General features: G+C 71.7%; 58 protein-coding genes (1 of these 58 only partly in view). 23 read left to right on the top strand and 35 right to left on the bottom strand.

Features of this window, described 5'->3' with window-relative positions; genetic code table 11:
* The 4 genes from DEJ35_RS01690 to DEJ35_RS01675 form a co-directional block, all read right to left on the bottom strand.
* A protein-coding gene (locus DEJ35_RS01690) for a VOC family protein (RefSeq protein WP_111191927.1) crosses the window boundary here: on the bottom strand, positions 1 to 269 show its 5' portion. Its footprint begins 106 nt before the window's first position; 269 of the gene's 375 nt are visible here — the first part of the coding sequence; the start codon lies at positions 267 to 269; the stop codon falls past the left edge of the window.
* A gap of 96 nt (positions 270 to 365) precedes the next feature.
* Complete coding sequence (locus tag DEJ35_RS01685; RefSeq protein WP_111191926.1) at positions 366 to 1,061, bottom strand: YafY family protein; 696 nt, start codon at positions 1,059 to 1,061, stop codon at positions 366 to 368.
* 63 nt (positions 1,062 to 1,124) lie between these two features.
* Positions 1,125 to 1,631 carry a hypothetical protein gene (locus tag DEJ35_RS01680; protein ID WP_146244726.1) on the bottom strand — a complete coding sequence of 169 codons (507 nt, stop codon included), beginning with the start codon at positions 1,629 to 1,631 and terminating at the stop codon, positions 1,125 to 1,127.
* 186 nt (positions 1,632 to 1,817) lie between these two features.
* Positions 1,818 to 2,354 (bottom strand): TetR/AcrR family transcriptional regulator, encoded by a 537-nt coding sequence (locus DEJ35_RS01675; protein WP_111191924.1) that lies wholly within the window; start codon positions 2,352 to 2,354, stop codon positions 1,818 to 1,820.
* Between the two features lie 106 nt (positions 2,355 to 2,460).
* Here DEJ35_RS01675 and DEJ35_RS01670 point away from each other — a divergent pair, with 106 nt between their 5' ends.
* The gene (locus tag DEJ35_RS01670) at positions 2,461 to 2,823 is read left to right on the top strand and encodes a DUF4267 domain-containing protein (RefSeq protein ID WP_111191923.1); all 363 of its coding nucleotides are present in this window, start codon (positions 2,461 to 2,463) and stop codon (positions 2,821 to 2,823) included.
* A 31-nt stretch (positions 2,824 to 2,854) separates the two neighbouring features.
* On the opposite strand, the gene DEJ35_RS01665 is transcribed toward DEJ35_RS01670, so the two are convergent.
* Complete coding sequence (locus DEJ35_RS01665; RefSeq protein ID WP_111191922.1) at positions 2,855 to 3,715, bottom strand: helix-turn-helix transcriptional regulator; 861 nt, start codon at positions 3,713 to 3,715, stop codon at positions 2,855 to 2,857.
* Between the two features lie 117 nt (positions 3,716 to 3,832).
* Between DEJ35_RS01665 and DEJ35_RS01660 the strand changes: the two genes are divergently transcribed.
* From DEJ35_RS01660 to DEJ35_RS01650, 3 genes are all read left to right on the top strand, one after another.
* Positions 3,833 to 4,525 carry an SDR family NAD(P)-dependent oxidoreductase gene (locus DEJ35_RS01660; protein WP_111123140.1) on the top strand — a complete coding sequence of 231 codons (693 nt, stop codon included), beginning with the start codon at positions 3,833 to 3,835 and terminating at the stop codon, positions 4,523 to 4,525.
* Between the two features lie 185 nt (positions 4,526 to 4,710).
* Complete coding sequence (locus DEJ35_RS01655) at positions 4,711 to 5,523, top strand: mannosyl-3-phosphoglycerate phosphatase (RefSeq protein WP_111192005.1); 813 nt, start codon at positions 4,711 to 4,713, stop codon at positions 5,521 to 5,523.
* Positions 5,520 to 6,734: a glycosyl transferase gene (locus tag DEJ35_RS01650; protein WP_110859317.1), complete on the top strand. Its 1,215-nt coding sequence runs from the start codon at positions 5,520 to 5,522 to the stop codon at positions 6,732 to 6,734. The genes DEJ35_RS01655 and DEJ35_RS01650 overlap by 4 nt, the downstream gene beginning before the upstream one ends.
* 101 nt (positions 6,735 to 6,835) lie before the next feature.
* Here DEJ35_RS01650 and DEJ35_RS01645 read toward each other — a convergent pair whose 3' ends face one another.
* Together DEJ35_RS01645 and DEJ35_RS01640 are read right to left on the bottom strand one after the other, a co-directional pair.
* Entirely contained in the window at positions 6,836 to 7,861 is a 1,026-nt protein-coding gene (locus DEJ35_RS01645) for an LLM class flavin-dependent oxidoreductase (RefSeq protein WP_111191921.1), read from the bottom strand.
* A 73-nt stretch (positions 7,862 to 7,934) separates the two neighbouring features.
* Positions 7,935 to 8,327 carry a VOC family protein gene (locus DEJ35_RS01640; RefSeq protein ID WP_111123143.1) on the bottom strand — a complete coding sequence of 131 codons (393 nt, stop codon included), beginning with the start codon at positions 8,325 to 8,327 and terminating at the stop codon, positions 7,935 to 7,937.
* 70 nt (positions 8,328 to 8,397) lie between these two features.
* On the opposite strand from DEJ35_RS01640, the gene DEJ35_RS01635 reads away from it, so the two are divergent.
* The 4 genes from DEJ35_RS01635 (at position 8,398) to DEJ35_RS01620 (ending at position 11,964) form a co-directional block, all read left to right on the top strand.
* Complete coding sequence (locus DEJ35_RS01635; protein WP_181430106.1) at positions 8,398 to 9,264, top strand: SMP-30/gluconolactonase/LRE family protein; 867 nt, start codon at positions 8,398 to 8,400, stop codon at positions 9,262 to 9,264.
* Positions 9,261 to 9,860: a hypothetical protein gene (locus DEJ35_RS01630; RefSeq protein WP_146244725.1), complete on the top strand. Its 600-nt coding sequence runs from the start codon at positions 9,261 to 9,263 to the stop codon at positions 9,858 to 9,860. Before DEJ35_RS01635 ends, DEJ35_RS01630 begins: the two co-directional genes overlap by 4 nt.
* 90 nt (positions 9,861 to 9,950) lie before the next feature.
* A complete protein-coding gene (locus DEJ35_RS01625; RefSeq protein WP_111191920.1) occupies positions 9,951 to 10,868 on the top strand; it encodes a phosphotransferase family protein in 918 nt (305 codons plus the stop codon).
* 88 nt (positions 10,869 to 10,956) lie between these two features.
* Positions 10,957 to 11,964 (top strand): SPFH domain-containing protein, encoded by a 1,008-nt coding sequence (locus tag DEJ35_RS01620; RefSeq protein ID WP_214523964.1) that lies wholly within the window; start codon positions 10,957 to 10,959, stop codon positions 11,962 to 11,964.
* A gap of 189 nt (positions 11,965 to 12,153) precedes the next feature.
* On the opposite strand, the gene DEJ35_RS01615 is transcribed toward DEJ35_RS01620, so the two are convergent.
* The 7 genes from DEJ35_RS01615 to DEJ35_RS01585 form a co-directional block, all read right to left on the bottom strand.
* Positions 12,154 to 13,422: a sugar ABC transporter permease gene (locus DEJ35_RS01615; protein WP_110859323.1), complete on the bottom strand. Its 1,269-nt coding sequence runs from the start codon at positions 13,420 to 13,422 to the stop codon at positions 12,154 to 12,156.
* The gene (locus DEJ35_RS01610) at positions 13,419 to 14,183 is read right to left on the bottom strand and encodes an ATP-binding cassette domain-containing protein (protein ID WP_111038920.1); all 765 of its coding nucleotides are present in this window, start codon (positions 14,181 to 14,183) and stop codon (positions 13,419 to 13,421) included. Before DEJ35_RS01610 ends, DEJ35_RS01615 begins: the two co-directional genes overlap by 4 nt.
* Before the next feature lie 129 nt (positions 14,184 to 14,312).
* Positions 14,313 to 15,428: a sugar ABC transporter substrate-binding protein gene (locus DEJ35_RS01605; RefSeq protein WP_071246748.1), complete on the bottom strand. Its 1,116-nt coding sequence runs from the start codon at positions 15,426 to 15,428 to the stop codon at positions 14,313 to 14,315.
* Positions 15,429 to 15,543: 115 nt separating this feature from the next.
* Positions 15,544 to 16,641 carry an ROK family transcriptional regulator gene (locus DEJ35_RS01600; protein ID WP_258370304.1) on the bottom strand — a complete coding sequence of 366 codons (1,098 nt, stop codon included), beginning with the start codon at positions 16,639 to 16,641 and terminating at the stop codon, positions 15,544 to 15,546.
* Positions 16,642 to 16,847: 206 nt separating this feature from the next.
* On the bottom strand, positions 16,848 to 17,807 hold the full coding sequence (locus tag DEJ35_RS01595; RefSeq protein ID WP_181435469.1) for a hypothetical protein: 960 nt from the start codon (positions 17,805 to 17,807) through the stop codon (positions 16,848 to 16,850).
* Complete coding sequence (locus DEJ35_RS01590; RefSeq protein WP_111191919.1) at positions 17,804 to 18,451, bottom strand: MerR family transcriptional regulator; 648 nt, start codon at positions 18,449 to 18,451, stop codon at positions 17,804 to 17,806. Before DEJ35_RS01590 ends, DEJ35_RS01595 begins: the two co-directional genes overlap by 4 nt.
* A 40-nt stretch (positions 18,452 to 18,491) precedes the next feature.
* Positions 18,492 to 19,673, bottom strand: a complete 1,182-nt coding sequence (locus DEJ35_RS01585) for an epoxide hydrolase family protein (RefSeq protein ID WP_111191918.1) — start codon at positions 19,671 to 19,673, stop codon at positions 18,492 to 18,494.
* Between the two features lie 93 nt (positions 19,674 to 19,766).
* On the opposite strand from DEJ35_RS01585, the gene DEJ35_RS01580 reads away from it, so the two are divergent.
* Positions 19,767 to 20,345: a MarR family winged helix-turn-helix transcriptional regulator gene (locus DEJ35_RS01580; RefSeq protein WP_110859328.1), complete on the top strand. Its 579-nt coding sequence runs from the start codon at positions 19,767 to 19,769 to the stop codon at positions 20,343 to 20,345.
* 10 nt (positions 20,346 to 20,355) lie between these two features.
* Positions 20,356 to 21,276, top strand: coding sequence for an NmrA family NAD(P)-binding protein (locus tag DEJ35_RS01575; protein ID WP_110859329.1), 921 nt, complete (start codon positions 20,356 to 20,358; stop codon positions 21,274 to 21,276).
* Here the strand turns inward: DEJ35_RS01575 and DEJ35_RS01570 are convergent.
* From DEJ35_RS01570 to DEJ35_RS01555, 4 genes are all read right to left on the bottom strand, one after another.
* Positions 21,245 to 21,553 (bottom strand): hypothetical protein, encoded by a 309-nt coding sequence (locus tag DEJ35_RS01570; protein ID WP_146238500.1) that lies wholly within the window; start codon positions 21,551 to 21,553, stop codon positions 21,245 to 21,247. The genes DEJ35_RS01575 and DEJ35_RS01570 overlap by 32 nt on opposite strands.
* A 5-nt stretch (positions 21,554 to 21,558) precedes the next feature.
* Entirely contained in the window at positions 21,559 to 21,804 is a 246-nt protein-coding gene (locus tag DEJ35_RS01565) for a hypothetical protein (protein ID WP_146238501.1), read from the bottom strand.
* A 74-nt stretch (positions 21,805 to 21,878) separates the two neighbouring features.
* Positions 21,879 to 22,151 carry a hypothetical protein gene (locus DEJ35_RS01560; protein WP_146238502.1) on the bottom strand — a complete coding sequence of 91 codons (273 nt, stop codon included), beginning with the start codon at positions 22,149 to 22,151 and terminating at the stop codon, positions 21,879 to 21,881.
* 144 nt (positions 22,152 to 22,295) lie between these two features.
* Positions 22,296 to 23,357: a hypothetical protein gene (locus DEJ35_RS01555; RefSeq protein ID WP_146238503.1), complete on the bottom strand. Its 1,062-nt coding sequence runs from the start codon at positions 23,355 to 23,357 to the stop codon at positions 22,296 to 22,298.
* Between the two features lie 24 nt (positions 23,358 to 23,381).
* Here DEJ35_RS01555 and DEJ35_RS01550 point away from each other — a divergent pair, with 24 nt between their 5' ends.
* Positions 23,382 to 23,981, top strand: a complete 600-nt coding sequence (locus DEJ35_RS01550; RefSeq protein ID WP_110859334.1) for a TetR/AcrR family transcriptional regulator — start codon at positions 23,382 to 23,384, stop codon at positions 23,979 to 23,981.
* A 12-nt stretch (positions 23,982 to 23,993) separates the two neighbouring features.
* On the opposite strand, the gene DEJ35_RS01545 is transcribed toward DEJ35_RS01550, so the two are convergent.
* The 11 genes from DEJ35_RS01545 to DEJ35_RS01495 all read right to left on the bottom strand — a co-directional run bounded on the left by DEJ35_RS01545 (position 23,994) and on the right by DEJ35_RS01495 (position 35,189).
* Entirely contained in the window at positions 23,994 to 25,130 is a 1,137-nt protein-coding gene (locus DEJ35_RS01545) for a glycosyltransferase (protein WP_110859335.1), read from the bottom strand.
* A 24-nt stretch (positions 25,131 to 25,154) separates the two neighbouring features.
* Positions 25,155 to 26,522 (bottom strand): FtsX-like permease family protein, encoded by a 1,368-nt coding sequence (locus DEJ35_RS01540; protein WP_111191917.1) that lies wholly within the window; start codon positions 26,520 to 26,522, stop codon positions 25,155 to 25,157.
* Position 26,523: 1 nt separating this feature from the next.
* The gene (locus tag DEJ35_RS01535; RefSeq protein WP_110859337.1) at positions 26,524 to 27,258 is read right to left on the bottom strand and encodes an ABC transporter ATP-binding protein; all 735 of its coding nucleotides are present in this window, start codon (positions 27,256 to 27,258) and stop codon (positions 26,524 to 26,526) included.
* A 31-nt stretch (positions 27,259 to 27,289) separates the two neighbouring features.
* Complete coding sequence (locus tag DEJ35_RS01530) at positions 27,290 to 28,045, bottom strand: hypothetical protein (protein ID WP_111191916.1); 756 nt, start codon at positions 28,043 to 28,045, stop codon at positions 27,290 to 27,292.
* A gap of 129 nt (positions 28,046 to 28,174) precedes the next feature.
* The gene (locus tag DEJ35_RS01525; RefSeq protein ID WP_110859339.1) at positions 28,175 to 30,991 is read right to left on the bottom strand and encodes a LuxR C-terminal-related transcriptional regulator; all 2,817 of its coding nucleotides are present in this window, start codon (positions 30,989 to 30,991) and stop codon (positions 28,175 to 28,177) included.
* A 54-nt stretch (positions 30,992 to 31,045) separates the two neighbouring features.
* On the bottom strand, positions 31,046 to 31,561 hold the full coding sequence (locus DEJ35_RS01520; RefSeq protein WP_110859340.1) for a MarR family winged helix-turn-helix transcriptional regulator: 516 nt from the start codon (positions 31,559 to 31,561) through the stop codon (positions 31,046 to 31,048).
* Positions 31,562 to 31,657: 96 nt separating this feature from the next.
* Complete coding sequence (locus tag DEJ35_RS01515) at positions 31,658 to 32,014, bottom strand: nuclear transport factor 2 family protein (RefSeq protein ID WP_258369825.1); 357 nt, start codon at positions 32,012 to 32,014, stop codon at positions 31,658 to 31,660.
* Positions 32,015 to 32,123: 109 nt separating this feature from the next.
* Positions 32,124 to 32,615, bottom strand: a complete 492-nt coding sequence (locus DEJ35_RS01510) for a nuclear transport factor 2 family protein (protein ID WP_111090600.1) — start codon at positions 32,613 to 32,615, stop codon at positions 32,124 to 32,126.
* Positions 32,608 to 33,567, bottom strand: a complete 960-nt coding sequence (locus DEJ35_RS01505) for an alpha/beta hydrolase (protein ID WP_110859342.1) — start codon at positions 33,565 to 33,567, stop codon at positions 32,608 to 32,610. The genes DEJ35_RS01510 and DEJ35_RS01505 overlap by 8 nt, the downstream gene beginning before the upstream one ends.
* An 82-nt stretch (positions 33,568 to 33,649) precedes the next feature.
* Positions 33,650 to 34,597, bottom strand: a complete 948-nt coding sequence (locus DEJ35_RS01500) for an SDR family NAD(P)-dependent oxidoreductase (RefSeq protein WP_111192003.1) — start codon at positions 34,595 to 34,597, stop codon at positions 33,650 to 33,652.
* Positions 34,590 to 35,189: a type 1 glutamine amidotransferase domain-containing protein gene (locus DEJ35_RS01495; protein WP_181430107.1), complete on the bottom strand. Its 600-nt coding sequence runs from the start codon at positions 35,187 to 35,189 to the stop codon at positions 34,590 to 34,592. The genes DEJ35_RS01500 and DEJ35_RS01495 overlap by 8 nt, the downstream gene beginning before the upstream one ends.
* An 89-nt stretch (positions 35,190 to 35,278) precedes the next feature.
* Here DEJ35_RS01495 and DEJ35_RS01490 point away from each other — a divergent pair, with 89 nt between their 5' ends.
* Positions 35,279 to 35,662 (top strand): helix-turn-helix transcriptional regulator, encoded by a 384-nt coding sequence (locus tag DEJ35_RS01490; RefSeq protein WP_110859345.1) that lies wholly within the window; start codon positions 35,279 to 35,281, stop codon positions 35,660 to 35,662.
* Here the strand turns inward: DEJ35_RS01490 and DEJ35_RS01485 are convergent.
* Entirely contained in the window at positions 35,659 to 36,417 is a 759-nt protein-coding gene (locus DEJ35_RS01485) for an NADPH-dependent F420 reductase (RefSeq protein ID WP_375231892.1), read from the bottom strand. The two genes, DEJ35_RS01490 and DEJ35_RS01485, sit on opposite strands and share 4 nt — an antisense overlap.
* A gap of 41 nt (positions 36,418 to 36,458) precedes the next feature.
* Here DEJ35_RS01485 and DEJ35_RS01480 point away from each other — a divergent pair, with 41 nt between their 5' ends.
* Genes DEJ35_RS01480 through DEJ35_RS01470 form a run of 3 tightly spaced genes read left to right on the top strand, consistent with a single transcriptional unit; the run spans position 36,459 to position 39,649 of the window.
* Positions 36,459 to 37,796: a sensor histidine kinase gene (locus tag DEJ35_RS01480; RefSeq protein ID WP_258378403.1), complete on the top strand. Its 1,338-nt coding sequence runs from the start codon at positions 36,459 to 36,461 to the stop codon at positions 37,794 to 37,796.
* 4 nt (positions 37,797 to 37,800) lie between these two features.
* Complete coding sequence (locus tag DEJ35_RS01475; protein WP_111191914.1) at positions 37,801 to 38,484, top strand: response regulator transcription factor; 684 nt, start codon at positions 37,801 to 37,803, stop codon at positions 38,482 to 38,484.
* Between the two features lie 10 nt (positions 38,485 to 38,494).
* Positions 38,495 to 39,649: a low temperature requirement protein A gene (locus DEJ35_RS01470; protein ID WP_111191913.1), complete on the top strand. Its 1,155-nt coding sequence runs from the start codon at positions 38,495 to 38,497 to the stop codon at positions 39,647 to 39,649.
* Between the two features lie 75 nt (positions 39,650 to 39,724).
* Here the strand turns inward: DEJ35_RS01470 and DEJ35_RS01465 are convergent, their stop codons facing one another.
* A complete protein-coding gene (locus tag DEJ35_RS01465) occupies positions 39,725 to 41,554 on the bottom strand; it encodes a BCCT family transporter (protein ID WP_258369827.1) in 1,830 nt (609 codons plus the stop codon).
* 291 nt (positions 41,555 to 41,845) lie between these two features.
* Between DEJ35_RS01465 and DEJ35_RS01460 the strand changes: the two genes are divergently transcribed.
* The 4 genes from DEJ35_RS01460 to DEJ35_RS01445 are packed head-to-tail and all read left to right on the top strand — an operon-like array spanning position 41,846 to position 47,576.
* Positions 41,846 to 43,153 carry an ABC transporter substrate-binding protein gene (locus DEJ35_RS01460; protein ID WP_258378402.1) on the top strand — a complete coding sequence of 436 codons (1,308 nt, stop codon included), beginning with the start codon at positions 41,846 to 41,848 and terminating at the stop codon, positions 43,151 to 43,153.
* A 25-nt stretch (positions 43,154 to 43,178) separates the two neighbouring features.
* Positions 43,179 to 44,150 carry a carbohydrate ABC transporter permease gene (locus DEJ35_RS01455; RefSeq protein WP_110859352.1) on the top strand — a complete coding sequence of 324 codons (972 nt, stop codon included), beginning with the start codon at positions 43,179 to 43,181 and terminating at the stop codon, positions 44,148 to 44,150.
* Positions 44,147 to 45,058, top strand: a complete 912-nt coding sequence (locus tag DEJ35_RS01450) for a carbohydrate ABC transporter permease (protein ID WP_110859353.1) — start codon at positions 44,147 to 44,149, stop codon at positions 45,056 to 45,058. Before DEJ35_RS01455 ends, DEJ35_RS01450 begins: the two co-directional genes overlap by 4 nt.
* 10 nt (positions 45,059 to 45,068) lie before the next feature.
* Entirely contained in the window at positions 45,069 to 47,576 is a 2,508-nt protein-coding gene (locus tag DEJ35_RS01445) for a TIM-barrel domain-containing protein (protein ID WP_111191911.1), read from the top strand.
* A 124-nt stretch (positions 47,577 to 47,700) separates the two neighbouring features.
* Here DEJ35_RS01445 and DEJ35_RS01440 read toward each other — a convergent pair whose 3' ends face one another.
* From DEJ35_RS01440 to DEJ35_RS17125, 4 genes are all read right to left on the bottom strand, one after another.
* The gene (locus DEJ35_RS01440) at positions 47,701 to 48,747 is read right to left on the bottom strand and encodes a LacI family DNA-binding transcriptional regulator (protein ID WP_110859355.1); all 1,047 of its coding nucleotides are present in this window, start codon (positions 48,745 to 48,747) and stop codon (positions 47,701 to 47,703) included.
* Between the two features lie 94 nt (positions 48,748 to 48,841).
* Positions 48,842 to 49,555 carry a GAF and ANTAR domain-containing protein gene (locus tag DEJ35_RS01435; protein ID WP_111191910.1) on the bottom strand — a complete coding sequence of 238 codons (714 nt, stop codon included), beginning with the start codon at positions 49,553 to 49,555 and terminating at the stop codon, positions 48,842 to 48,844.
* Positions 49,552 to 50,265, bottom strand: coding sequence for a GAF and ANTAR domain-containing protein (locus DEJ35_RS01430; protein WP_110859357.1), 714 nt, complete (start codon positions 50,263 to 50,265; stop codon positions 49,552 to 49,554). Before DEJ35_RS01430 ends, DEJ35_RS01435 begins: the two co-directional genes overlap by 4 nt.
* A complete protein-coding gene (locus tag DEJ35_RS17125; RefSeq protein ID WP_181435467.1) occupies positions 50,258 to 51,046 on the bottom strand; it encodes a helix-turn-helix transcriptional regulator in 789 nt (262 codons plus the stop codon). Before DEJ35_RS17125 ends, DEJ35_RS01430 begins: the two co-directional genes overlap by 8 nt.
* A 202-nt stretch (positions 51,047 to 51,248) precedes the next feature.
* Here DEJ35_RS17125 and DEJ35_RS17120 point away from each other — a divergent pair, with 202 nt between their 5' ends.
* The 4 genes from DEJ35_RS17120 (at position 51,249) to DEJ35_RS01410 (ending at position 54,094) form a co-directional block, all read left to right on the top strand.
* Positions 51,249 to 51,587 carry a hypothetical protein gene (locus tag DEJ35_RS17120; protein WP_146238504.1) on the top strand — a complete coding sequence of 113 codons (339 nt, stop codon included), beginning with the start codon at positions 51,249 to 51,251 and terminating at the stop codon, positions 51,585 to 51,587.
* Positions 51,581 to 52,624, top strand: coding sequence for a helix-turn-helix domain-containing protein (locus DEJ35_RS01420; RefSeq protein ID WP_111191909.1), 1,044 nt, complete (start codon positions 51,581 to 51,583; stop codon positions 52,622 to 52,624). The genes DEJ35_RS17120 and DEJ35_RS01420 overlap by 7 nt, the downstream gene beginning before the upstream one ends.
* A gap of 134 nt (positions 52,625 to 52,758) precedes the next feature.
* On the top strand, positions 52,759 to 53,868 hold the full coding sequence (locus DEJ35_RS01415; protein WP_110859361.1) for an acyl-CoA desaturase: 1,110 nt from the start codon (positions 52,759 to 52,761) through the stop codon (positions 53,866 to 53,868).
* A 4-nt stretch (positions 53,869 to 53,872) separates the two neighbouring features.
* Positions 53,873 to 54,094 (top strand): cold-shock protein, encoded by a 222-nt coding sequence (locus DEJ35_RS01410; protein ID WP_309146757.1) that lies wholly within the window; start codon positions 53,873 to 53,875, stop codon positions 54,092 to 54,094.
* The last annotated feature ends 650 nt before the right edge of the window (positions 54,095 to 54,744 follow it).

Below are 54,744 nucleotides of genomic sequence, written 5' to 3'. Positions count from 1 at the left end.
TCGTCGCTCCTGAGCTGCAGTCCGGCGAAGGCGCCGTCGACGTCGGCGACCTCGAACTCGATGAGTACGGAGCGGTTCGTCGCGGGCGTCAGCGCGTCGCCGAGCATGGCCACCGTCGCGGTGCTGGCGATCGCGAGGGTCCCAACCGGGCCGCTGAACTGCGCGAAGACCGGTGCGGGGCGCTCGGCCTGCTGGCCGGTGACCCGTTCGTAGAAGGCGACCATGCCCTCGAGGTCGTCGGTGATGATGCGGACGGATGCGAACGACATGGGGTTCCTCACGGTGGTGCTGCTGACTCGGAGTGACCAGCTTCTCCGGCCGTCGCGACACCGTCCTGTCGGTGTTTCCGGAAACCGACGGCGCAGCTACTCGTCGAGGACCGGCCGGAGTCGTCCGTACTGGATCGCGAGGTCCTCGGATCGCAGGACGCGCTGCGCGGGCCGCTCGTCGGTGACCTCGACGGACAGCATCCGGTCACCCCGGAACGCCCGCACCCCGTCGCGCATCCGGCACCAGGCGATCAGGTACCACTGACCGTCCTTCCCGATCGACCCCAGCGGTTCGACGTCCCGGACGGACTCCGCTCCGTCGGCGTCCCGGTACCGGAGTCGCACCACTCGATCCGCGCGCAGGGCCGCCGCGAACTCGGCCGGGACGACCGTGTCCTCCTCGCTCTCCAGGAAGTGCACGCGGGACGCCAGCGCGCTGGCTCGTGCGGCATCCCCGGCGGGCATCACCGCGAGCGTCTTCCTGGCCGCGGTGTGCGCGGCGTGCCGGAACGGACTTCGCCCCAGTGAGCCGAGCCCGATCAGCACCGCGAGGGCCTCATCCGGCGTGAAGCCCGCCGGGCCGAGCGTCGCGGACGCGTCGATGACGTACCCACCCGTCCGGCCGGGCTCAGCCCAGATCGGCACACCCGACTGCTGCAACGCGGAGATGTCCCGTTCGATCGTCCGCACCGACACCTCGAACCGTTCCGCGAGACGACGCGCGCTCCGCGGTTGCGGGGAGACAGCGCGCAACTCCTCCACGAGGCCGTAGAGCCGGTCGGTGCGGTTCACCTCGTCATCTTCCCCCGCGCGTCGACCTTCCGTCCGATCCACGCCGTCTCGTGTGACGGGGGCTCACTCCGCGGAGCGCAGCTCCTGCACATCGCCGTCGGAGCACTTCGAGACGCCGGTGATGCTGTAGCGCTGCGGGTAGGCGTTGAAGCCGATCGAGGTGACGGGGCCGTCGACGCCGCGGATCCCGGTGAGCGGGTCTGCGCCGCCGCTCTCGAACCGTTCCGTCGTGATCCCCTTGGCCTTCCAGAGTTCCTCGACGGTGCGGATGTCGGCTGCCGGATCGCCGCCGCCGTCCGTGCCGCTCCGCTCCAGGATGTACACGAAGTGGGCGCCTTCCTGGCCGCCCGACCGGGTGCAGACCTCGGCAGCGGGGCCGCGGTAGACGGTCCAGTCGCCGCCGACCGCGTCGGTCGACTCCTTGACGACATCGACGATCGACTTCTCGGCGTCGGACGGGTCCGCGGTCTTGCCTCCGGGGGTGTTGCTACAGCCGGTCATGGTCAGCGCCGCTGTCAGGACGAGGACGCCGGTGCTGGTGCGGGCGAGGCCGCGGAATCGTTCGTTCACGGTCACAGTGTCCACTGCGGATTCTCCAGGAGCCGGGACTCCGCTTCCTCGATCTCGACGGCGGCACGGTTCCCTGGTGACGCGTCCCGGTGGCCGGGCTGCGGCACTCGACGGGTGACGACGACGGACTGGAGGCACGGTGCCAGCTGGCACCGTGCCTCCAGTCCGTCTCGGCTCACGTCCGGCTCAATGCCCGGTGAGCACGCGGTGGGCGAAGTCGAGTCGAGCGGCCGACCGAGACGCGGGGAGCCGCCCGCCGATCTCGAGGGTCGCCAATCCGTGGAGCGTCGCCCACGCCACCTCGGCCTCGGTGCCGTCGGGCCCAGGGAACGCCTCGTGGATCGCGGCGAAGGCGCGCTGGAGCGCGTCCGGGGCGGTGCCCGACCCGAACTCGATCCCGGACGGCATGGAGAACATCGCGTCGTACACCCGCGGCTGGTCGACGGCGAACCCGAGGTACGCCTGCATCCGGGCCTGCGGGTCGGCTGGCACGGCTTCCATCGCGACCGCGATCGCCTTGAACCCCTCGAGCGCGACCGAGTCGATCAGGGCCTGTCGGCCGCCGGCGAACGCGGAGTAGATGACGGGCTGCGTCACCCCGATCTCGGACGCGAGTCGTCGCATGGTGACGGCGTCCCACCCTTCGGCTGCCGCGACCCCGCGAGCCGCCTGGGTGATCTGCGCGCGCCGGTCGTCGAGGTCGGGAGCGGGTCGAGGAGACATGGTGAGAGGGTAACAGAACAAGGTTACATAACAACAGTAGACATGGGGGAGGAGCTGCACTAACGTCGTTACAGAACGACGTTAGCAATCACCGGAAGGTTCCCCCATGTTCATCGCCGCACTCGCAGTCGCCGTCCTCGGATACCTCTTCATCCTCTTCATCGGTGGCCGGTTCCTCCTCGCACCGACGGTCGCCACAGCCGGGTTCGGCGTGGCAGAGGACCGCCGTAGGGCATTCACGAGCATCAAGGGGGTCCGCGACATCACCTCCGGCATCGTGCCGCTGGTGGTCCTGCTCGTCGCCGGTCCGCACGCGTTCGGCTGGGTGCTGCTCGCCGCCGCCATCACCCCGATCGGTGACGCGATCATCGTCGTCACGAACGGCGGGACGCTCCGCCAGGCACTCACCGTCCACGGTGCGACGGCGGTCGTGCTCATCGTCGCCGGGCTCGTGCTCGCCCTCGGCTAGAGCTTCGCTGTCGACCCCGTGGCGCGGATCGTCATCGCTCGACGACCTCCGCCGCTCGTACGGCACGCACCCGCAGGAAGTCGAGCTTGTCGGCGTCGGGGCCACTCTCGGGCGTGGAGTAGACGACGAGCTTGATGTCGGAGTCGGGCACGGTGACGACGTCGCAGTCCAGGACGACGTCGCCGACCACCGGGTTGTGGACCGTCTTCACGAGCGACTGGTGTGCCGCGGCTCGTCCTTCGTCCCAGTACCCGGCGAAGCGTTCGCTCTCGGTCCGGAGCCGGGCGATGAACGCGCGGAACGCAGGGTCGCCGCCGAGGCTGCCGGCGGTGCGTCGGAGGTCGGCGACGAGCGCCCGCTCGAACGGTTCCGGCCCACCGTGCGCCGTCGCGATCTCGGCGACGCGGTTGTCGAGGAACGTCTGCACGATCAGGTTCTGCTCGGGGTCCCCGCGCACCGACGGCGCGTCGAAGAGTGCCTGCCAGAGCGGCGTGGAGTGCAGCAGTGTCCAGTCGGCGGCGAACACGGCGAGCGGCAGGTCACCCATCCGGACGAGCATCCGCTGGACTCCGGGTGGGATGTGGCGGGACACCACACCGGCCCGGGGTGAGGCGAGTCCGGCGGCGCGGTGGAACAGGTCCGTCTCGGCTCGGTCGAGCTGGAGCGCACGGGCGAGCGCCTGGACGACCTGGGCAGAGGGGGTGCGGGAGCGGCCCTGCTCGAGCCGCATCACGTAGTCGGCGCTGACACCCGCGAGCTGCGCGAGTTCCTCACGGCGGAGGCCTGCCGTCCTGCGCCGACCGTACGACTCCATCCCGACGTCCTCCGGGGTCAGCCGACCCCGCCACGATCGGAGGAGATCGCCGAGGGCTTCGACCTGGTCTGCGGACACCCCACCATTCTCCGCGCGGGGACCCGCCGCTGGGTAGGACTGTTCTTCCGTGGCTGGAGATCCCGCAGCGCCGCACGCTGGTCACCTCACCACCAGCAACGAGCTCGAAGGAGATCCATGACGAACACCCTCATCACCGGCGGCAACAAGGGCATCGGCCGAGAGACCGCGCGACGGCTGATCGCCGCCGGGCACACCGTGTGGATCGGCGCCCGCGACACCGATCGCGGTCGGCGAGCCGCCGAGGAACTCGGGGCGTCGTTCGTGCAGCTCGACGTCACGGACGACGCCTCGGTCGTCGCGGCCGCGGCGACGATCCTCGACCAGGCGGGGCACCTCGACGTCCTGATCAACAACGCCGGCATCCTCGGGGACGTCACCGCGCCCGAGGACATGACCGTCGACCAGTTGCGCGACGTCTACGAGACGAACGTCTTCGGCGTCGTGCGGGTGACGAACGCGTTCCTGCCGGTCCTCCGGCGGTCCGCGCAGCCCTCCGTGATCAACGTGACGAGCGGCCTCGGATCGTTCACCATGATCCACGACCCCGAACGCGTGGAGTCGCGGTACCCGCTCGCGGCGTACGGGTCGTCGAAGACCGCGGTCACGATGCTGACCATGCAGTACGCCAAGACGACGCCGGACGTCCGCTTCAACGCGGTGGACCCCGGCCAGACCGCGACGGAGTTCACCGGGAACCTCGGGCACAGCGTCGAGGAGGGCGCCGACGCGGCCGTCCGCGTTGCGACCCTCGGTGCTGACACGCCGACCGGCACCGTCACGGATCGCGAGGGCACCCTGCCCTGGTGACCGCGCGACGCTCCTCGTGCCGTGACGGGCTGGAGGTGCGGTGCCAGCGGGCACTGTGCCTCCCGTCCGTCCGCTGGTCGCGTGGCGCGACCGACGCAGGCTTGTTCACCCAACCGACGCATGCGCGTGGCAGGGTGGTGCGGGGCATCGTCGCCCGCAGCCCAGCCAGCCGCCAGCGGAGCACGATGCCAACACCCGACCTCATGATCGTCACGGACCTCGACGGGACGTTCCTCGACCACCACGACTACTCCTTCGACGCGGCCCTGCCGATGCTGGAACAGCTGCGGGCGGACGACGTCCCCGTGGTGTTCTGCAGCAGCAAGACGCGGGCCGAGATCACGGCGCTGCAGGCACGCACCGGGCTCGACGGGCACGCGTTCGTGGCGGAGAACGGCGCGGTCGTCGTCGGACCGGCGGGCGACGTGCTGGTCGGACCGGTCGACGGTGAGCTCGAACGCCTGCGTGCCGCGCTCGACGACATCCGAACGGTGCTGGGTCTGCAGTTCTCGACCTTTTCGGGTGTGACCGACGTCGTCGTCGCCGACTGGACCGGACTCGACGTCGCCGCTGCGAGTGCTGCCCGGGCCCGCGAAGCGTCCGAGGTTCTGCTCTGGCACGCCGAGGACGACGACCGGGCGGACGCGTTCCGCGCGGCGCTCGCCGCGGTCGGCCTCGACCTGGTGCGCGGCGGCCGGTTCTGGCACGTGCTGCCGGCGAGCCGCGACAAGGGCGCGGCGGTCCGGACGCTGATCGCCGACCACGAGCGCCGGACGGGGACGGTCCCGCGCACGATCGGACTCGGTGACGGCCCGAACGACACGGCGATGCTCGACGCGGTCGACTTCGCCGTCGTGGTCCGCGGACACGGCCCGGCACCCGGACCACTCGCCGACGACCGACCCGAGCGCGTCCACCGCACGACCGCCCCCGGCCCGCAGGGGTGGACCGAGGGCCTCACCCGACTCACCACCCCGTCCGTCAGGAGCCACCGATGAGCGACTTCCACCAGAACGGCGTCATCACGACGTTCCACGACCTCGGTCGCCGCAGCACCGCGAGCCTCGAAGAAGACCTGCGCGGCTTCGCCGAGAAGCGCCCGATGAGCCTGATCCTGCCGGCGCTGTACTCCGAGCTCGAGCGTCCGGCCCTGTCGCGGATCGTCGACGAGCTGGCCGAGGCCGACTGGCTCAGCGAGATCGTGATCGGGCTCGACCGGGCCGACCGCTCGCAGTTCGAGCACGCCCGCGAGTTCTTCTCGCGGCTGCCGCAGCGGCACCGGATCCTGTGGAACGACGGGCCGCGGCTGCGCGAGCTCGACGCCGAACTGGAGCGCGCGGGCTTGGCACCGGGGGAGCCCGGCAAGGGCCGGAACGTCTGGTACTGCACCGGGTACGCCCTGGCGTCGGAGCGGGCGGACTGCATCGCCCTGCACGACTGCGACATCACCACCTACGAGCGGGGCATGCTCGCGCGGCTGTTCTACCCGGTCGCGAACCCCGCGTTCGACTACGAGTTCTCGAAGGGCTACTACGCCCGCGTCGCCGACGGCCGGATCAACGGTCGCGCCGCACGGCTGCTCGTCGGGCCCCTGCTCCGCTCGCTCCGCCAGGTCTACGGGGAGTCCGAGTACCTGGAGTACCTCAGCAGCTTCCGGTACCCGCTGTCCGGCGAGTTCGCGATGCGTGCCCACGTGCTGAACGGCCTGAAGATCCCCGGCGACTGGGGACTCGAGATCGGCATGCTCTCCGAGGTCTACCGCGACTACGCGACCCGGCAGGTGTGCCAGGTGGAGATCGCCGACGCGTACGACCACAAGCACCAGCCCCTCGCCGAGGCCGACGGCACCGGCGGCCTCGCACGCATGGGCAACGACATCGTGCAGTCGCTGCTCCGGAAGCTCGCGACGATGGGCGTCCCGCTCACGGCCGACTCGTTCCGGGTGCTCAAGGCGACGTACTACCGGAACGCGCTCGACATCGTCGAGGTCTACCGGCACGAAGCCGAGATGAGCGGGCTCGCGTTCGACCAGCACGCGGAAGAAGCCGCGGTGGAGCTCTTCACCAAGGCGATCCTCGACGCCGGCGGCGCGTTCACGGCGCGGCCGAACGACAAGCCGTTCATCCCGAGCTGGAGTCGGGTGCGCTCGGCGGTGCCGGACGTGCTCGACCGGCTGCGGGACGCGGTGGAGGCGGACCAGCAGGACTGATCCGGTGCCCTGGGCGCGCGCCCTGGGTGCGGGTCAACGGCGGACGGGAGGCACGGTGCCAGCTGGCCCCGTGCCTCCCGTCCGTCGCTCTGGCGCCGTTCTCAGGCCGCGCGCTTCGGTGCCCAGCCGAGTTCCGGACCCACCCGCTCGGCGATGTCCGTGGTGATCTGGACGTAGTCGTCGGGCTCGAACGAGAACGGGAGCGCGAAGGCGACCTCGGTGACCGCCTGGTAGCCGACATCGGCACGCAGCCGGTCCGCGATCTCGGCCGACGTGCCCACCAGGTCGGCGGCGAAGAGCATCCCGGCGGGTCCCATCGGCACGCCGACGCGGCCCGAGCGGCTGTCGACGTAGGCGCGGTAGCGGGACTCCTGCTCGCTCGTCGCGGTGTCGGTCGGGATGACGACCAGGCCCTGCGAGACGCGGGCGGCAGCGGGGTCGGGGTGGACGTCGAGGTAGGCGTCGATCTGGGCGCGCTGGTTCGTGGCGAAGTCGGTGCCGTTCTCACTGCGGGTGACGCTCGAGGTGAGCAGGTGGAAGCCGTTCTCGCCCGCCCACACGGCCGACTTCGTGCTGCCGGTGCCGTACCAGATCCGTTCGGCCAGGCCGGCGCTGTGCGGCTGGACGGTGCTCGCGAACTCCTCGATGCCGCGGCGTTCGACGGTCTCGGTCACCGGGTCGCCGCGCACCAGGTCACGGAAGCGCAGGAGCCGCCCGTTGCCGAGGTCCTCGTGCTCCAGGGTGTCGGGGTAGATCGCGTCGCTGTACAGGTCGAAGTGCATCGGGGTGCCGACCGAGAACCCGGGGTTCAGGCGGCCACCGAGGAGCACGTCGACCGTGCTGAGGTCCTCCGCCAGTCGGAACGGGTTCTCCGCGCCGATCGGGGTGACGGCGGTGCCGAGGTCGATGCGCGAGGTGCGCTGCGAGGCGGCGGCCAGCACCGCGACCGGCGAGGAGATGCCGTGCTGCAGGTGCCGGTGGCGCAGCCAGGCGCTGTCGAAGCCCAGGGCCTCGGCGCGCTCGATCACGCGCAGGGTGTCCTCGTGGCCCTCGGACGGTCGGGCGGGGTCGAACGACCCGATCGTCAGGAAGCCGAGCCGGTGCAGGGGAGTTCCGTCGAGGGGCATGGGTCGATCGTGCCAGACGCGCCGTGCCGGGTCCGTCGTGCCCGGTGCGTCGCCCAGACCCCGGTCTTGCCGGTCAGGGCCGGGTCTCCTTGATCAGCGCCTCGACGTTGTTGCCGTCCGGGTCGGACACGAATGCCGTGTACGCGCCGTACTCCGGCCAGTAGCGCGGCTCGTGCCGTGACACCCCGCCGGCGGCGACGGCCTCGCGGTGGAAGGCGTCGACCTCGCTCCGTGAACCGGCCTCGAACGCCAGGTGGAGTCCGCGCGTCGTCGCCTCGGGGGTCCGGGCGGTCTCGAGCGAGACGCTCGGGGTGTCGTCCCCGTGCTGCCAGAACTCGGCGACGGAGTCCGTGCGGTAGCCCGCCCCGATGCCGAGGGGCGCGAGGGCAGCGGTGTAGAACGCGGCGCTCGCGGCGAAGTCGCTGGCGAAGACGCCCAGGTGGTGGATGAGGTGACGACCCGGCATGGGACGACCCTAGGCCGAGATCGCGGCATCCGTCCGGGCAGCACCCCGGTCCCGCTGGCAGGCTGGATCCGTGCACATCACCCTCGACTCCGCGACCGACATCGTCATCTCCGGCATCCGTTTCCCGGAGGGCAACCGCTGGCACGGCGGTCGGCTCTGGTACTCCGACATGCACACCGGCCAAGTGTTCTCGGTCGACCCGTCCTCGACCGACGGCCCCCGGCTCGAGGCCACCGTCGACGGGCAGTCGTCGGGGCTCGGCTGGCTCGCCGACGGGCGTCTGATCATCAGCTCGATGGAGTCCCGCACGGTCGTCGCCGTCGAGCCGGACGGCAGCACCTCGGTGTTCGCCGACCTCTCCACGATCGAGTCGTCGCTCGTGAACGACCTGGTCGTCGACGCCCAGACTGGCCGGACGTACATCGGCGCCTTCGGGTACGACCTGTACGCGGGCGAGGAACTGCGGCCCGGCCCGCTCTACGTGATCGACCCCGACGGCTCCGTCCGCCTGGCCGCCGAGGGCCTGGTGTTCCCGAACAGCGCCAACATCCTGCCCGGCACCCGGACCCTGGTGGTCAGCGAGACGTGGGGCGGCCGGCTCACCGCGTTCGACATCGAGGACGACGGTTCGCTGACCGGGCGTCGCGAGTGGGCGGCCCTGCCCGGCGGCGTGACCCCGGACGGCAGCACCGTCGACCGTGACGGCGCGATCTGGGTGTGCTCGGTCGACACGGGGGAGTTCCTGCGGGTCGTCGAGGGCGGCGAGGTGACGGACCGCATCGACGCCCCCGGGGACTGCGCGATCGACTGTGCGCTCGGTGGCGAGGACGGTCGCACCCTCTACCTGGCGACCGCCGACAGCTACGACCCGGCCGTGACGGCGACGACGCGCGCCGGTCGGATCAGTTCGGTGCGCGTCGAGGTCCCCGGGTGGTGAACCCGAGCGACCTCGCCGAGGCGACGCGTCGTGCCGAGCACCTGGTCGAGCACGGGCCGACGGTGGTCGTGATGTCGCAGCAGGCGGGGTTCGCCGGCATGTCGATCCTGTGGGCGTTCATCAGCCTTCCCTCCGTGCTCCGCACCGACTCGGTGATCTGGTTCCTGTTCGCCCTGGCCGGAGCGGTCGTGAACGTGACCGCATGGGTCGGTGCTCGACGCCACCGCAGGCTGCTGCCGTATCTCGTCGAGACGCCGGAACAGCCGCTCGGCGCGCTCACGCCGGCGGACCGCAAGTCCGTCACCCGACAGATCAGCGGACGGGCACCGGTGACGCCCGGGGCCGTGCCGCTCGTGCGGGCGATGCTCGCGTGGCAGCGACGCTCCACCTGGACCTCGGCCCCGACCCTGATCGGCACCGGGCTGAGCCTGTTGGGACTCGGAGGTGCCTCGGCCACGACGTTCGGTTGGGGTTGGGCGTTCCTGGTGTTCATCGCCGCCGTCGTGGTGTTCGTCACGGTCGCGACGGTGATCGGCGTACGTCGAAGCCGCCGGGTCCTGGCCGAGCTGGACCGGGCAGGGACGCCGGTCTCCTGACCTCGGGTATGCCGCCTCCAGCGTCGGTCAGCGTGGGTACGGTGAGGCCGAGATGGACAGTCAAGGTCCGGGGGAGGCCAGGCTGGTCCCATGTCGGACGAGATTGTCGAGCAGGAGTGGTTCCGAGCCGTCCTGCGCTCGGTCGGCGGGTCGGTGGACCGGGTCGAACGGCTGCACGGCGGGGCGGTGAACCACACCTACCGGGTGGACCGCGCGGGTGCTGCACCAGTGGTCCTGCGGTTCCCCGTCGACCCCAGTCGGCAGGACGAGTACCCCGTCGAGTCGTGGGCCGCTCGGAGCGCGAGCCGGGTCGGCATCCCGGTCGCCGAACCGCTCGCCCACGGGACGGAGGGCGGTGTCCCCTTCTCGGTGTCGGAGTACGTCGCGCCCGACCCACGACCGATCGACCGCCCGTGGCGGTGGCTCGGTAGCGCCGCCCGAGCCGTCGCCACGATCCCGCTCGTCGATGCGCCTCGGTCGTTGTTCTCGCGGTTCGGCGACGACCTCCGGCTCGCCTGGACCGCGCACCTCGACTACGACCTCGATGCGCTCGGCGACGACGATCCGCTGCTCCGTGACGGTGCCTACGCGTCGCCGGACCGGGTGCGTGATCGTCTCGCTCCGCTGTCGGACGCGCAGTTCGAGTTCGGGCTGGCCCACGGCGACCTCGCACCTCGCAACCTGGTCTCCCGCGGTCCGGACCGGCCGCCGGTGCTCATCGACTGGGGCGCCGCGGAGACCGGTCCGGCACCGTGGACCGACGCCCGCCGGGTCTTCGTGTGGACGTTCATCGACGGGTCCGTCACCCGCGCGGACCACGACGACTTCATGGCGGCTGCCGGACTCGCCTCGGACGACGACCACCGGCGGCTCGCGTCGATGACCGCGCTGCACCTGATCGACGTCACGCGGTGGGCGCGTGACCGGCGACCGGACCTGTACGACGAGTACCTCGGACGCTGTCGCAGCGGACTCGAGCGCATCGAGGAGGTCGTCGGCCCGGCCTAGCGCATGCGGCGCGCGCGCACGCCCCCGCGTCACCTGCACCCCTCCGGGTACGGCAGACTGCACGGACAAGCATCCAGGAGTGATCGTCATGTTCGTCGCCGCCATCGTCTTCCTCGTCATCGCGCTCGTCGCGCTCTTCTTCCGAACACGCACCTACTCCACCCCCGCACGACCGGCCACACCCGGTCGCGAGGCACGCCCCGCCGTCCCGACCCGCCGCCCGAACCTCATCGCGACGTGGACCGCGGCCGCTGCCGGCGTCTTGTTCGTCGGGCTCACGCTCGGCAGCACCCTGTACGCGCAGGACACGGGCGAGTCGAAGGTGCAGGTGGACATCTCCGGCAACATCGTCGGGCAGAGCACGGACTCCGGGTTCCACTTCAAGGCGCCGTGGGCCACGCTCCACACGTTCAACATCCGGAACCAGACCGTCACCTACATCAACGCGGTGAACGGCTCCGACTCGGACAACAACGGCAACGTCCGCTCCGGCCCGTACGTCACGGTGCAGGACCAGGACGGCGTCTCGTCGAACGTCAGCCTCAACCTGCAGTACAGCATCGACGCGAAGTCGGTCACCGACATCTACCGGTCGTACAAGACCGAGGAGAACTTCAAGACGCAGTTCATCGGCAACTCGGTCCGCAGCGTCGTGCGCCAGGTGCCGAACGACTTCACCACCATCGAGCTGATCACCAAGCGCGGCACCGTCGAGAAGGCGATGATCCAGGCGCTCGAGAAGCGGTGGAAGGGCTCGGGCGTACACGTCGACAACTTCGCCCTGCAGGAGATCACGCCGCCGAAGTCCGTCATCGACGCCTACGCCACCGCGCAGCAGGCGCAGATTCAGGTCACGAAGGAGCGCGCACTCCTGGACGCCAAGAAGGTGCAGGCGCAGCAGCAGGTCGCCGAGGCGCAGGGTCAGGCCGACGCCAACGAGGTCCTCAACGAGCACCCGCTCTCCGACGCCGCCCTCAAGCAGCGCGAGATCGAGGCCCTCAAGAGCGCCGGCGACAACGGCTCGCTGATCGTCGTGCCGCAGGGCACGGACAACATCCTCAGCCTGCCGGGCACCTCGGGTTCGAAGAGCAAGTAGCGCGCGCCGAGACACCGCCCAGTAGCCGAGACGCCTCCGTTGTCGCCAGGCGTCTCGCGCACGGGGCGGCGTCGGGGGAACACGACGGCGTCTTCCGGATCCGAGACGCGCGCCGAGACGGACGGGAGGCCCGGTGCCAGCTGGCAACGGGCCCCCCGTCCGTCGGTGTGGCGGGGTCCGGGTCCCCGCTCAGGCCGCGCCGTGACTGGCGCGGCTGCGCCGCGAGAGCGAGTCGATGATGACGGCCAGCAGCAGCACCGCGCCGGTGATCATGTAGCGGATCGACGAGTCGAGGCTCAACAGGGTGAGCCCGTTCGAGATCGACTGGATCACGATGATGCCGAGCAGCGCCGACCAGGCGCTGCCACGGCCGCCGAACAGGCTGGTCCCGCCGATCACGGCTGCGGCGATCGCGTTGAGGTTCGTGTCACCGGCGCCGGACGACAGGCTCGCCGAGTTCAGGCGGGCGGCGGCGAGGATGCCGCCGACGGTGGCGAAGAGCGAGGTCAGCATGAACACCGAGATGTAGATGCGGTTCACCCGGATGCCGGAGCGTCGTGCGGCCTCGACGTTGCCGCCGACCGCGAAGACCGAGCGGCCCCAGCGGGTGCGCTTCAGCACGAAGTTCATCAGCACGACCAGCACGACGAAGAACACGAACGAGGTGCCGGTGCCGAAGTCGCGCGACAGGTACCAGACCATCAGCGCGAGACCGAGGAACAGGGCGACGGCCTTCACGACGGTCAGGGACATCGCCCCGGTCGACAGCCCGGCACGGCGGCGGCGGGCAGCGCGACGGATCTCGGTGAAGAAGAGTCCGCCGGCGGCCAGGACGGCGAGCAGGTACGCGAGCCACGGCGGCAGGTACGAGGCCGAGGCGAACTGCACGATCGGCGAATCGTACGGCAGGTTGATCGAGCCGTTCGGCCCGAGGATGAGCAGCTGCAGCCCGAGGAACCCGAGCAGACCGGCGAGCGTGATGACGAAGCTCGGCACTCCGAAGCGGGTGAACAGCAGGCCGTAGAGCAGGCCGGCGGCGGCACCGACGGCCAGGGCGACGGTGAGCACGAGCCACAGCGGCCAGCCGAGTGTGGTGAGGCCCTGGCCGAGGATCGCGGCGGAGAGTCCGCTGACGCTGCCGACGGACAGGTCGATCTCGCCGAGCAGCAGCACCAGGACGATGCCGATCGCGATGGTGCCGACCGCGGCGCACTGCAGGGCGAGGTTGACCAGGTTGCCCGGGGACAGGAAGTCGGGGGAGAGCGCCTGGAACACCGCCCAGATGACGATGAGGCCGACGACCACCGGCAGCGAGCCGATGTCGCCGCCGCGGACCCGTCGGACGAACGCCTTCGCAGCGCCGCCGATCCCCTGGTCACGCAGGAGCCGCTCATCCTGCAGGTCGGCGGCCGAGGGCGTCGGGGTCGCTGCGGTGAGGGTCTCGTCGGTCTTGCTCATGCGGAGGTCTCCTGCTCGGTGCGGGCGGCGGCGCGACGGGTGACGGCGTTGTCGGTGGCACCGGTGATGGCCGCGATGATCTCCTCGTAGGAGACGTCGTCGATGCGGAAGGTGCCGTTGTTGCGGCCGAGTCGCAGGACCGCGACCCGGTCGGCGACGGCCTGCACGTCCGCGAGGTTGTGGCTGATGAGGACGACGCCGAGTCCGCGCTCGCGCAGGCGTTCGACGAGGTTCAGGACCTCGGCGGTCTGCGCGACACCGAGCGCGGCGGTGGGCTCGTCGAGGACGACCACCTGCGGGTCGCCGATCAGCGAGCGGGCGATCGCCACGGTCTGTCGCTGCCCACCGGACAGCGACGCGATCGGGATCCGTACCGACGGGATCCGGGCCGCGAGCTGCTGCAGGAGCTCCCACGAGCGGCGCTCCATCTCCTCCTCGTCGAGGAACGGGTGGGCGATCTCGCGCCCGAGGAACAGGTTCGAGACCACGTCGAGGTTGTCGGCAAGGGCGAGGTCCTGGAACACCGTCGCGATGCCGAGGGTCTGGGCCGCCGCGGGGTTCGGGACGGTGACCTCATCGCCGCCGAACGTGATCGTGCCGCCGTCCGGCGTGTAGACCCCGGCGAGGATCTTCACGAACGTCGACTTGCCGGCGCCGTTGTCGCCGACGATGGCGACCACCTCGCCCGGGTAGACGTCGAAGTCGATGTCGCTGAGGGCCTGGACGGCGCCGAACCGCTTGGTGATCCCGCGCAGGGACATCACCGGGTCGGCGGAGGGGTGTGCTGCTGGTGACGCGTTGCTCACGGGTGTCGTGCTCACGGGTGTCGTCCTCGATCGGTGAGGCCCGCCCGGTCCGCAGTCGGACCGGGCGGGCAGAGGGGGTCGGACCTACTTGATGCCGGCGCTGTCGCAGGCTGCCTTGTACTGCGCGGTGCAGATCTTCGACACCTCGTACAGGCCGTCCTTGACCACCGTCGACTGCACGTTGTCCGTGGTGACGGCGACCGGGTCGAGCAGCGTCGACTGGACACTGGCGCCCCCGGCGGTGTCGACCGTCGTGTCGCCCTTCGGGGTCTCACCCTTCGCGAACTGGATCGCCAGGTCGGCGGCCTTCGAGGCCTCGGGCTTGAAGGCCTTGTAGACGGTCATGTACTGCTCACCGGCGAGGATCCGCTGGATGCCCGCGAGCGAGGCGTCCTGCCCGGTGACGGGCGGGAGCTCGGTGACGCCGGCCGACTTCAGGGCCGCGATGACGCCGCCGCCGGTGTCGTCGTTCGCCGCGTAGACGCCGGTGATCTCGTCCTTGCCGAGCTTGCTGATCTGGCCGGCTGCCCAGTCCTGCGCCTTGGCGGGGTCCCAGCCGGGGGTGTCGTACTCGGCGAGCACCTTGTAGCCGCTGTCGTCGATGACCGAGTGCGCGCCCTTCTTGAACTGCGAGGCGTTGTTGTCGGTGGGGGAGCCGTTCACCATGATGATGCCCGAGCCCTCCGGGACCTTCTTCGCCTTGAGGGCGTCGACCAGGGCCTGACCCTGCAGCTCACCGACCTTCTCGTTGTCGAACGAGATGTAGTAGCTCAGGTCGGGGCTGTTGATGAGCCGGTCGTACGAGATCACCGGCACCTTCTTGGCCTTCGCCTGCTGGACGATGGACGCCGCGGCCTCGCCGTCGAACGGGTCGAGGACCAGGACCTTGACGCCCTGCGTGAGCATCGACTGGGCCTGCTGCAGCTGCTTCGACGCGTCGCCGTCGGCGTTCGCGTAGATGACGGAGCAGCCGCTGCACTGCTTCTTCACCTCGGCGGTGAAGAGCGGACGGTCGGCGCTGGCGTAGCGAGCGGTGACGGAGTCGGGCAGGAGCAGGCCGATCTTGGCCTTCGACGCGTCCCCGCCGCCTCCGCCGGAACCGGTCCCGGCGTCCGCGCCGTTGGAACAGCCCGCCAGGGTGGTGATCGCGAGCAGCAGGGCGCTGACGCCCAGCATCGCTCGTGTGGTGGATTTCTTCATTGAAACGTCCTCCAACAGTGGACCGCCCCCATCGGCGGTGCCCTGAGTGTGACAGCGAGCGTTCTTGGCTGCAAGAGTTGAACGCAAGGACCGCGCTCCGTGACGAAACCGTTATCTACCGGGTTCGGGTGACGTCCACGGCCTCGATCGCCAGGGCCAGCGCGCCGGTCACCGAGGCCTTCTCGCCGAGCTGCCCCTGCACCACGTCCGGCGTGCCGTCGACGTCGACGATCAACGACGACTCGAGGGCGTGCCGCATCGGGCCGAGCAGGAGCTCCCCGGCGCGCGCGAACTCGCCCGTCACCACGACCCGCTCGGGGTCGAGGACGTTGCAGAGCCCCACCGCCGCCGAACCGATCGCCCGCCCGGCGTCGGCCACGGCGCGCATGCAGACCTGGTCGCCGCCCATGGCCCGCAGGATCAGGTCCGCCAGCTTGAGCGTGCCGACCTCGTCGCGGACGCCCTCGAGCACCGCGGGTGCTCCGGCGATCGCCTCGAGGCAACCCCGGTTGCCGCACCGGCACAGGGGGCCGTTCGGCAGGACGGGCGTGTGCCCGAACTCGCCGGCGATGCCGTGGTGCCCGCGGAACAGGTGCCCGCCGAGGACGAGTCCGGCGCCGATGCCGTTGCCGACGTCGAGCGTCACCACGGTGTCGCGGCCGCGTGCCGCCCCGCTGCGGTGTTCGGCGAGGGCGGCGAGGTTGGCCGAGTTGTCGACCTGCACGGGCTTGTCCATTCGCCGGGCGAGCGACTGGCCGAGCGCGATGCCGTCCCAACCCCGCAGGATCCCGCCGCGCGCCGTCATCCCGGTGCGGGCGTCGATCGGGGCGGCCACGGCGAGCCCGACGGCGAGCACCTCGTCCATCGACGACTCGATGGACTCCACCATGTCCAGCACGAGCAGCGCGGTCTTGTCGAGTTCGGCGTCGGCACGGTGGTCACGGGCCAGGGGCATGTGCCGCTCGGCCAGCACGGCGCCGTTCAGGTCCGACAACGCCAGCCGCAGGTGCCGCGGCGAGACGTGCACCCCGGCGACCAGCCCGAGGCCGTGCGGCAGGGTCACGCGGAGCGCCCGCCGACCGCTGGAGGTGCTCGGTGTCGCGTGCAGGGCACCGGTCGCGACCAGTTCCTTGACGATGTTCGAGACGGTCGCGGGGGAGAGCCCGGTCACCCCGGCGAGCTCGACCTGCGTCAGGCCGCCGTGTCGCTTCACTGCGCTGACGACCCGACCCCGGTTGGCTTCACGCAGTGAAGCTTGGTTCCCCGGACTGCGGCGCGGCTCTGACACGGGGACAGCGTAACGGGCGGGTCCGGAACGCTCGCCGTGACGGGCTGGAGGCACGGCGCCAGCTGGCACCGTGCCTCCAGTCCGTGGGTGGTCGCGTCCAGGGCCCGGAGTCGCCGTCCGGCGGTCGACCGTCAGCGAAGTCGCGCCACCGGAGCGCGGCGAGCGCGGAGCAGCACTGCCGCGCTCGCGGCCGCGGCCAGCAGCACGAGAACCCACGCCGCCGTGGCGACCGCGCCGGCGGGGTGGACGACCGACTGTCCGACCGCGGCCTGCACCGTGAGGAGCACGGTGCCCGCTGCCCACGCGACGGCGACGACCGCGACGATTCGCACCTGCGCGGTCGGCTGTGCCAGCCACGGTAGGTGCCGACCCGCGGCTGCGACGAGGAGCGCCACGAGCGGGAGCACCTGCAGTGCGTGCATACCGACGAAGTGGGCGACCCGGTAGTCGCCGCCGACGGTGCTCCACCCGAGCAGTGGCACCCCGGGTCCGCCGTCCGCGATCCCGACCGTGTGAGCGCCGACGATCCCGTCCGGAGCGGTGAGCTGGGTGGGGGTCGGGCCGGTCATGAGGAAGGCGACCCCGATGCCGCCGAGTGCGATGACGGCACCGGCACGGACGGCGACCGTCAGCGCGGGGGTGGGGAGGCGCAGGAAGAACAGCGCGATCGACGTGACGAAGGTGCAGAGGTACAGCGTCGTGATCGCTGTCGCCATCACGGCCCACACGACGACGTGCACGCTGTTCGAGACGTTGAAGTGACTCGTGGTGCCGGTCGCGGCGGCCCACACGATGAGCACCTGTTCGACCACCAGGGCGACGGCGACCACGGTGCCGAGCCGACGAGCCAGTGTCTGCCACCTCGGCAGGAGGGCTATGAGCCACGCCCAGGTCACGGCGTAGAGCAGGATCGACAGCGAGAACTTCAGGGGCTTCATCCACGCCGGCGCTCCCAGGATGGTCCGGGGATCCACGACGAGTCCGACGAGGCAGACGGCGGTGGACGCGAGCATCAGGCCGGCCACGGCCATGAGTGCCGGGTGCCAGGCCACTGCTCGGCGAACGGCGGCGATCCGGCGGGTTGCGATCACGCGCCGGCCTCGTCCGTGTCGACGACGGGGAACAGGTCGTGGGTGGCGTCCTGCTGCGCCAGGCGCCGGAGTCCCGCGAAGAGCGGATCGCCGAGGACTGTCCCGATCACCATCAGCTCCGCCATCGCGGTCCGGCCGTCGCGGTCCTGCAGCGCGGCGACGTCGGCACGTGCCGCGCTCGCCGCTGCCGACAGGTAGGCGTCGAGGTAGTCGTCCGGAGCGTCGAACCCGACGGTGCGCAGCCCGTCGAGCGCCCGGGCCGCGGTCTCGAGTCCCGGGTTGTCCGAGGTGGCGCACCAGCGGGCGGCCGACACCCGTTCCTCGATCCGGGCACGGGCCTCCGGGGTCGCCTCGGACTCGGGGGAGCGCGGGGTGGTCATGGCGTACTGGGCGACGGCGAAGACCTCGGCCAGCGGTGCGGTCTCGGCGTCGAGCACGGCCAGGACCTGCTTCGTCACGGCGACCGAGAGCCCGCCGGTCTCCAGGAGCGCCCGGACGAGCCGGACCCGTTCGACGTGCCGGTGGTCGTAGGCGGTCTGGTTCGGCGCCGACTTCTCGCCGGGGGGCAGGAGGCCTTCGCGTTGGTAGTACTTGACGGCGGTGACCGGTGTGGACGCAGCTCGGGCAAGTTCAGATATTCGCACTTTCGGAGAGTAGCGATATCTACTCTCTGTCCGCAAGGCATCAGCGCAGGTTCCGGAAGGTCGCACGGACGTCGTCGACGAGCAGCTCCGGCTGTTCGAGCATCGCGAAGTGCCCGCCGCGCGCGACCTCGTTGAAGAACACCAGGTCGGTGTACCGGCGCGCTGCCCAGCGGCGCGACCGGCGGACGTACTCGCCCGGCATGATGCTCAGGCCGACGGGCAGGGTCAGTGGCTCCTCGACGGTGCCCGGGGTGGCCCAGCCGGTCCGGGTCGCCTCCCAGTAGGTCCGAGCCGAGGACGCGGCGGTGTTCGGCAACCAGTACAGCATGACGTCGTCGAGGATCTCGTCGAGCGGGAAGAGCCGCTCGGCATCGCCGTGTTCGTCGTGCGAGCCGCCGACGTCCTGGAACATCGCGTAGATCCACGACGCCAGCCCGACGGGGGAGTCCGCCAACGAGTACCCGATGGTCTGTGGGCGGGTCGACATCTGCTGCGAGTAGGCCGACAGGTCCCGCCAGTAGTGGCCGCTCTCCTGCAGCATGACCTGCTCGTCGGGGGAGGCGTTCCGCGCCTCGTCGTCCGTCGGCGTGAACAGCGCCATGTTGAGGTGGATCCCGGCGAGTCCGATGTCCCCGGCGGCCTGCAGGGCTGCGAGCTCCGCGGTGACGGTGGCACCGAGGTCACCGCCCTGGGCGAACCAGTCCGCGTACCCGAGCCGGGACATCAGCACCGACCAGGCCCTCGCGGTCCGGGCGGTGTTCCACCCGGTCGTCGTCGGCTTCCCGGAGAAGCCGAACCCGGGCAGGCTCGGGATCACGACGTGGAACGCGTCCGCCGCGTCGCCGCCGTGCGCCACCGGGTCGGTGAGCGGACCGATCGCGTGGCGGAACTCCAGGACGGAACCGGGCCAGCCGTGGGTGAGCAGCAGCGGGCGGGCACCGGGGACGGCGGACCGGACGTGCAGGAAGTGGACCTCGAGCCCGTCGATCCGGGTCGTGTGCTGGCCCCAGCCGTTCAGCAGCGCCTCGGTCCGGCGCCAGTCGTACTCCGTCGTCCAGTGTTCGACGAGGGCGCGGACCTTCTCGAGTCGGGGTCCTTGCGAGGTGTCCTCGACGGTCTCGGCATCGGGCCAGCGGGTGGCCAGCAGACGGCGGCGCAGGTCGTCGAGCTCCACCTGGGGGACGTCGAGGGTGAGCGGGGTGATGGTTGCGGTGTCCGACATGGGGTCCTCGGCTGCTCGGCGTCCTGGCGGCTGTCCGTCTTGATCGCAGATGATCTTTGCACAAGACGATCTTGTACCGGTACGGTCGCCGGTATGGACAGTCCGACGCCGACCGATGCGCTCCCCGAGATCGACTGGGGTGCCGAGGGCATCGAATCCGAACTCGGGTGGGCACTGCCGCTGGCGTTCCAGGGCTTCACGCGGCTGGGCAGCGAGGCGGTGGCCGACGTCCCCGGCGGTCCCCGCGGGTACCAGGTGCTCGTCGCCATCACCACCGAGGAAGCGTCGTCGCAGCTCGGCCTCGCGCAGCGCCTCGGGATCGACAAGACGCAGATGACCTACATCGTCGACGCACTCGAGGCGGGCGGGTTCGTCGAGCGTCGCCCGGCCCCGACGGACCGGCGGGTGCGGCAGGTCCACCCCACCGACGCCGGGCGTGCCCTGCTCGCCCGGGCACGTTCGGCCCTGCGTGAGGCGGAGGGCGTGCTCATGCGGCACCTCGACGACGACGAGCGGACGACGATGCGCCGGCTGCTGGCCCGGGTCGCGCTGACGGCCGGCACCACCACCCCCGGGCCGTCCACTGCCGATCCCACGTTCCACCACCCCCTCGCCGTCCCGGAACGATCCCGGCGGCACACCACGACGACCTCGTCGACCCCCACAGAGTGAGGCTCCGCCCATGACCACCACCATCCTCGTCGCCGGCGCCACCGGCGACCTCGGGCACCGCATCGTCCGCGAGCTCACCCAGCACGACGTGCGGGTCCGGGTCCTCACCCGGCCCGGCAGCAGGACCGCCGGAGAGCGCTTCGGCGACGACGCCCGTGTCGACGTCGTCGCCGCCGAGTACGGCGACCACGACGCCCTCACCCGGGCCGTCAGCGGCTCCGACGTCGTGGTCTCCGCCGTGAGCGGGACACGTCCGGTGATCGTCGACGCCCAGCGCGCGCTGCTCGCGGCGACCGTGGCGGCGGGCGTCCGGCGGTTCATCCCGTCCGACTACTCGGCCGACTACCGGCGGATCACACCCGGCACCAACCGCAACTTCGAGCTGCGGCGCGAGTTCGCCGGTGACCTCGACGCGGCCCCGGTGCAGGCGACGTCGATCCTGACCGGCATGTTCACCGACCTGCTGACCGGCGATGCCCCGATGATCCTGTTCGGCCGCCGGCTCGTGCTGTTCTGGTCGTCGGCGGACCAGGTGCTCGACTTCACCACGAAGGACGACGTCGCCCGGGTCACGGCCCTCGCCGCCCTGGACGACGATGCTCCGCGCGTGATCGAGATGGCGGGCGACCAGGTCACCGCACGCGACGTCGCACGCGCCATGAGCGAGCTGACGGGGGAGCGCTTCCGGCTGCAGTGGGCCGGCACCACCGGGACCCTGTCCGCGATGAGCGCTGTCGGCAGGCGCCTGTCGAAGGACCCCGACGAGACGTTCCCGGCATGGCAGGGGATGCAGTACTTCGTGAGCATGTTCAGCGGGCAGGCGCAGCTGCACCACGTCGACAACGACCGCTACGGCTTGCAGTCGTGGACGAGCGTCCGTGACGTGCTCCGCGCGCACCTCAGTGGGCAGGGCCACCCGGCGACGGACTGACGGGCGCGGTGTGCGGTCGTCGGCGGCTGAGCAGGAACGTGAGCCCGACGACGACGACCGGCACCAGCGCGAGCGCGGCGAGCCAAGCGAGGACGTCCCACTCGGGCGAGAGCGGCACGCCGAACGCGCTCGACGAGGTCCGCCAGACCTGGTCGCCGGGCCCCTCGTGCTCGTCGGCCCCGGTGACCGGGAACAGCAGCGCCGTCACCAACGCCCATCCCACCAGCACCACGACGGCGATCATCGTCCACGGCCGCGGAGTGGAAGACGGGGACATCTGCGTCACCGGACCGAGGCACGCGAGCGCTCGGCCCGGGCACCCCACCAAGTCGCCACCACGGCGACGGCCCCCAGGGCGAGCCCGACGACGCCGGCGAGCAAGCACACGGGCATGATGATGCCGAGCCCGATGTTCGCGCCGCCGCCCTCGGGGCCGGAGAACGCGTCGTACAGCAGGGCGCCGACGCCGAGGAACCCCACGGCGAGCATCGCGGTACTGATCCAGTGGAGCGTCCGGGCTGTGGTCATGGTCGTCATTCCCCTCGGTCGTGCGGTTGGGGAATCCTCGCACGCCCGTTCCGCCGCACATTCCCGGAGCGGCATCAGTCGATCGGCACTCGGCCAGACCGGGCCGCCCCGACGATCTGCCACACGCAGACCGCGAGCACGACGGCGCCGGTGACGCCGGCGATCCACGTGCCGGCGACGCCGATCATCGGCGTGGTCGTGCACGAGCTCGTGCCCGCTCCGGGGGCGGCGTCGCGACAGGTGGTCGTCTGGACCAGCAGCAACATCGACACGGTCACGACGACGACCGCGGCGACCGTGGCCCACCCCACCACTCGCTCCACCGTGCGCTCCGTCCTGCCTGCCATCGGTGGGTCCACGATGCCGCACGCCGGCCCGGACCGGTGTCTCGATCCTGCAACGACCCGACCCAGCCGATCGGCGGACTGGAGGCCCGGTGCCAGCCGGCACCGGGCCTCCAGTCCGTCAGCCGGTCGCGGCGACCGCATCGCTCACGCCACGACGGCAGCCGGCGTCACCGGTGCGGCGATCGCCGCGACGTCCCGTCGCCGCGCGGCGCCGGTCCGCACCCGGTGTGCCACCGACAGGGCCGCGGCTGCGGCGAGGATCCACGCACCCAGCGTGAGGAGCGCGCCGGTCGCGCCCGCCCCGTCGAAGTAGCTGAACCCGGTGACGGCGCCGAACGCGGCACCCGGCGGGAGGGCCTGTCCGACGGTGGCGAGCACGGGCGGCAGCAGGTGCGTGCTGATCGTCGCACCGCTCGTCGCGTTGCCGAGGGTGGTGAAGAGGAGCGTCGAGACGATCACGCCCATCGGTCCGACGATCGAGGTGATCGCCGTCGTGGACAGCGAGACGGCGACGGCGAGGAGCGAGAGCACCACGACCACGGCGCCGGTCGATGCGGGGACGGCGCCGTCGATCGGTCCGGCGATGACGGCGACCACCGCGGCCGCGGCCAGGCTCCCGACCACCGTGACGACGATCCGGGTGCGCAGTCGGGCGAGGGTGCCGAGGGAGTTCATGACCTGCGCCAGGATGAACGCCGCCAGGGTCGTGCCGAAGACCAGGTAGAACCCCGCGATGCCCTGGGCGTCGTTCGTCGCGAGCGGGACGAGGTCCTGTGTGCGGGTGACCGAGGCGCCGGCGCCGGCCGCGACCCCGGAGAGCATCGTGGTCGCGGCGGTCGTCGCGCTCCGTCCCTCGGCGCCCGCCGTGTACAGGGTCCAGTCGTCGGAGCCGTTGCCGGGGACGAGGGCTGCGACGGCGTCACGGGACCGGACGAGGTCGCGTGCGTCGGACGGGGACCCGGCGGTGCGGACGTCGGCGCGGTCGCCGAGCGCGCCCGCTGCCGCATCGGCGACCTGCGAGCCGACGACGGCGACGGGCAGGTGGTGCGGGGAAGGGGCCTTCTGCAGTCCGATGTACAGGCCGGCGAACGCTCCGGCGACGGTCATCGCGACGAGGACCTGGGTGATGAGGACGGGCAGGATCCGGCGGACCGGCGGGAAGCCGTCGGACTTCGAGGCGTTGTTAGTAATCGATTCATTACTCATGGCATCAGATGATACCCTCACCGCATGACGACAGCAAGGGGTCCGGTTCCCAAGAGTGCCGAGCGCATGGCCGGCAGCCAGCGGCGCGAAGCCACGCTCACCGCGGCGGCCGCCGTCTTCGCCCGCGAGGGCTACCACGGCGCGACCACGGAGCGCATCGCGAAGGCCGCGGGGATCAGTCAGCCGTACGTCGTCCGCATGTTCGGCTCGAAGGAGAACCTGTTCCTCGCCGTCGTCGACGGGTGCCTCGAAGCCGTGCTCGACGCGTTCCGGGCGGCGCTCGACGACGGGCAGCCGGGCACCGTCGCGTCGCGGCTCGGCTCTGCCTACCGTGCGCTCGCGACCGAGGACGGCGTGCACCTCATCGTCATGCAGTCGTACATGCTCGGTGCCGACCCCGTCGTCGGACCGGTCGCCCGTGACGGCTTCACCCGGATCCTGCACTTCCTGGTCGAGGAGGCCGGGCTGTCGGAGTCCGCGGCGGAGTCGTTCCTTGCCAAGGGGATGCTGATCAACACGCTGCTCGGCATGCGGCTGGGGGACCAGGACGACCCGCTCGCGCAGCGGTTCACGCAGACGGTGTTCGGCCCGGACCCAGCAGGACCCGGGCCGGCCGACCGCTGACGAGCGCCGTCGTCAGGCGATGCGCTCGACCCGGTCGACGAGCTCCCTGACGGCGTCCGTCGCGCTCGGGCGCTGTGCGGTCTCCTCGCCGAGTCGCCGTGCCGCGGCGAAGTGGCTGCGTTCCGCGAGCATCCGGTGCACCGCCGGACCGACCGCCGACGGCTCGTCGACCACGACCGCGACACCGGCCTCGGCGGCACGGGTCGCGTTGATGAACTGGTCCGCGCCCTGCGGGAGCAGCACCATCGGCACGCCCACGCTGGCCGCGGCGAGCACCGTGCCGGCACCGGCCGCGGCGACGACCAGGTCCACGCCCTCGAGCAGCTCGCGCATCGGGCGGAACGGCAGGAAGTGCACGTGCTCGGTGTCGTCGAGGCGTTCGCCGATGACGCCGACGGTCGCCACCACGTCGACCTCGTCGGGGTGGAACCCGTCGAGGATCGCCGTCAGCAGCGTCGCGTCGCCGAAGACCGTGCCGAGGGTGACGAGCACCCGCGGTCGCCACTCGCTCGCCGGGAACGGTGCGAGCGGCTGTTCGGCGGCGACGTCGGGCCGGCTGTGCGGCTCGGAGCGGAACGGGATCGTGACGGGCGGCTGCGTCCACCCGGGTGCCTGCAGCGACACCGGCGTCGGGTCGAGCAGGGCCACCGGCGGTGTCGGCACGACCCCGCGCTGCTCGTAGCGGGGGAGCACGAGTTCAGCCATCGGGCGGCGGAACTCCTCGGGGACCTCGGGGCCGAAGGCGACGATCGCGTACGGCACGCCGAGCTCCGCGGCGACGAGCGGTCCGACCAGGTCGACGGCGTCCGCGACGACCACGTCGGGTTCCCACCCGCGCGCTGCCCGCAGGGCGTCGTCGACGGTCAGGTCGACGCGTGTGCCGGCGAAGAACTCGGCGACGGCCGCCGGTTCGGGGCGGTTCGCGGGGTCGCTGCCGGGGATGCGCCGGGCCACCTCGGCGAACAGGTCGGGAGGCATGGGTCCGGCCGCCAGGACCGGCACCGTGGGCAGTTCGGTCGACATGGGCTCGCGCATCCCACCACTGGTGAGCAGGGCGACGTCGTGTCCGGCCGCCTGCGCGGCACGGGCGAGCGGGACGAGGGGCAGGAGGTGTCCGAGTGCGGGCACGCCGGAGAAGAGGATGCGCAAGAGGGGGGTCTTCCTGGTTCGGGGTCAGTCGGCGGCGAGGACGAGCGGGATGCTGCGTCGGCGTCCGGTGACGAGGGGGATCGTGCCGGCGGCCACCATGAGCACGAGGCTCACGAGGGCGGCCGGGAGCGCGGCCTGCAGGCCCAGCTGGGGCTGCGTGCCGGGGACGGTGACCGCGAGCGCGACGGCTTGTCCGCAGGCGGTGAGCACGAGGACCGCGGCGGCCACGAGGACCGCGGTGCCGACGAGGATGACGGACTCCCAGGCGGCACGGGCGAGCACGGTGGCGCGGGACCCGCCGGCGGCCTCGACCAGCGCGGCCTCCTGCTCGCGGGTGCGTCCGGCCATCAGGACAGTGGCGGCCGCGCCGAAGAGCGACACGAGCAGCGGCCCGCCGAGCATGAGCAGGACGCTCTGCACGTCGAGTCCACCACCCGACGACCCCGTGGTCCGTTGCACGGCGTCACCCAGGGTGTCGAAGCCGGCGAAGAGGCTGCCGGGCAGGGCGATCGTGATGACGAGCGCGCTCACCGTGGCGCTGCTCCGGTCGACGGAGAACGCGGCGGCGTTGCGGGCGAGGAACCACGATGCCGATCGGTGCGCGGGCAGCACCGACGTCCAGGCCCGGAGGGCGGCCGGGAACACCACGGGGCCGATCGCGGTGCAGGCGGCCGTCAGGAGCGGCCCGATGAGCAGCACCTGCCCACCGGTCCGGACGCCGGCGTCGACGATCGAGCTGGTCAGCAGCGCGGCGAGCAGCAGCGCCACGGCACCCGCGGCCCACCGGGTCCACGTGGTCCGTGTGCGGACGGACTCGGGCTCCCGCAGGACCTCGATCGGGCGGACGAGGCCGGCTCGGCGCGACGGTCGGAGGCTGCTCAGGACGACCACGATCGTCACGGCGAGCACGACCGCGACGGCGCTGGTCGGACCGAACCGTTCGTCGAGACCCCGGAGCCCGTCGGACTGCGACAACCCGAAGTGCAGGAACGCCGGCACGAACGGGGCCACGACGAGGCAGCCGATCGTGCTGCCGACCAGCCCCACGACCGCGAGCTGCAGCCGGACGACCACCGTCACCGTGCGGGACGGCACCCCCACCAGCTGCCAGAGCGCGTAACCGCGACGCTGCAGGTCGATCGTCAGGCGGGTGACGCTGCCGAGGACCACGGTGACGGCGACGATCGTCAGCACGACGACGAGCGACGCGAGCGTGGCGAGGCCCCCGGCTCGGAGCAGGTCCGTCGGTCTGCCGGACCCGATGATCGCGAAGCCGGTCTCGAGCATCCCGGCGGCGATGGCGGCGGCCGCTGCGGTGGCCGCGCTGACGACGAGGGCGCCGATCCAGATGCCGGCGTTCTGCCGGAGGTCGCTCAGGACGAGTCGGAGCACGTCAGGCCTCCTGCGCGGCGGCGGTCAGGGCCTCGAGGACCTGGGCGGCGTCCGGGTGCGCCAGCTCACGGTGCACGGTGCCGTCGCGCAGGACGAGCACACGGTCGGCACGCGCAGCCGCTTCGAGGTCGTGCGTGACCATCACCACCGAGCGGGCACCGTCGGCCACCCGGCGCAGCAGGTCGAGGACCGCGTCACCGGCGGTGGTGTCGAGGGCGCCGGTCGGCTCGTCGGCGAACACGACGTGCGGTTCGGACGCCAGGACGCGTGCGATCGCGACCCGCTGCTGCTGCCCGCCGGACAGCGCGCCCGGTCGGTGGTCCCCGCGGTCGGCGAGTCCGACCGAGGCGAGCGCGGCGTCGACCTGGGCCGCGGAGACCGGCCGGTGGGCGAGGCTGGCGGGCAGCGCGATGTTCTGCCGCGCGGTCAGCGACGGGATGAGGTTGAACGACTGGAACACGAAGCCGACCGTCGAACGACGGAGCGCCTGCAGTTGCTTCGGCCGGAGGGTCTCGAGGCGTTGCCCGGCGATCGACACCGATCCGCTGTCGTAGGGCTCGAGGGCGGACAGGCAGTACAGCAGCGTCGACTTGCCGGAGCCGCTGGGGCCGACGACGGCGACGAACTCGCCCGGCAGCACGGACAGCGAGACGCCCCGGAGCACCGGGACCCTCGACGGTTCCGGCCCGGGGAACGACTTCGTCAGGTCGTGTGCCTGCAGGAGGGGTGCGGTCATGGTGTCAGTCCATCTCGTTCTCGGCGGCCGGTCACTGGTGCGGGCAAGAGGGTCGTGGTGGAGCCAGCTCCACCACGGCAGGGTCAGACGTCCGTCGCGGGGGCGGCCGACCGCAGGATGCCGAGGACCCGCGCGTACCGACGCTCCTGGTAGCCCCGTGCACACCGGCGAGCAGGACGGCCGTGACCACCCCGGCGGCCAGTGACCCGGACGGCACCCACGTGCTCGCGGTCAGCAGGGCCGCCCCGGCGCCGGCGACGATGCAGTTCACGACCGCGATCGCGCTCGACAGCGTGAAGAACACCCCACGCCAGGACAGCCGGAGCCCGATGTCGAGCAGCTCGTTCGGCGCGATCCGGTCCTCGGGCACCGGGAAGTACCGCGGGGCGCCCGGCAGGATCGTGCCGTACCAGCGGCGGATCCGCTGCATCGCGGCGAGGGCGACCACGTCCTCCAACGAGGTCTGGACGAGTCGCTCGTAGGTGAAGACGCCGAGCAGCACAACGACCGGGATCACCACGGCGAGGTAGCCCGTGGCGAAGTCGGTGTCGGCCAGGAACCCGAACGCCACCAGGGCACTCGACAGCGTCGTCAGGTAGATCGCGGCCCGGGTCGACGACTCCGAGACGGTGATGCCGCGCGCGGTCTGGAGCACGAAGTGCTCGGTGACGAGCGCCGTGAAGAACGCGCTCGGCGCGTCCGGCAGCCGCGCGGCCGCGTGGTCGGCGTCACCGCCGGTGTCGTCGGCCGTGCCGCTCGCCGTGTCGTCGGCGGAGCCTTCCGGCATGGGCGCCTCCCGGTGGTCGTCGTGGTCGCGACCCGCTGCCGGGTCGCCGCCACGAGGCTCGCAGCTGGTCCACCGACGGTGCATCCGTTGCGTGACGTAACCCGTGCCTCCAGGCCGTCGACCGGTGCGTCAGTCCGTCGGACCGGACGCTGCCAGCGCGGCCGCCAGCTCGGTTCGACTCGTCACGCCGAGCTTCGGGAACACCTTGTACAGGTGTGTGCTGACGGTGCGGTGCGACAGGTAGATGCGGTCTGCGATCTCGCGGTTCGTCATGCCGGCGGCGGCGAGCCGCGCGATCTGCAGCTCCTGGGGCGTGAGCTGTTCGCGCGTCGGCGCCGTCGTGCTGCCGGCCCGCTCCGGGGCCTCGCCGGCTGCGCGGAGTTCCGCCGCGGCGCGAGCGGCGAAGCCCGCGGTGCCGGCGGCGTCGAACGCGTGGAGCGCCTCGCGCAGGTGCAGCCGTGCCTCGACCACACGGCGCTCGCGGCGGAGCCACTCGCCGAACAGCAGCTGGGTCCTCGCCAGTTCGACGGGGGCGTCGGCGAGGCGGCCGACCTCGATCGCGCGGGCGTAGAGGGGCTCCGGGTCCGCGCCGTCCGTGCCCGTTCCCGCCGCGTCCGTGCCCTCGGCGAGCAGCGCCCGGCTCCGGACGACGAGTGCGGTCAGGTGCGCGGACCCGGTGGTGCGGGCGACCGCCTCGGCCTCGGCGAGGTTCTCGACGACCGACTCGGGTCGACCACCCCGGACCGCGGCCTCGGTGCGGTCGGCGATCGCCCACAGCGACCGGGTCGCGTGGACGGTCATGTGCGTGAACTCGATCTGGGCGTCCCGGTGGCGCCGCTGACCGAGGGCGACGAGTCCCGCTGCCCACCGCGCGTCGGCGCTGGCGAGGGCGAGCCGCCCGCCGTGCGCGAACTCCGAGCCCTCGCGCAGCGCGGCCAGCGCGGCCTCGTCGTCGCCGAGCAGGGCGTGGCCCCGGGCGAGCGTGGCGTAGGCCATCCCGGCGATGAGCGGGAGCTGCACGTCGCGGGCGATGCGGACGGCGTACTCGGCGTCGGCCAGGCCGTCCCGCACCCGCCCGCGCAGCATGAGCACCGTCGCCCGGCCCCGGAGCGCCTGGGTCTCGTCGGCGACGGCGCCGAGCTGGTGGGCGCGCTCGTACGCCAGCTCCCAGCACGTCAGCGCGGTCTCGAGGTCCTGCTGGGACTCGGCGGCGATCGCGAGGGACGCCATCGCGAGCGGCTGCTCGGTGAGCTGCGGCACCAGGTGTGCGAGTTCGGTGCGCAGGTGGTGGGCGGAGCCGAGCGGCGCGAGCACGGCGAGGGCCACCGGCTTCAGCGGGCTCGCCGACCGCACCGAGAGCAGTGCCGCCTCGATGTCCTGCCACTCCGACCGCGGCAGGTTGCGGCCGCGGGCGTTGAGGGCGGCCGCCCAGAGCACCCGAACGAGCCGGTCCGCGTGCTCCGGGCCGGCGAGCACGGGCCGGATCCGGCGGAGTTCGATGCGCGGTCGGCCGGCAGCACCCGTGGTCAGGCTCAGCACCGTCTGCGTGACGGCGGTCTCGGTGACGGTCTCGGGGTCGGCAGCGAGGGAGTCGACCTGCTCCAGGAGCTCGATCGCCTCGGCCGTCATGCCGGCGGCCCGAGCGGTCTCGGCGGCGCGGCCCAGCCGACGTGCCCGGCCGGTGACGCCCTGCGACAGGGTGGCCGCACGCTCGTAGGCACGGACCGCCTCGGGGCGGGCACCCCGCTGTGCCGCGCGGTCGGCGGCGGCCTCGAGGTCGGCGGCGACGGACTCGTCCCGCTCGAACGTCGCCGAGGCCCGGTGCCAGGCGGCGCGCATGCCGTCGGCGACCACCGACGCGAGTGCTCGGTGCGCCGCGGACCGTGCGGCGGCCGAGGCGTTGCCGATCACCGCCGAGCGCAGGAGCGGGTGGCGGAAGCGCAGGGAGACGAGGTCGGTGCGGAGGAGCCCGAGTTCCTCGAGCGGTTCGAGGTCGTCGACCCCGAGGTCCATCGTCCGGGCCGCCGCCATGACGTCCTGCAGGCCTGCGTCGTCGGCCGCCGCGGCGAGCAGCAGGAACGAGCGGCTGCCGGACGGGACGGCGGCGACCTGCTCGAGGAACGCCTGCTCGAGCCGCCGCGTGGTGGGGAGCCGGGACGCGATGGTGGCCGGGCCGCCCGTGGCCCAGGTGACGGGGAGTTCGTGCAGGGCGAGTGGGTTGCCGCCGGCCTCGGCCAGCACCCGTCGGCGGACCGAGGCGGACAGGGTGCCGGCGTGTGCGTCGAGCAGGGCCTCGGCGGCGTCGTCGGGGAGCGGCCCGAGCTCGAACCGCGTGAAGCTGCACGGGGGGACGGCGTTCGGGGCGTGTCCGGTCCGGGCCGCCGCGATGACGACGACCGGGGCGTTCGAGAGCCTGCGCCCCACGAAGTCGAGCACCTCGGTGGTGGACCGGTCGAGCCACTGCAGGTCCTCGGCGCGGACGAACACCGGCCGGTGCGACGCGGCCTCCTCGAGCAGCCCGAGCGTCGCGGTGCTCACCAGGAGACGGTCCGGACTCGGGCCGTCCTCGACCGCGAGGGCCGTGAGCAGTGCGGTCCGCTGCCGGGGTGGCAGGGCCGACGCGAAGGGCAGCAGCGGGTGGAGCAGCTCGTGCAGGCCGTCGAAGCCCACGCTGTTCGCGCCCTGGATGCCGGTGCAGGTCAGCACGCGGAAGCCCGCTCGACGCGCGTGCCGTTCGACGGCGGCGAGCAGGGTCGTCTTGCCGATGCCCGCCTCGCCCTCGACGAGGACCGCGGCGCCGCGCTCGGCTGTTCCGTCCGCCGCCGCCGCGGCATCGTCGAGCATGCGCGTGAGGGCTGCGAGTTCGTCTGCGCGGCCGAACAGTGCACGGTCGTGGACCGGCGGTGACACAGCTCGTTCGGCGTCCACACGCTGCCCTTCGCTCATTTAGGTGATCTTTCACCCAAATTACGTCGTACTGGCACGCGAGGGCAAGCGCGGCTAGGGGTGGTCGGCCGGTCGGGGCAGGGTGCCGTGCTCGAGCACCGACTCGTAGACGCGCTCGAGCACGTCGGCGAAGCCCGTCAGCTCGTCCTCGCGCAGGTCGCTGAAGAACATGTCCTTGACGAGTTCGGTGTGGCTCGGTGTCGCTTCGCGGAGCGTCCGCCAGCCCGCCTCGGTCAGAGCGACGGCCGTGGTGCGCCGGTCGTGTTCGGCCCGACGGAGCTCGAGGAACCCGCGTTCGGCCATGCGTTTGGCATGGTGGGAGGCACGGCTGCGCTCCCACCCGATGCGGGTCGCCAGGGCCGACATCGTCATCTCGCCGCCCGGCTCGCTCGTGAGCGCAACGAGGACGTCGTAGTCGGCGAGCGAGATGTCGCTGTCCGCCCGCAGTTGCCGGTTCATCTCGTACCGCAGGCGCAGCTGGAGCTTCATGTACGCGTACCAGGTGCGCACCTGCTCGGCGCTCATGTAGGCGTACGGCGACTCCGGGGGCACCTCGTGCTGCATCGACATCGCCCGTGTCCTCCTGCCGCGCGCCCGCCGTCCAGACGCCCGACCATCATCGCAGGGTGTGTGACGCTGCGCCGGGTCGGGCGTCCGCAGGTGGGTTCAGCTGGTCAGCAGCGTGTAGACCTTCGCGATCACGTCGCCCTCGACGAAGCAGATGTCCATCCCGGACACGACGGGCGGTTGCCCCTCCGGGCCGAAGTGCCAGGCGAGGTACCCCATCCCGTGGTTCTCGTAGACCGGTCCGGCCGGCGAGAACACGAACCCGGGGGCCTCGTCGAGCAGGCGCTGCGCCTTGGTGTGCAGGGCGTCGTGGCCGGTGACGACCTCGTCGGGGTCCAGGAACTCGACGTCCGGGGCGTACGTCCGCTCGATGGCGGCGCGGCGGCGGTCCGGGTCGCGTTCCCCGAACACCTCGAACAGGTTGGCGTGCATGAGCGATTCGAGCGGTTGCGACATGGTGTCTCCGTCGGTGGTCGGTGGTCGGTGGTCGGTGGTCGGTGGTCGGTGTTCGGTGGTCGGTGTCGGTGTCGGTGTCGGTGTCGGGGTGCGGTGGTGGCGGTCTTCGTCAAGTGTGCGACGGGGACCGGTCGGTCCAGTCGAAGACGAGGTCCCGGTGCGCGATCGCCCACGCGCCCTCGGCCCGCACGAACCGGTCGAGGTAGCGGATGGACATCGTCAGCAGCACCCGCTCGTCCCCGTCGTGCAGCACGTGGAACGCGACGCAGTACGTCTCGCCCTCGGCGGCGTCGGGCCCCGTGAACCGGATCGTGGACTGGCCGTTGAGGTACGTCGTCACCTCGTACTGCGCGATCAGTCCGGCGAACGTCTCGGCCAGGTGCTCGCGGCCGTGGATCGTGTCGACCGGATCGTGCGAGGAGGGGTCGCCGTCGTACAGCACGACGACCCCGTCCTCGGTGAACACGGACGCCTCGAGCACCGCGTCGCGACGGTCGGCCCCGCGGGCGTAGGTCGCCAGCAGGGTGCGGATCTCCTCGCGCGCGACGAGCGTCTCGAGCGTCTCCGGGGTGCCCGCGCGGCCGTGCTCCTGCTCAGGCAAGGGCTGCGCGGAGCGACGCGGTGGCGAGCATCAGCGCGTGCTTCGCGGCCTCGGTGTCGTGCAGCGCGTTCACCATCACGAAGTCGTGGACGATGCCGCCGAACCGGGCGTTCGTCGCCTTGACGCCGGCTTCGCGCAGGCGTGCCGCGAAGGCCTCGCCCTCGTCGCGGAGCACGTCGGCCTCGCCGGTGATGACGAGGGTCTCGGGCAGGGTCGCGAGCACCTCGAGCGGCGCACGGAGCGGCGACACCGTGGGCAGGGCGCGCACGGCCTCGTCGGTCGTGTACTGGTCCCAGTACCACTGCATGCCGGCGCGGGTGAGGAAGTAGCCCTCGGCGAACTCCTCGTACGAACCGGTGTCGAACGCGGCGTTCGTCACCGGGTAGAAGGCGACGAGCTTCACGAACTCGACGTCCCCACGCTCGGCGGCGAGGAGTGCCAGGGCGATCGCCATGTTGCCGCCGACCGAGTCACCCGAGACCGCGAAGCGCGAGGCGTCGAGCCCCTTGTCGCCACCCTCCTTGACGACCCACTGGGCCGCGGCGTACGACTGCTCGAGTGCGACCGGGTGGCCGACCTCGGGCGAGCGGTCGTACTCCGGGAACACGACGGCGGCGTTCGACCCGATGGCGAGGTCGCGCACCAGGCGGTCGTGGGTGTGGGCGTCACCGAAGACCCAGCCGGCACCGTGCACGTACAGGATCACGGGCAGGTTCGCGGTGGTGCCGGCCGGCTTGACCAGGCGGATCTTCACGGTGCCGGTGGGACCGCCCTCGATCTCCAGCCACTCCTCGTCGACCTCGGGCTTGAAGATGGGGGAGTCCTGCACGGAGTCGACGGCCTTGCGTCCCTCGGCGGGCGGCAGGTCGTTCAGGAACGGCGGGTTCGACGTCGCGTCGACGAACTCCTGGGCGGCGGGCTCCAGGGCGATGTGCTTCGGGTTTCCGGTCATGGTGGGCTCCTCGTTGGTCGCTGGTGACGGATGGTGCGTGGCGTGCTCCACGCTGACAGGAGGCCCGTCCCGGCAGCATCCGTCAGGTGACGTATCCGGCACCCAGCGTCCAGAGCCGCTCCGCGTCGCCGTGGTCCAGCGCGTACCGCGCCACCCCGCGGTCGTGGCCGGTGCCGTCGTCGAGCACCGGTGACTCCTGGTTGTCCTCGAAGTACCGCCCGGTCACGCCGGCGACCAGCGGGGAGGCGACCAGCAGTGCCGAAGTCGCCGCGCCCTGCGCCGGCGTCTTGAAGAACGGCTGCTCGATCCGGTTGCCGTCGTCGTCGAGCGCGCCCATCGCCCGGAGCGTCGCGTCGTCGAGGTGGCGCTGCAGTCGGGTCGTGATCCAGCCGGGCATCACGGCGTTCGCGGTGACGCCGTGCTCCGCCCAGCGGTCGGCGACGCCCACCGCGAGGAGCACGTCGGCCGTCTTCGACTGCGCGTAGGCGGCCCACCGGTCGTACGGACGCACCGCGAAGTGCGGGTCTTCGAAGTGGAACGGGGAGCGCAGGTGCGCGGTCGAGCTCACCGTCACCACCCGCGCGGACCCGGCCGCGAACAGGTGCTCCCGCAGGCCGAGCAGCAGGGCGAAGTGGCCGAGGTGGTTCGTCGCGAGCTGCATCTCCCAGCCCGATGCGGCGAGCTGCTTCTCGGGCAGGGCCATCACGCCGGCGTTGGCGACCACCCCGTCGACCGGGCCCTGCCACGCGTCGGTGAAGCGGCGCACGGAACCGAGGTCGCTGAGGTCGAGCGCTCGCGGCACGACCCGGCCACGGGCCTCCAGGTCGGCGAACGCCGCATCGGCGCGGGCCGTGTCGCGCACCCCGACGACGACCTCGGCTCCGGCGGCGGCGAGGGCGCGGACGGTCTCCGCGCCGATGCCGGAGGCGCCTCCGGTCACCAGGTACCGGCGGCCGTGCAGGTCCACGCCGGCGAGGACGTCGGCCGCGGTGGCGGATGCGGAGAAGGGGGTGCGGACGGGGTCAGACATCGTCACGCTCCGTCCGTGCCGTGGCGAGCCGCTCGAGGATCCGGGCCAGCTGCTGCGGCATGTCCCCGGGCTTCCGGGCGGTGACGAACTGGCCGTCCTCGACGACCGGCTCGTCGATCCAGGTGCCGCCCGCTGCACGGACCTCGTCGGCGACCTCGTGCCAGGACGTCAGGCTGCGTCCGTCGACCAGCCCGGCGGAGGCCAGGACCTGGGGTCCGTGGCACACGGAGCCGATGAGTCGGCCCGTGGCGGCGAAGTCCCGGACGAACGACAGGGCCTCGGGGACGGTCCGGACCTCGGCCGGGGCCAGGCCGCCGGGGATGAAGACCGCGTCGTAGTGCTCGGCGGTGGCGTCCGCGACGCGCTGCAGCCCGGTCCGCAGCGACAGGCCGACGTACCCGGTGAGGGTCCCGCCGTCGGGCGTCAGGACGTCGACGTCGTAGCCGGCCTCGACGAAGCGGTAGTAGGGGTAGAAGAACTCGACGTCCTCGACGCGGTCCGCGGTGACGATCGCGATCCGGCCGACCGGGGGTCGGTCGGCGCGGATCGCGGCGCGGTTGTCGGTGACGTGGCGGTCGGTGGTGGTGGGCACGGTGGTCACTCCTTCGGCGTCGAGGCCGTTGCCTCGGCATTGTTTGACAAGCATCAAACCATTGGGATCATCCCTGATAGGTTTGATGCATGTCAAACGAAGAGTCGACGGTCGGGCACGACCCCTTCCCCCTGCCCGCCGTCGAGGACCTCGAACTGGTGCGGGTGCTCCGGGCGGCCGGTGACCCCGCGCGACTGGTGATCATCGAGCGGCTGTCGGACGGCGACCACCACCCGTGCAACCTCACCGACTACCGGCTCGACATCCACAAGACGACGCTCTCGCACCACTTCAAGGTGCTGCGCGAGTCGGGGCTGACGCGGACGCGGGTGACGGGGCGCGAGCACGCCGTGCAGCTGCGCCGGGACGCGCTCGACGCGCGCTGGCCAGGGCTGCTCGACACGCTCGTCGCGGCTGCGGTGCGGGACGACCCCGAGGCGCGGGCGGCGCCCGAGGTGTCGCCCCCGGGCTAGCGGCGAGCCGCTGCCGCCAGTGCGGCGGTCATGCCGGCCCGGTCGTGCCGGACCCCGTACGCCGGCTGGTCGCGCTCGTACCGCCAGCCCTCGCTGAGTGGCCCGACGTCGACCACGTCGAACCCGAACCGCTCGAGCAGCTCGGTGACGACGGCCTTCGCGTCCGCGTCGTCCCCGGCGACGGTCAGGGCTCGGCGCCCCGGCGTGCCCGCGGGGGACCCGTCCGTGGTGACGTCGGCGGCACCGAGGTTGTTGAACGCCTTGACGACCCGGGCGTCCGGCAGCGACCGCTGGAGCAGCTCGGAGGTGGTCGGCACCGCGCCCTGCTCGAGCTCGTCCACGGGTCCGAAGAACTCCGGGTAGTAGTTGCCGGTGTCGACGACGACCTTGCCCGCGAACGCCTCGGCCGGCAGGTCCCGGTAGCCGTTGATCGGGATCGAGACGACGACCACGTCGCCGGCCCGGGCGGCGTCGGCGACGGTGGCTGCTCCGGCACCGGGGGAGAGTTCGTCGATCAGCGACTCGAGCGTCTCGGGCCCGCGGGAGTTCGCGAGGACGACGTCGAGCCCGACGGCGATCGCGCGGCGGGCGATCTGCGCGCCGACGTTGCCGGCGCCGATGATGCCGAGGGTCTCGATGGGGGTGGTGGTCATGTGCTTCCTGTTCCTCGATCCGGATGGGTTCCGAGCAACGGTCGCTCGTCGACGCCGACGGCGGCATCCGTCACTCGACGTATCCGCGACGGGTCTCGGCAGGGCCGGTGGTGCCGAGCCGCGCTGGCCCCTACCGTGGGCACGTGCCGAGCGCGACCCGCCCCGACCAGCCGCACTGGCGCATCGCGCCGTGGCGGTTCCTCCTCTCGTCGACCCCGTGGCGGTCGGTGCTGTACGTCGCCCTGACCGCCGCACTCGGGCTCGTCCTCGCGGCGCCGGTGGTGGCCACATGGTTCGTCGCCCCCTTCTGGGCCGTGTTGATCGCCCGCTTCGAGCGGTGGCACCCGGTCGTGATCGGCGAGCCGCGCATCGCCGACCCCCGTGCTGTCCGCCGGAACCGCCCGGGAGGGATCCGCGAAAGACTCCGCGACCAGGTGGTCTGGCGCGAACTCGGGCACCTGGTCGTGTTCGCCGCCTTCGCCGCCGCCGGGTTCGCGCTCCTGGTGCTGACGCTGGTCGCCCTCGTGCTCGCCGTACGCGCGTCGATCGGCGGCGCACCCCGGCCCGACGACGTCATCGGGAACGCGGTCGCCGGGCTGCACCTCGCCGCACCGGTCGTGCTGGCCGGGTCGATGGCGGTGCTCGTCGTCGCGCTCTACGGGTTCGCCGCCCTGGCGCTCGCCGAGGTGTCGATCGCCCGCACGCTGCTCTCCGGCCGGGCCGAGGTGCTCGAGCAGCGCGTCGAGGAGCTCACGTACTCCCGGCAGGCGTTGCTCGACGGGTTCGACGCCGAACGCCGGCGCATCGAACGCGACCTGCACGACGGCGCCCAGCAGCAGCTCACGGTGCTCGCGATGAACGTCGGCCTGCTCGTCGTCGAACTCGACGCGGCCGTGGCAGCGGCCGCGGAGCGGGACCGACCCGACCTCGACGCACTGCGCACCACGGCCGACCGGATCACCGACAACGTCGACGACGCCGTCCGGGCGCTGCGGGACAGCGTGCGCGGCATCCATCCCCGGGTGCTCGTCGACCACGGGTTCGGTGCCGCGGTCGACGAGCTGGCCGCGCGCTCGCCGCTGCCCGTCCGCGTCGACGTCCGCCTGCCGGAGCGGCTGCCGGCGCGGACCGAGACGGCGGCGTACTTCGTCGTGAGCGAGGCGCTCACGAACGCCGTCCGGCACGGTGCCGTCCACGCCGTGTCGGTGACCGCCGGGGCAGCGGACGGATGGTTCCGGCTCGAGGTGGTGGACGACGGGACGGGCGGTGCGGTACCCACGCCCGGCGGTGGGCTCGACGGTCTGCGTGAACGTGCGGCGGTGCTCGGCGGGACGCTCGTGGTCGACAGCCCGGCGGGCGGCCCGACGGCGCTCCGGTTCACGGTGCCGCTGCACGCCGAGGCGGTGCCGCCGCGCGACGCGGCCGTGCCCCTGCGCGATGCGGCCGTGCCCCTGCGCGAGCGTGACCGCACCGACTCGTGATCCAATGACGCTCGTGAAGATCTTCGTGGCCGAGGACTCCGTCCTCCTGCGTGCCGGCCTGGTCAGCCTGCTCGAACGCTTCGGGCACGCCGTCGTCGGGACGGCCGAGGACGCCGTCGGCCTGGTGTCCGGCGTGACCGCCCTCGTCGCGGCGGGGGAGACCCCCGACCTCGTGCTCACCGACGTCCGGATGCCCCCCGACGGCACCGACGACGGGCTGCGTGCCGCGATCGCCCTGCGCTGGGAGCACGTCGGGCTGCCCGTGGTGGTGCTGTCCCAGTACGTGGCGGACGCCTCCGTGCAGGACCTGCTCGACGACGGCGACGGCGGTGTCGGCTACCTGCTGAAGGACCGCGTCGGCAAGGTGCCGACGTTCCTCCGGTCGCTCGAGACCGTGGCGGACGGTGGCGTCGTGGTCGACCCCGAAGTGGTCCGGCACCTCACCGGGGGCCGCGCCGCACCCAGCCCGCTGTCCCGCCTGACCGACCGCGAACGGACCGTGCTGACGCACATGGCCGAGGGCGCCTCGAACGCCGACATCGCCGCGGCGCTCCACCTGTCGGACGCCGCCGTCGCCAAGCACGTCGGCAACGTGTTCACGAAGCTCGACCTGACACCGGACGACGCCAACCGTCGTGTCCGTGCGGTGCTCACCTACCTGCGCGAACAGCGCTCCGAACAGCGCTGAGGAGCCGGAGATGACGACCATCGGACTGCGCCGCATGGTGCCGCGCGACCCCGACCAACGACACCGGGCCGCGAGCCCCCTGGAGCTCCTGTTCGACCTGGTGTTCGTCGTCGCGGTCGGCTTCGCCGCGACGAACCTGCACGAGATCGAGCTCGAGGGACACGTCACCTCCGCCGTCCTGGCCTACGGGCTGGTGTTCTTCTCGATCTGGTGGGCCTGGATGAACTTCACGTGGTTCGCCACGTCGTTCGACACCGACGACTGGCTCTACCGGGTGATGACCTTCGTGCAGATGGCCGGGGTGCTCGTCCTCGCCGCCGGGGTGCACGCGGCCATGGTCGAGAACGACTTCACGATCGGCATCATCGGCTACGTCGTCATGCGGCTGGCCTTGGTCGGACAGTGGATCCGCGCCGCCGCGTCGTCCACCCGCTACCGCCGGACCGCCACTCTGCACGCCGTCGGCATCACGGTCGTGCAGCTGCTCTGGGTGGTCTCCCTGGCCCTGCCCGATGACGTCTGGGGGTACGCGGCACCGTTCCTCGTGCTCGCCGAGCTGTCCGTGCCGATCTGGGCGCAGACCTCGACGGGGACGGCCCCGTGGCACACCCGGCACCTGGCCGAGCGGTTCTCCCTGTTCACCCTCATCGTCCTGGGCGAGGGGCTGGTGGCCTCGGCCGGCGCGGTGATCGACGCCCTCTCGCACACCGAGCACCTCGGAGCCCTGCTGGCGCTCGCGGGCTGCGGGCTGGTGATCACCGTCGGCATGTGGTGGATCTACTTCTCACGCGAGCAGCACGCGCACATCCGCTCGCTGCCCACCGCGCTCGTGTTCGGCTACGGCCACTACTTCGTCTTCGCCGCCGCCGGCGCCCTGCCGGCCGGCATCGAGGTCGCGGTCAGCGCCGACGCCGGACACGTCGAGCTGTCCTCCGCCTCGGTCGCCGCGACCGTCGCGGTACCGGTCGCGGTGTTCGTGCTGTCGATCTGGGCGCTCGCGATCCGGCCGTCGCTGTCGGCACGGGCCAACGCCGTCGTGGTGGCCCTGGTGCTCGTGGTCCTCGCGTCGATCGCGGTGCCGGCGGTGTCGTTGCCGGTCACGGCGCTCGCCGTGGCGGCGGTCGTCGTGACCCTCGAGGTCGCGTCCGCACGGACCGACACCTGACGGACGACGGACGGGAGGCACAGCGCCAGCTGGCACCGTGCCTCCCGTCCGTCAGGTGGTCGCGTCGACCACCCGTCAGCGCTCGGGGTGCTCCGTCGCCGACGTGTCGGCCGACGTCGGACGCGCGTCCAGGCTCGGGTCGACCGCCGGGTCGGCCGAGACCGACGACGGCCGCACCGGGAAGTCCTCGAGCGCACCGGCCTCCACCGCCGAGGACGCGGTTCCGCGGCCGCCGCGCACCCGGTTCTTCACCGCGGCCCACGGACGGCCGAGGCCGGACCGTGCCGGACGCTCGGTCGGCGCCTCGACCTCGAGGCCGTAGTAGGCGCCGACGTGCTCGAGCAGGACCTCGCGCTCGGCCTTGTCGTAGGCGCGGCGCTCGCGCGTGAAGGCGATGATCGTCGACCAGCAGGTCAGGATCAGGACGACGCTGAACGGCAACGCGGTCGTGATCGCCGCGGTCTTCAGGGCGTTCAGTCCACCGCTGAGCAGCAGGGCGACGGCGAGCAGTGCAGCGACACCGGCGAAGAAGACCCGCAGCCAGTTCTTCGGCTCGATGTCACCGCCCGACGCGATCATCGCCATCACGAGCGAACCGGAGTCCGACGAGGTCACGAAGAACACGCCGATGAGCAGGATCGCGCCGTAGGTCAGGACCATGCCGGCGGGCAGGTCGCCGAGGACCGCGAACAGCGACCCCTCGATGTCGACCGAGCCGTCCGAGCCGATCAGGCCGCCCGAGCCGTCGGTCTGGCGGTGGATCGCGGTGCCGCCCAGGACGGCGAACCACAGCAACGTGAGCGCGGTCGGCACCAGGAGGACGCCGAACACGAACTGGCGGACGGTGCGGCCCTTGGAGATGCGGGCGATGAAGACACCGACGAAGGGCGCCCACGACATCCACCAGCCCCAGTAGAAGGTGGTCCAGGCGCCCTGCCAGGCCTCGCCCTCGGCGCCCTGCTGCGCGGTGACGTTGAACGACAGGCCGACGATGTTCTGCAGGTAGGAGCCGATCGACTGCACGAAGTCGCGGAGCAGGAACTGCGTCGGCCCGACGATGAGCACGAACAGCAGCAGTGCCGCGGCGAGCAGCAGGTTGAAGTTCGACAGGATCTTCATGCCCTTGGTCACGCCGGTGACGAGCGAAACGATCGTGACGGCGGTGATCACCGCGATGATGGCGATCTGGCTGACGATGCTGCTATCGGCGATGCCCGCGCTCTCGAGTCCGGCGCCGATCTGGATGACCCCGAGGCCGAGCGAGGTCGCGACGCCGAACAGCGTGCCGACCAGGGCGACCACGTCGATCAGGTTGCCCCAGCCGCCGCGCACGCGGTTGCCCAGCAGCGGTTCGAGGGCCCAGCGGATCGACACCGGGCGACCCCGGCGGTGGATCGCGTACGCCAGGGCGAGGCCGAGGACGACGTAGATCGCCCACGCGTGCAGGCCCCAGTGCAGGAACGTCTGCGTGAGGGCCTGCTGCGCGAGCTCCTTCTCGTTGCCGGTGACGCCGGGGCGCGGGGAGGCGAAGTGGCTGAGGGGCTCGGAGACGCCGTAGAAGACGAGGCCGATGCCCATGCCGGCGGCGAAGAGCAGTGCGAACCACGAACCGGTCGAGAACTCGGGCTCGTCCTGGTCCTTGCCGAGCTTGATGTCACCGAAGCGGCTGAAGCCGACGAACAGCGAGAAGCCGACGAAGAACGCGGCGATCAGCACGTAGTACCAGCTGAAGTTCTTGACGATGCCGTCCTGCAGACCGAGGAACAGCGCCTCGGCGGTGGAGGGTGAGATCAGGGTGAAGGCCACGAACCCCAGCACGATGACGGCGGCGGGCCAGAACACCCACCGCCGCAACTGCGGTGTCGTGGTCACGGGTCCGGGCAGGGGAGGAGTGGTGCTTGCCATGCAGTCCATGGTGCCCGCTCGCGTTCCTGTGCGTTCGCCCAGGCGTGTCGTGGTCGACGATGCGCTCCGCGCCGTGTCCGTCCCAGCACGCCGCGTGTTCGTGCACCAGGCGGCGACTCGCGGCCGTGGACACGCGCTTCGGCGGACGGGAGGCGCGGGGCGGGATGGCACTGTGCCTCCCGTCCATGGGACGCACCGACCACTGCCACATGCGATTACAACGTTGACGTGCGCTTTACAGCGCTGTAAAACAGGAGCCTGCGCGACGATGCGCAACGAGGGAGAGACCCGATGGTGGGAAGCAGGACCGCAACACTCCAGGCCGCGGTGAGCCGGCGGGGGTTCCTCGCGGGCGCGGCCGGTGGCATCGCACTCGGCACGATGGCGCTCGCCGGGTGCGCGACCCCGGGGCGTGCCGCCGGTGGTGCCACGACGCTCCGCTTCTACGAGCAGAAGCAGGAGGTCATCGCCTACTTCGACAAGCTGCTGCGGAAGTTCGAGGGGGAGCACGCCGGCTTGTCGGTCGTGCACGACAGCACGGCGGCCATCGCCCCGCAGTTCGTGCGCGGCGAACCGGCCGACGTCGGGTGCTTCAACGACAACCTCGAGCTCGCCCGGTACATCTCGCGCGGCGTGCTCAGCGACCTCAGCGACCTGCCGTCGGCAGCGCGGGTCCGACCGGACATCGACACCCTGACGAACCAGTACGCGAAGTTCGAGGACCGCACGAGCGTGCTGCCGTACTCGCTCGCGGCGGCCGGGGTGATCTACAACAAGCGGATCTTCGCCGAGCACGACCTGCCGGTCCCGACGACGTGGGACGAGTTCGTCGAGGTCTGCCGGACGCTGCAGAAGGCCGGCATCACGCCGATCTACGCCACCGACCGGGACACCTGGACGCTCTGGCAGGGCCTGTTCGACTACTCGGTGGGCAGCCTCGTCGACACCGGCTCGTTCTTCCGCAAGATGAAGGCCCTCGGCGCCGACGTCGGTCCCGACTCCGAGGTGTCGTTCGAGAAGGACTTCGCGGTGCCGATGGAGCGCGCGAAGACCATCTCGTCGTTCTTCAACCGCGACCACGCCACCCGGGCCTACGCCGACGGCAACCTGGCGTTCGGCAAGGGCGAGGCCGCGATGTACCTGCAGGGCCCGTGGGCGCTCGGGCAGATCGCGCTCATCGACGAGAAGTTGCCCGTCGGCACCTTCGCCCTGCCGGTGTCGAACGACCCGGCCGACCGCAAGGCCCGGGTCAACATCGACCTCGGGCTCTGGATCCCCACGGCGTCCGAGCACCCGGAGCAGGCGAAGGAGCTCGTCGAGTTCCTCATGCAGCCCGAGGTCATCGACGCCTACAACCGCGACAACCTGGCGTACTCGCCCCGCATCGACGCACCGCCGCAGCAGGACGAGCGCCTCGCCGGCCTGCAGCAGTACGTCGACGACGCGGCGTTCTACCAGGGCGCCGGCACCTTCATCCCCACGTCGATCCCGCTCGGCAACTACCTGCAGTCGGCGATCCGGAGCGGGGACTTCACCTCGATGCTGCAGCGGCTCGACTCGGACTGGCGGCGGCTCGCCGGCCGTTCCGCGACGGTCTGAGCCGGACCAGGACACAGGAGCCACCATGACCATGCAGACCCCGCTCTCCCGCGACACCGACCCGGAGACCTCCGGACCGGCGACCGACGCCGCCCGCACGCACCGACGTGTGGGCGCGCGCGGTGTCGGTTCACTCAGCCGCACCGAGGGCATGTACTACCTGTTCCTCGTGCCGGCCCTCGTGCTGTTCACGGCGTTCGTCGTCGCCCCCGCCTGCGTCGGCGTGTTCTACAGCTTCACCGACTACCTCGGGTTCGGGCAGTGGGACTTCATCGGCGTCGAGAACTACAAGGCGCTCGTCTCCGACCCGGCGATCCTGGCGTCGTACGGCTTCACGCTCGGCTTCGCGGCGGTCACCGTCGTCGTCACGCAGGTCGTCGCGCTGTCCCTGGCGATCGCCCTGGCGAAGAAGATTCGGTTCGCCGCCGGGTTGCGGTCGGTGTTCGTCATCCCGATGGTGATCTCCGGGATCATCGTCGCCTACGTGTTCAACTTCCTGTTCTCGAACACCGTGCCGGCCCTGGCCACGAGCGTCGGTTTCGGCCCGCTCGAGCAGAGCATCCTCGGCGACCCGAACCTCGCCTGGCTCGCGATCGTGATCGTGTCCGCCTGGCAGACCGTGCCCGGCGCGCTCCTCATCTACACGGCGGGTCTGACGTCCATCCCCGAGGAGCTGTACGAGGCCAGTGCGCTCGACGGCGCGACCGGCTGGAAGCAGCTGCGCTCGATCACGCTCCCGCTGCTCGGCGGCTTCATCGTCATCAACACCGTGCTCGGCGTGAAGGGCTACCTCGGCGCCTACGACGTGATCGTCGGTCTGACCAACGGCGGCCCCGGCAGCGCGACGAGCAGCGTCGCGATGACCATCTTCGGCGGCTTCACCGGCGGCGACTACGCCTACCAGATGGCGAACGCGACCGTGTTCTTCATCATCACCGTCCTCATCTCCGTGCTGCAGCTCGCGGCGACCCGCGGAAGGAACCTGCGACTCGCATGACCGCCATCGACACACGACCCCCGACCGACACCCGCGCCGTGACCACCGGCGGCGCCGGTCGTTCCGGCCGCGGCCACCGCCGACGACTGGGCGGTACGAACTGGACCCTGACTGTGGTCCTCGGCCTCGCGTCGCTGACCGTGCTCATCCCGCTGTACGTGACGCTCTCGATGGCGTTCAAGACGACCGAGCAGTCCGTCGACGGCAACGCGCTCTCGCTGCCGTTCCCGTTCAACCCGGGCTCCTTCGCCGAGGCGTGGCAGCTGACCCGGTTCCCGGTGTCCTTCTCGGTGTCCCTCGGCGTCGCGGCGCTCACCGTCGTCGCCACGCTGCTGCTCAGCTCGTTCGCCTCGTACGCGATCGTCCGGAACTGGCACAAGCGGTTCTTCCGCTACTCGTTCGTCTACCTGCTCGCGGCGATGTTCCTGCCGTTCCCGGTGGTGGCGCTGCCGCAGATCAAGCTGACCGCCGAGATCGGCCTCGACAACCCGATCGGCGTCGGGATCCTGCACGCCATGTTCCAACTGTCGTTCAGCGTGCTGCTCTACTCGGCGTACCTGCGGTCGATCCCGGTGGAGCTGGAGGAGAGCGCCCGCATCGACGGGGCATCCACGTGGCAGATCTTCTGGCGGATCATCCTGCCGCTCCTCGGCCCGATGAACGCGACGGTCGGCATCTTCGCCTTCCTGGCATCGTGGAACGACTTCATGATGCCGTCGCTCATCACGGCGGATCCGGGGTTGCAGACCCTGCCCGTGGTGCAGAACATCTTCCAGAGTCAGTTCGGCACCAACTACAACGTCGCCTTCGCCTCGTACCTGATGGCGATGGCGCCCACGATCATCGTCTACCTGTTCGCGCAGCGCTGGGTCATCAGCGGCGTGACGCAGGGCGCGGTCAAGAGCTGAGAGGCACCACGTGAGCAGCAGCACCGGCACCACCACCACCACCGGCACCACCAGCGCCGTCCTTCCCACCATCCGTCCGTTCCCCGGTTCGGACCCGGTCGCCGACCCCGCAGCCGTCGTCACCGGCGACCACTGGCGCATCACCGTGCTCGACGCCGGGGCGTTCCGCATCGAGTGGAGCGACGACGGCGGGTTCGAGGACCGGGCGTCGACCTTCGCGATGCGCCGCCGCGTGCCCGTGCCGGCGTTCACCGTGGAGCGGACGGCCGCCGCCGACGGCACCGGCACCGCCGGCGTCGTCATCACCACCGACCGCGCCCGACTGCGCTACGACGGCCGCCCGTTCAGCCCGAGCGGCCTGGTCGTCGAGACCACCGGCCCGGACGCCAACCGCTGGCGCTGGGGGCAGGAGCCGCGCGACCTCGGCGGCACCGGCCGCACCCTCGACGACGTCGACGGCCGGATGCCGCTCGAACCGGGGATCCTGGCCCGCGACGGCATCACCGCGCTCGACGACAGCGAGTCGTTCCTGTTCGCCGACGACGGCTGGATCGGCACGCGGGTCCCCGGGCGCCGCGACGTCACGGTCTTCGCGTACGGCCGCGACTACGACGCCGCGCTGCGCACCTACCACGCGGTCTCCGGGCCGCCGTCGCGGATGCCGCGGTGGGCACTCGGCAACTGGTGGAGCCGGTACCACCCGTACAGCGACACCTCGTACCTCGAGCTGCTGGACCGCTTCGCCGACGAACACCTGCCGTTCTCGGTCGCCGTCATCGACATGGACTGGCACCGGGTGGACTCGGTCCCGCCGCGCTTCGGCAACGGCTGGACGGGGTACTCGTGGGAGCCGTCGCTGTTCCCGGACCCGCGGGCGTTCCTCGCCGAACTGCACCGCCGGGGGATGCGCACGACGCTGAACCTGCACCCGGCCGACGGCGTGCGGGCGTTCGAGGACGCCTACCCCGCGGTGGCGCGCGCGATGGGGGTCGACCCGGAGACCGAGCAGCCGATCCCGTTCGACCCGACGGACCGCCGGTTCCTGCAGGCGTACTTCGAACAGCTGCACCGCCCGCTCGAGGAGCAGGGCGTCGACTTCTGGTGGATCGACTGGCAGCAGGGCCGCGAGACCGGGCTGCCCGGGGTCGACCCGCTGTGGCTGCTCAACCACTTCCACCTGCTCGACTCGGCGCGACACACCGCGTCAGGCGCAGGCGCAGACGCGGGCGCAGGCGCGGGCGCAGGCGCAGGCGCAGGCGCAGACGCAGACGAAGCTGCAGCCCCGGTCGACGGCATGACCTTCTCGCGCTACGCCGGCCCCGGCAGCCACCGCTACGCCGTCGGGTTCTCCGGCGATGCCGTCGTGTCGTGGGCGTCCCTGGCGTTCCAGCCCGAGTTCACCGCCACCGCCGCGAACATCGGCTACCCCTGGTGGAGCCACGACATCGGCGGCCACACCCGCGGCGTCCGCGACGACGAGCTCGCCACCCGCTGGGTGCAGTTCGGGGTGTTCTCGCCGATCATGCGTCTGCACTCGGCGAACAACCCGTTCATCCGCAAGGAGCCGTGGGTGTTCCCGGCCGAGGCACGCGCAGCGATGGGCGAGGCGCTCCGCTTCCGCCACCGCCTGGTGCCGTACCTGCACACGATGAACCACGGCACCGCCGAGGGAACCGCGCTGGTCCGGCCGCTCTACCACCTGGAGCCGCGCCGCGACGAGGCGTACCGGGTGCCGAACACCTACGCGTTCGGTTCGGAGCTGCTCGTCGCCCCGATCGTCGCACCCCGCGACCCGGTCAGCCGGCACGGGGTCGCCCGGGCCTGGTTGCCGCCGGGCACCTGGACCGACGTCTTCACCGGCACGGTGTACGCGGGCGACCGGTTCGTCGACCTGCACCGCACGCTCGACACGGTGCCGGTCCTGCTGCGCGCCGGCGGGATCCTGCCGCTCGCCGCGGCCGACCAGCTCGACGCCACCGTCAACCCGACGGCGTTCGACGTCCTCGTCGCCCCGGGTGCACCGGGTGCCTTCACCCTGGTCGAGGACCACGAGGGCGAGGGCAGCCGCACCGCCCGGACACGTCTCAGCTGGGACCCCGAGCACGCCGAGTTCCGGGTGCACGCCACCACCGGAGCCCTCGACGTCGTCCCCGCCCACCGCGAGTGGCGGATCACGTTCCTCGCCGCACCTGCCGACGGCCAGGAGCCGTCGGCGCGTTCGGCCGACCGGTTCTCGGTCGACCTGTCGGTCGACTCCGCGTCGGGTGGCTCGGTCACGCTGGTCGGCGCACCGGTCGTCGGTGTCGACGCGCGGGACGCCGTCCGGCGGGTCCTCGAGGGCGCGCAGGCCGGCAACCCGGAGAAGCTCGAGGCGTGGGAGGTCGTGGCGAAGGACCTGCCGCGTGCGGACCGCATCGTCGAGCTCGGCACCGTGGGCCTGCCGAACGCCCTGCGGGACGTCGTCGTCGAGCTGCTCGGCAGCGTGCACCCGGGGGAGTCGACTCCCGCAGGCCGCTGACGGCAGGCGACGTGGGACGAGGCGGAGGGGAGGCCCGTGGCCGGGCCCGCCACGTGCCCTGGGACCGGCCACACTGCGGACTGGAGGCTCGTGGCCGGGCGCGCGCCGGGCCTCCTGTCCGTCGTCAGGCGCCCTGGTGCGCCGCCCGGTCGGACGTGCCGTCCGCGTACGGCGCGCTCTCGCCGACGAGCAGGCGGTGGCCGACCGTGACGAGCCGACCGGGCACCTCGGAGCCGTCCATCCGCTCGACCAACAGGTCGAGGGCAGTGCCGGCGAGGGCGACCGTGTCGGGTGCGACGGAGGTCAGACTCGGCACCAGGCTCGACCCGAGGCCGACCGCGTCCCAGCCGACGACCGCGACGTCACGGGGCGCGTCCAGGCCGCGCAGGCGCATCGCCCGGAGCGCCCCGAGCGCCGCCAGGTCGTCGCGGCAGAGCAGCCCGTCGACCTGCAGGCCGGCGTCGAGCGCCGCACCGAAGGCGACTTCGGCACCGGCGGCGTCGCCGACCTCGCGGGGGACCAGCAGCGCGTCGTCGAGCGGCAGGCCCGCGGCGACGAGTCCGGCGCGGTAGCCGTCCAGGCGCAGGCCGGACGTGCGCGAGGACGGCCCGGTCTCGTGCCCGAAGAACCCGATGCGGCGACAACCGAGCGCGACGAGGTGCGCGACGGCCTCGGCGGCGGCGCCGGCGTTGTCGATGACGACCTGGTCGGCGTGCGGCGGCCGGACGTCCTCGCCGAGGAACACCACGGCGGTGTCCCCGCGGATCCGGTCGATCGTCTCGGGCGTGAGCACCTGGGGGTGGATCACGACCCCGTCGACCACGCCGGCCTCACGCCCCCGCACGGCGGAGCGCTCGCCGTCCGGGTCGCCGGCGGTCTCCTCGAGCAGGAGCTGGTAGCCGCGGTCGGCGCAGACCCGCGAGAAGACGTGGGCGAGCTCCGCGAAGTAGGGGCGACGCAGGTCGGGGAACGCGAAGGCGAGCATGTTCGACCGCCCGGTCGCGAGTGACCGGCCCGACACGTTCGGCCGGTAGCCGAGCTCGTCGATGGCGGCCTGTACCCGGCTGCGCATGGGGTCGCTGACGTGCTGGTAGCCGCGGACGACGTTGGACACGGTCTTCATCGAGACACCGGCGTGCGCGGCGACGTCCTGCAGCGTGACCTTGCCCATCCGCTCACCGTAGCGGGCGGAGGGTCGGGGTCCGGCGGACCGACCGGGCCAGCGGTGTCGACGGGGCGTGCTCAGGCGCGCTCCGGCCTGCTCGTCAGGGGACGAGTCGGCGCTGCACGATCGCGCGGGCGACCTCGGAGAGTGCTTCGTGGTGCTCGAGCGCGTACCCGCGGATCACGGCGAAGGCGTCCTCGATCGAGACGCCCCGCAGGTACGACACGACACCCTTGGCCTGCTCGATCACCTCACGCGAGCCGATCGTGCGCTGCAACTGTGCGCGGACGACCTCGTGCTCGCGCAGGGACCGTTCGTGCAGGATGCCGATCGTCGCCACGTCGGCCAGGGCCCGGGCGACGCGCAGGTCCGTCTCCCCGAGGGAACCGGGGCCGACACCGAACAGGTTGAGCGTGCCGATGACGTTGCTCCCCAGCCGCAGCGGGACGGCGTGCACCGACCGGAACCCGAGCGCGAGCGCACCCGTGCGGAACATCGCCCACTCCGCCGGTGCCGACTCGATGTCCGGACACGTCACGGCCCGTCCGGTCGCGAACGAGGTCATGCAGGGGCCGGCCTCGGCGTCGAGCTGCAGGACCTCGACGAGCCGGCTGGCCTCGGACGTCGAAGCCACGACCTCGAGCTCCTGGTCGTCGTTCGCCAGCAGGATGCCCGCGGCGTCGATGCCGAGCACGTCGGCGCAGGTCTCGACCAGGGTCTGCAGGAGCTCCAGGACGTCGTACGCATCCACCAGGGTGTCGGCGAGCGATGTGAACGTCTCGAGGATCTGTGCTTCTCTGCCTGCCGTCGTCACTGGACCTCCTCGATCAGGTCGCCTCGTTTCTCGAACCGGACCGTGCCGTCCAGGATCTGCTCCGCCACCCGCCGCATCGTCCTCCGACGGGCGAACGCGTGGCCCTGCAGCAGCAGGTAGGCGTCCTCGGGGCTGATGTCGAGCTGCGCGAGCACGACCCCGGTGGCCTGGTGCACCACGCGACGCGACGAGGGACTCCGGTCGAGCAGGGCGTCGTCCTCGTCCGCGATCGAGCGGAGGGCTCTGCGGAGGACCCGGCGACTGACGGCCGAGGCGAGGGTCATGGCCTGCCGCACCGTGTCGTCCTCGATCGTGGCGGGCCGCGGCACGTACACGTCGACCGCGCCGAGCGGGAACGGGCCGAACGCGACCGGGAACGCGAAGACCGCACCGACCGGTTCGCTCCGGACAGCCTCGTTGAAGGCGGGCCACGCGGCGTTCGGATGACGGACGACGTCGGTCTCCAGGACCGGGGCGTCCTTCGCCAGGGCGGCCCAGCACGGGCCCTCGGACAGGTCGAACTGGATCTCGTCGACGCGGACGGCGACCTGGTCCGTCGCCGAGACGGTCTCGCTGGGGCAGAGTTCACCGAACGTCGAGATCGCGACGCCGCCCATCGGCAGCGCGAGCGCGATCGGCCGACTGAGTTCGTCGTCGGCGATGTCCGCCGACCGGAGCGCACGGAGTGCACGCTCGAATGCGTCATCCATGGTCGCCTTCCCTGCCGTGATCCGATCCTACGCGCTGTCCCGTTCCGGACGATCCGGACGGCGCAGGCGCGCTGGACGGCGGTCCTGCGCGCCAGGCCGGCAGTTCGACCGGCGGGTACGACCCCTGCTCGTCCTGCACCCGGAGCATCGCGTCCAGGGCGACCAGGCTCACGCCGGACGTCTCGCGCACGACCGCCCGCACCGCGTTGCCGAGCAGGAACGCCATCAGGTCCTCGCTCCCGCCGTCGGGCCGGTAGTCGCGCCACGGGCCGGACCCCGCTCGCTGCAGGGCCCCGGTGAGCACGGCCTTCGGGTCGTCGACGTCGACCTCGCAATCGAGCACCAGGCGGAAGCGCCGCTGGTTCCGGTCCGACAGGCTCGGTGCGCCGTCCTCGTCCTCCTCCGGAACGAAGGAGCGCAACGCCGACGAGGGAGCGATCCCGTAGGCCGCACGGAAGGCCGCGGCCATCCGGCCCGCGTTGCTGAACTGCCAGCGCTCGGCGATCTCGGCGATGGTCTGCCGGTCCGGCGCGCCGGAAGCCGCCTGCAGATCACGCCGCACCCCCTCGAGCCGGACCGCCCGGAGGAACGTCCCCGGGGTCTGCCCGATCTCGGCCTGGAACCGTTTCTGCAGGCTCCGCGGCGACAACTGCACGGCCGCAGCGACGTCCGCGACCGTGATGTGGGTCGCCGCGTGCTCGTGGACGAACCGGAGGGCGTCACGTACCGCACGGGAGAGTCGGAGCGGGACGTCCTGGGTCGCACTGCTCCCGTCGGTCATGAGCCGACCGTACGGGAACCGTCGATGGTGCGCTCCCAGGGCCCGATCGAGGCCGAGCGAGGCCGAGCGAGGCCGTGCATGATCAGCCCTGTACGGCCCGAAATCAACCCCTGACATTGCGGGAAGTGTCCTGTCGATACTGAAACTGTCTCGTGTGCCGCTGTTCTGGCGGTGCGCCACATCGAACCGACAGGGAGGCGCGATGGGACACCGACAGGGCTCCACGACCACGACCAGGATGACCGATGCCGTCGTCTGGCAGCAGGTGGTCCACACCGACCGGATCCGGGCGCTCGCTGCCACGGACCCGACCGACATCCGGGTGCAGCCGGTCGACTCCGGGTGCTGGCGCGTCGTCGACGCAGCTGCCGCCTGGGGCGACCCGGACATGCTCCTCGGGTTCATCGAGCGCACGGTGGACGGCTTCGACTGCACGCTCATGGCGGCGCTGCACGAGCACGACCGACGGGCCACCCTGCAGGACGCCCGCGCCTGGTTCGAGCACCACTGCGGACAGCACCTCGACGAGGCACCGTGCTGACCGCGGTGCACGGGACCGACGCGGCCCGGACCGTCACCGCGCGGATCGACTCTCACCGACGTCGCACCGAACGCTCCGGTACCGACCGGGCCTTCGCGGCTCGCGTGCTCGCCCAGGCCGGGCACGGCCGTGACGTGCGCTTCGACCTCGAGGACGACGCCTTCCGGCTGCCGTTCCGGTTCCGCTACCGGACCCGACGGGACGGCTGTGTGAGCCTCGTCACGGCGTCGGCCACCTCCGGCTTCTCCGGGGTCTTCCAACCCAACGACCGCATCGTCGTCGGGTGGTCGAGCACCGGTGGTGTCCGCGTCGCCGTCGACGGCGGGGTCGTCCTCGAGACCAGGCCCGGCACGCCCGTCCTGATGCCGACGTCCGGGGAGTTCTCGGTGCGTGCCCCGAAGGGCACGCTGCAGCTCGTGAGCATCGACCGGTCGCTCCTCGACCAGGTGGGCTCGTCGCTGGGAGCAGCAGCGCCGGGACTGCCGACCCGGGGAGCCGAGCCCGCCATCGCGGCGCTCGAACACCTGCGCCGGTGCGTCGAGCAGGTGGCCGTCACCGCGACGCGCGACGGGTTCACCTCGGGTGCCCGGACCGGTGCGCAGGTCGCGCTGGTCGAGGCCGTGCTCCGAGCCTTCGGGGTGCTGACGCCCGCGGTGCTCCGCCGTGCGGTGATGCCGTCGACGGTCGAACTCGCCGAGGCCTACCTCGAGGGCCATTGCGACCGGCCCTTGTGCCTCACCGACATCTGCGACGCCGTGGGTGTGAGCCCGCGGACCCTGCAGACGTCCTTCATGCGGGAGCACGGGGTCTCGCCGATGACGTTCCTGCTGCGGATGCGGCTCGACCGGGTGCACGCGGTCCTCGAGTCCAGCAGCCGGCACGAGACCAGCGTGAGCGAGGCCGCGATGGCCTGGGGCTTCCGGCACCTCGGGCGGTTCTCGGGGACGTACTTCCGTCGGTTCCGGGAGTACCCCGGGCAGACGTTGCGTGCATCGTCCGGGTCGTGCGCAGACGGTCCGGAGCGCCACGCGGGCTGAACCGGTGTGTCGCGCGACGTGTTCCGGACACCACGGTGAACACGCAAGTTCGGCCCCTAGGGTCGCCACAAGCGCACTCGCGTGAACTCCCTCGAACCGGTTGAAGGACCGATCCGTACCGGAAGGCGGTCCACATGACCACCACTCCGCTCGCTCAGGGTTACACCCGCACTCGTCCCGCTACGGGTGCCCGCAAGGGCACCTCGACCTACTCCGCGCTGCTGGCGCAGGTGAAGGAGAACGGCCTGCTCCGCCGTCGTACCGGTTTCTACTGGGCACTGTTCGGCGCACTCGTCGGCAGTCTTGCCCTCACCTGGGTCGCGTTCGCGTTTCTCGGTGACTCGTGGTTCCAGCTGATCGTGGCCGGCGCGCTGGGCGTGCTGTTCACGCAGTTCGCGTTCCTGTCGCACGAGGCCGCGCACCGTCAGGTGTTCGAGTCCCAGAAGTGGAACGACCGCGCGGGCCGCTGGCTCGGCACGTTCCTCGTGGGGCTCAGCTACTCGTGGTGGATGAACAAGCACACCCGCCACCACGGCAACCCGAACACCGTCGGCAAGGACCCCGACATCGCGCCCGACGGCATCCGGTTCCTGCCGGAGGACGCCGCGGCCGTCAAGGGCGGCGCGATGAAGACCTTCATGCGCTTCCAGGGGTGGCTGTTCTTCCCCCTCCTGACGCTCGAGGGCCTGAACCTGCACCGCTACGCGGTGATGTCGATCGTCACCGGCAACGGCACCAAGGCCGACAAGAAGCACCGCCTCATCGAGGGTGCCCTGCTCGTGGCGCGTTTCGCGATCTACCTGACCGTCGTGTTCTGGTTCCTGCCGTTCGGGATGGCGTGTGCGTTCCTCGGGGTGCAGCTCGCCGTGTTCGGCGTGATGATGGGCGCCTCGTTCGCCCCGAACCACAAGGGCATGCCGACCATCGCGCACGACGCGAAGGTCGATTTCTTCTCCCGCCAGGTGCGCACCTCGCGCAACATCCGTGGCGGCTGGTGGGTGTCGTTCCTGATGGGCGGCCTGAACTACCAGGTCGAGCACCACCTGTTCCCGTCGATGCCGCGCCCGGCACTGAAGCAGGCCCGCCTCCTCGTCCGTGACCACTGCGACACCCTCGACGTGCCCTACACCGAGACCACGCTGCTGCGGTCCTACGGCATCGTCGTCCGGTACCTCAATCGCGTCGGCCTCGCCGCCCGCGACCCCTTCGCGTGCCCGATGGTCGCGCAGCTGCGCATCCACTGACACCGTGCTGACCGCCATGCCGACGGGCACCGTCAAGTGGTTCGACCACAGCAAGGGGTACGGCTTCATCCACCCCGACGACGGGTCCCAGGACCTGTTCGCGCACTTCTCCAGCATCGTCGCGGCGACCGGCTCCCGGCCGCTCGCCCAGGACGACCACGTGCAGTACGAGATCGGGCCGGGCAAGAAGGGTCCGCAGGCGGACAACATCTCGATCATCCGCTGATCGGCACCATCACGAGCGACGCCCCGACCGGTCCGGTCGGGGCGTCGCTCGTTGCGCGCGTGGCCGCGGCAGCCCGAGTCTCGGCCCCGCGGACAGGTTGCGGGTCCCGGTACCCGCAACCTGTCCGCGGGGCCGAGTCCCGGCAGGGGCCGCCGGCCCGGCGCGCGGACACGACGGACGGGAGGCCCGGTGCCAGCTGGCACCGGGCCTCCCGTCCGTCCGTGCGCCCGTTCCTTCCCATCGCACGCGCGTTGGTTCGCAAGAACGGGCGTACCTGGTCGAAACAACCCACCAGGTACGCCCGGTTCCACCAGGTACGCCCGGTTCCACCAGGTACGCCCGGTTCCGCCAGGTACGCCCGGTTCCACCAGGTACGCCCGGTTCCACCAGGTACGCCCGGTTACGCACGACGCACGCCGCACGACGCAAGTCGGCCCGGACCGCGCTGCTGCGTGGTCCGGGCCGACTGTGGTGGTGCGGGGTGTTACTTGATCTGGGCGGTGATGGTGGCGGTGCCGACGAGCAGGCCGCGCTTGACAGCGTCGGTGCCGAAGGTCTTGTTCAGCAGGCCGGCGGCGTCTTCGCTGACGTGGACGGTGGTGCCGGTCAGGATGGCGTTGTCGCCCTCGAGCTGGAGGGGCTTGAGCGAG

The organism is Curtobacterium sp. MCPF17_051, from assembly GCF_003234595.1.
GTDB classification, from domain to species: Bacteria; Actinomycetota; Actinomycetes; order Actinomycetales; family Microbacteriaceae; genus Curtobacterium; species Curtobacterium flaccumfaciens.
The sequence above is the reverse complement of the archived record's forward strand: the minus strand, read 5'-3'. Positions and strand labels throughout refer to the sequence as shown.

Excerpts from the sequence above, each read along its gene's own strand:
- DEJ35_RS01525 (WP_110859339.1), bottom strand. The coding sequence starts at position 30,991 with ATGAGCGAAGGGCAGCGTGTGGACGCCGAACGAGCTGTGTCACCGCCG.
- DEJ35_RS01655 (WP_111192005.1), top strand. The coding sequence starts at position 4,711 with ATGCCAACACCCGACCTCATGATCGTCACGGACCTCGACGGGACGTTC.
- DEJ35_RS01625 (WP_111191920.1), top strand. The coding sequence starts at position 9,951 with ATGTCGGACGAGATTGTCGAGCAGGAGTGGTTCCGAGCCGTCCTGCGC.
- DEJ35_RS01430 (WP_110859357.1), bottom strand. The coding sequence starts at position 50,265 with ATGGATGACGCATTCGAGCGTGCACTCCGTGCGCTCCGGTCGGCGGAC.
- DEJ35_RS01505 (WP_110859342.1), bottom strand. The coding sequence starts at position 33,567 with ATGACCGGAAACCCGAAGCACATCGCCCTGGAGCCCGCCGCCCAGGAG.
- DEJ35_RS01605 (WP_071246748.1), bottom strand. The coding sequence starts at position 15,428 with ATGAAGAAATCCACCACACGAGCGATGCTGGGCGTCAGCGCCCTGCTG.
- DEJ35_RS01460 (WP_258378402.1), top strand. The coding sequence starts at position 41,846 with ATGGTGGGAAGCAGGACCGCAACACTCCAGGCCGCGGTGAGCCGGCGG.
- DEJ35_RS01565 (WP_146238501.1), bottom strand. The coding sequence starts at position 21,804 with ATGACCACAGCCCGGACGCTCCACTGGATCAGTACCGCGATGCTCGCC.
- DEJ35_RS01455 (WP_110859352.1), top strand. The coding sequence starts at position 43,179 with ATGACCATGCAGACCCCGCTCTCCCGCGACACCGACCCGGAGACCTCC.
- DEJ35_RS01650 (WP_110859317.1), top strand. The coding sequence starts at position 5,520 with ATGAGCGACTTCCACCAGAACGGCGTCATCACGACGTTCCACGACCTC.
- DEJ35_RS01440 (WP_110859355.1), bottom strand. The coding sequence starts at position 48,747 with ATGGGCAAGGTCACGCTGCAGGACGTCGCCGCGCACGCCGGTGTCTCG.
- DEJ35_RS17125 (WP_181435467.1), bottom strand. The coding sequence starts at position 51,046 with ATGACCGACGGGAGCAGTGCGACCCAGGACGTCCCGCTCCGACTCTCC.
- DEJ35_RS01640 (WP_111123143.1), bottom strand. The coding sequence starts at position 8,327 with ATGCCGGGTCGTCACCTCATCCACCACCTGGGCGTCTTCGCCAGCGAC.
- DEJ35_RS01610 (WP_111038920.1), bottom strand. The coding sequence starts at position 14,183 with ATGTCCCTGCGCGGGATCACCAAGCGGTTCGGCGCCGTCCAGGCCCTC.
- DEJ35_RS01465 (WP_258369827.1), bottom strand. The coding sequence starts at position 41,554 with ATGGCAAGCACCACTCCTCCCCTGCCCGGACCCGTGACCACGACACCG.
- DEJ35_RS17120 (WP_146238504.1), top strand. The coding sequence starts at position 51,249 with ATGGGACACCGACAGGGCTCCACGACCACGACCAGGATGACCGATGCC.
- DEJ35_RS01500 (WP_111192003.1), bottom strand. The coding sequence starts at position 34,597 with ATGTCTGACCCCGTCCGCACCCCCTTCTCCGCATCCGCCACCGCGGCC.
- DEJ35_RS01670 (WP_111191923.1), top strand. The coding sequence starts at position 2,461 with ATGTTCATCGCCGCACTCGCAGTCGCCGTCCTCGGATACCTCTTCATC.
- DEJ35_RS01645 (WP_111191921.1), bottom strand. The coding sequence starts at position 7,861 with ATGCCCCTCGACGGAACTCCCCTGCACCGGCTCGGCTTCCTGACGATC.
- DEJ35_RS01535 (WP_110859337.1), bottom strand. The coding sequence starts at position 27,258 with ATGACCGCACCCCTCCTGCAGGCACACGACCTGACGAAGTCGTTCCCC.
- DEJ35_RS01520 (WP_110859340.1), bottom strand. The coding sequence starts at position 31,561 with ATGTCGATGCAGCACGAGGTGCCCCCGGAGTCGCCGTACGCCTACATG.
- DEJ35_RS01615 (WP_110859323.1), bottom strand. The coding sequence starts at position 13,422 with ATGAGCAAGACCGACGAGACCCTCACCGCAGCGACCCCGACGCCCTCG.
- DEJ35_RS01550 (WP_110859334.1), top strand. The coding sequence starts at position 23,382 with ATGACGACAGCAAGGGGTCCGGTTCCCAAGAGTGCCGAGCGCATGGCC.
- DEJ35_RS01490 (WP_110859345.1), top strand. The coding sequence starts at position 35,279 with ATGTCAAACGAAGAGTCGACGGTCGGGCACGACCCCTTCCCCCTGCCC.
- DEJ35_RS01450 (WP_110859353.1), top strand. The coding sequence starts at position 44,147 with ATGACCGCCATCGACACACGACCCCCGACCGACACCCGCGCCGTGACC.
- DEJ35_RS01570 (WP_146238500.1), bottom strand. The coding sequence starts at position 21,553 with ATGTCCCCGTCTTCCACTCCGCGGCCGTGGACGATGATCGCCGTCGTG.
- DEJ35_RS01515 (WP_258369825.1), bottom strand. The coding sequence starts at position 32,014 with ATGTCGCAACCGCTCGAATCGCTCATGCACGCCAACCTGTTCGAGGTG.
- DEJ35_RS01585 (WP_111191918.1), bottom strand. The coding sequence starts at position 19,673 with ATGTCGGACACCGCAACCATCACCCCGCTCACCCTCGACGTCCCCCAG.
- DEJ35_RS01470 (WP_111191913.1), top strand. The coding sequence starts at position 38,495 with ATGACGACCATCGGACTGCGCCGCATGGTGCCGCGCGACCCCGACCAA.
- DEJ35_RS01675 (WP_111191924.1), bottom strand. The coding sequence starts at position 2,354 with ATGTCTCCTCGACCCGCTCCCGACCTCGACGACCGGCGCGCGCAGATC.
- DEJ35_RS01415 (WP_110859361.1), top strand. The coding sequence starts at position 52,759 with ATGACCACCACTCCGCTCGCTCAGGGTTACACCCGCACTCGTCCCGCT.
- DEJ35_RS01475 (WP_111191914.1), top strand. The coding sequence starts at position 37,801 with ATGACGCTCGTGAAGATCTTCGTGGCCGAGGACTCCGTCCTCCTGCGT.
- DEJ35_RS01660 (WP_111123140.1), top strand. The coding sequence starts at position 3,833 with ATGACGAACACCCTCATCACCGGCGGCAACAAGGGCATCGGCCGAGAG.
- DEJ35_RS01575 (WP_110859329.1), top strand. The coding sequence starts at position 20,356 with ATGACCACCACCATCCTCGTCGCCGGCGCCACCGGCGACCTCGGGCAC.
- DEJ35_RS01580 (WP_110859328.1), top strand. The coding sequence starts at position 19,767 with ATGGACAGTCCGACGCCGACCGATGCGCTCCCCGAGATCGACTGGGGT.
- DEJ35_RS01560 (WP_146238502.1), bottom strand. The coding sequence starts at position 22,151 with ATGGCAGGCAGGACGGAGCGCACGGTGGAGCGAGTGGTGGGGTGGGCC.
- DEJ35_RS01530 (WP_111191916.1), bottom strand. The coding sequence starts at position 28,045 with ATGCCGGAAGGCTCCGCCGACGACACGGCGAGCGGCACGGCCGACGAC.
- DEJ35_RS01620 (WP_214523964.1), top strand. The coding sequence starts at position 10,957 with ATGTTCGTCGCCGCCATCGTCTTCCTCGTCATCGCGCTCGTCGCGCTC.
- DEJ35_RS01555 (WP_146238503.1), bottom strand. The coding sequence starts at position 23,357 with ATGAGTAATGAATCGATTACTAACAACGCCTCGAAGTCCGACGGCTTC.